Origin of the sequence: Flavobacterium sp. ZE23DGlu08, assembly GCF_030505335.1 — a bacterium.
Classification (GTDB): domain Bacteria; phylum Bacteroidota; class Bacteroidia; order Flavobacteriales; family Flavobacteriaceae; genus Flavobacterium; species Flavobacterium algoritolerans.
Window position 1 is genome coordinate 2594671 of record NZ_CP130045.1, and the last position, 57671, is coordinate 2652341.

Consider the following 57671-nt stretch of genomic DNA (forward strand, 5'->3'; position numbering starts at 1 on the left):
TATAGAACAAAAAATAGATAGGAATGATTTAGAAGAGCCAGGAATAATTAATGAAACTGTTTTACCTAGCCAAGTTCAAAAAACAATAGTAGAGACACATAAAGTTGTCGCTGATAATAATAATCTGAAAAAGCAGCCAAAGCAACTTAATAACAAAGAGGAGGAAGCTTTAATTATCAATCAATCAAAAGAAAATGATGCTGTAGTTAATTCTTCTGAAAACAAGAATTACCAATCAACAAGTGTAAATAAATATATTTCAGCAGAAAAATTATTAGCGGAAGTTACGAATACTAAATTTGAACCTAAAGCTACTGATAAAACAATTGAAAAAACTAGAAAAGCTATTGTGGTAAATCCAAACAGTTTGTTGTCAAATGCTGAAACAGAATTAAATCAATCATTTAGAGAGTCTGCATTGAACAAATTCAATAAAAACTTTAATGCTATAAAAACAGTTTTAGTTAATAGAAATTACGAAGAATAAAAATCAATCATCAATAAAAATCAATCATCAATCAAAAAACGAAAATCATGCAAAAAATTATTTTATTCACAGCAATTGTGGTGCTTTCCTTTCTATGTAAGGTAAACGCTCAAGGAGTAGATGCCATAAAAAATAGTTCAGACTGGCACTATAGAGGTTCAAAGCCGGATAGTTATGAAATGGGATCAGATGCAGGGGCTGAAAAAAACAATCAAACGGTTTACAAAATTAAATCGATTCAAAGTAAAACGAATGGTTTTGGTACTATAATGAAAACCATACAACCGGATGCATTTTTGGGAAAAACAGTCAAAATGACTGCGTATGTGAAAAGTGAAAATGTAAAGTCATGGGCAGGGTTGTGGATGCGAGTAGATTATTATACTGCAGCAGTTTTAGCTTTTGATAATATGCAAAGAAGACCTATCAAAGGAACTAAGGATTGGACTAAATATGAGGTGGTTTTATATGTTCCAACTGAGGCAACAGCTATTTCGTATGGTATTTTATTAAATGAAACAGGGCAAATTTGGTTTAAGGATGTAACAATAGAAATAGTTGACGACTCCTTTGAAGAAACCGGACAAAATAAAGGAAGAGACCATAAAGTAATTTCCTTTGAAACCAAAGCTAAAGCTATTAGTAACGAAATTAAAGCCATTACAGATAATGAAAAAAATGCACTAAAAGTGGCTGTGGAATTAATTGATAATGACTTAGAAAAAGGTGTTGTTACTAAGGAGCAAGCAAGTGACCTTAAAATGCAAAAAGCAAAAATTCATGCTGCAGCCATTGAAGCAAAAGTGAGTGTTGAACAAGTAAAGTTAAATCAATTGGTACAAGATAAAGTTGATGGAAAAGTAGCGGATGAAAAGGATCATAGAAGAGGAGGTCGAACAATTATTCTAGGTAACAATCCAAATTCAATTGGTTCTCAAACCGAAATTAATATCACTTCAATGAAGGTTTATAATGGTCAGGAAGATAAAGAAGAGCGCCAGTCCAAAAGAACTACTTCACAATTTGTATTCGCTGCTGGATTGAATAATGTAGTGACTGATGGCTCTGTACAAAAATCAGATTTTAGGTATTTAGGATCGCATTTTTACGAGTGGGGATTGAGTTATAATACTAGAATTTTAAAAAACAACAATCTATTGCATGCAAAATACGGGTTTTCTGTAATGTACAATAATTTGCGAGCTACAGACAATAGGTATTTTGTAGTAGATGGAAACCAAACAAACCTTCAGGTAAATCCTATTCATCAGGATGATTCTCGTTTCAAGAATGTAAATTTAGTATTTCCAATGCACTTAGAATTTGACTTCACAAAATCCAAAGAAAGAGATGGGAAGACTTATTTTAAAACACACGATAGTTTTCGTATTGGTTTAGGAGGGTACGTGGGTACAAATCTAAAATCGAAGCAACATATAAATTATGATATTGATGGGTATAAATCAAGAGAAATAACTAAAGGTGATTTTAATGTTGATAGTTTTATATATGGATTAAGCACTTATGTAGGATATAAATCTACCAGTTTGTACTTGAAATATGACTTGAATCCTTTATTCAAAGACAATACAGTGAAACAGAATAACGTTTCCTTAGGAGTGCGTTTTGATTTTAATTAGAAATTGTTTTAGTTAGTTTTATACTTTGAAAAGCACTTTGAAAGAAGTGCTTTTTTTGTTTTAGATATTGAATTTTAAACTTTGATTTGTGTATTTTTACACACTTTTCAATTATTAAATTTTATATCTAACTTGATTTCAAAAGCTACCATAGATACTGTTTTCGAAACTGCTCGTGTTGAGGAGGTGATTGGTGATTTTGTACACTTGAAACGTGCAGGAAGTAACTTCAAAGGCTTAAGTCCGTTTTCTGAAGAGCGTTCACCATCGTTCATGGTTTCTCCTGCCAAAGGAATTTGGAAAGATTTTAGTTCTGGAAAAGGTGGGAACTCTGTGGCTTTCTTGATGGAGCACGAAAAGTTTACGTATCCGGAAGCCATTCGCTATTTAGCCAAAAAATACAATATTGAAATTGAAGAAACCGAGCAAACGGATGAAGAGAAAGCCAATACTGATGTTAGAGAAAGTATGTATTTGGTTTCGGAATTTGCAAAAACCTATTTTCATAATACACTTTTAAACTCTGAAGAAGGGAAAGCAATTGGCTATTCTTATTTTAAAGAACGCGGTTTTACAAATGAAACCATAAAGAAATTTGGATTAGGATATTCTCCAGAAGCTTGGGATGCTTTTACTAAAGAAGCATTAGGCAAAGGATATAAATTAGAATTCCTGGAAAGTACAGGACTCACAATTCCTAGAGATGACAGGCCTTTCGATAGGTTCAAAGGGCGTGTGATGTTCCCAATACAAAGTATGTCAGGAAGAGTTCTTGGTTTTGGAGGAAGGATTCTTACCAATGATAAAAAAGCGGCAAAATACCTGAATTCACCAGAGAGTGAAATTTACCATAAAAGTAAAGTGTTGTATGGTATTTTTCAAGCCAAACAATCCATTGTGAAATTGAATAATTGTTATTTAGTTGAAGGATATACGGATGTAATTCAGTTCAATCAATCTGGAATTGAAAATGTTGTTGCTTCCTCAGGGACAGCTTTGACGCCAGATCAAATTCGTTTGGTTAATAGATTGACAAAGAATATTACCGTTCTTTTTGATGGAGATGCGGCCGGTTTGCGTGCTTCCATTCGTGGAATCGATTTGATTCTTGAAGAAGGAATGAATGTAAAAGTATGCACTTTTCCTGATGGAGAAGATCCAGATAGTTTTGCTAAGAAAACGTCTTATGATGATTTAGTATTATACCTTGAAAATAATGCTAAAGATTTCATTCAGTTTAAAGCATCGCTTTTGATGAATGAAGCTAAGAATGATCCTATAAAAAAAGCAGACTTGATTCGGGATATGGTTGTCAGTATTTCTAAGATTCCGGATAGAATTCAACGTGAAATTTATATTCAGGAATGTTCCCGAATTATGGATATTTCGGAGCAAGTGCTTGTGAGTACCTTAGCACAATTAGTTCAAAAAGATGTTGTTGAAGTTGGAAAAAAACAAAAACAAGAGCAAAAAGCTTTTGAAGTTGTAAAAAATGAAAATCCTGTTGATGCGGAGAAAGTAGACATTTTATATCGTTTGGAAAGAAAAATTATTGAGATTCTATTGTTGTATGGAAACAAGAATGAAGAATTTGAAGATACATTTTTGAGAACAAATACTGAAGGTGAGATTGAAACTGTCGTTGAAAAAAGAGAGTATAAAGTATATCAAAGAATTTATTTGAGTTTGCAAGAAGATGAAGTTGAATTAGCAAACCCCCTGTTTCGCGATATATTCAATAACTTGATTAACTATTACCATCAGAATGAGACTTTCAGTTTAGAGCAATATTTAATGCATTTGCAAGTTGAATTTGCACAAGAAGTTACTGATATTTTGATGGAAGATGAAAGAGTTGTTTTGCACAATTGGGAAGGTCAAAATATTTTTCCAAAATCTAAAAACGATACAATAAGTCAAAATGTATCCGAAACGATTCTAACTTTAAGATGGTATTTGGTAGGTAAAATAATCGAGGAATTAAAAAGCTCTCTATCATCCGAAGCTGGTTCAGATAATACAGAGCCTTTGTCTATGGTTATGGATTATAATATATTAGTCCATTCTTTTTCAAAAAAATTAGGGAGAGTTATGTCGCGGTACTAAACGATCTCTAAAGTTTTTGCTTTGTTTACCAAGTCTACTAAATTAGTAACATTTAATTTAGTAAGTAATCGTAATTTGTACGTACTAATTGTTTTTTCATTTAGTTTCAGAATATCAGCTATCTCATGATTCTTCTTCCCGTCACTTAGATAGCGTAAAACTTCTACTTCACGATTAGAAAGCTTACGATATAAGCGTTCGCTCTTACTTTGTTTTGCAATTAGGGCTAGATTTTTCTTTACGGTTTCATTTATAATTATCTTTCCTTGGTGGACTTTGATAATTGAAATTCCTAAAGTTTCTAGTTTTTCTTTTTTGTGGATGAATCCTGAAACTCCTGCTTTAATAGCATTTGGAGCATAAATTTGTTCTGAAAGACCACTGAAGATGATAATTTTAGTTTTTGGAAAATTTTTCAAGACTGCTTTAACCTCAAAAATACTGGAAAGACCTTCCAGCTCCAAATCTAAAACTAAGACATCAATCTCTTTAGTTAAAAGTATATCCCGTACCATCAAGAAATTACCAACATTGGCAACTATTGATATGTCTGCATTATCTTTAAAGTAAGATTTTACTCCAAAACGCACAACAGGATAATTATCGGCTATACATACTTTAATCATGATTTTAAATTTTTAGAATTATTTGTTATTGGAAATGTAAAATTAATAAATAAATTCTGTAATTAATTGTAAATCAATATAAAATGTGACTTCTTTATTCTTTTGGGATAAAACAAACAGGAATTGCTGTCATTTTATGTTGATTGATCGTATTTAATCGCTTATAAATTTCGAAAACAACCTTTTCTCTTCCTGAAAAGGCATCTGAAGATTGTCCAGCTTCATCTTGGGTCATTGCCCATTCCAATTCGTCATAACTGGCACCTAATTGATCTTCATCAGTCCTTTCGTCGCCAAATAATCCATCAGTAGGGGATGCATTTAAAATAGAGTCCGGAACTTTCAAATAACTTCCTAAAAGAAAGACTTCAGACTTCATTAAATCAGCAATAGGACTCAAATCAACTCCGCCATCACCATATTTTGTATAGAAACCCACTCCAAAATCTTCTACTTTATTTCCAGTTCCTGCGACTAATAAACAATGAATCCCCGCAAAGTAATACAGCGTTGTCATTCTTAATCGTGCTCGAGTATTGGCAAGTGATAAATGAAGTCTAGCTGTATCTGAAACATCTGGAACTGCCGTCTTGAAAGTTTCAAAAACAGAGGTCAAATCAGCTTCAATACTGGATACATTAGGGAATCTTTTTTTTAATTGTTCAATATGCTCCCGTCCACGAGTTACATGACTTTGTGCTTGATGGATGGGCATTTCAACACATAAAACTTTTAATCCTGTTTGTGCACATAAGGTTGAGGTAACTGCCGAATCTACTCCTCCGGAAACTCCAATTACAAAACCATTTACTTTTGCATTTTCAGCATATGTTTTTAACCAATTTACAATGTGGGTATTCACTTTTTCAACTTGTAATGTGCTTTTTTTAGTCATAATAGTTTACGTTTTAAAAATCAGGAATGTATATTTGCAAAATCAATTTGTTGCGCGTTCGTTTCCTTAGATTCTTTGGAAACAAATTTAATTAATATATATGAAAAAATATCTGTTTCTTGTAGTCTTTTGTCTCTTTATTTTATCCTGTGACAAGAAAAACAAAGTAGAAAGTGCTGTTACAGCAATTCCTTTGGAAGTAAAAGTGGAGCGCTTTGATAAAATATTTTTTGAAACTCCACCACAGGATTTAGAAAAAGTAAAAAAACAGTTTCCGTTTTTTTTTCCTCCAGGAAATGATAATAGTGTTTGGTTGAGTAAAATGCAAGATCCCTTATGGAGAGAATTGTATACAGAAGTTCAAAAAAAATATGGTGATTTTGAGCCCGTAAAATTAGAGTTAGAAACACTTTTTAAACATATCAAATACTATTTTCCTAAAACAAAAACGCCAAAAGTGATCACTATAATCTCTGAAATGGATTATAAAAATAAGGCTATTTATGCGGATAGTTTGGTGGTGATTTCACTTGAATTGTATTTAGGAAAGAATCATAAGTTTTATCAGTTTCCAAATTATTTAAAACAAAATTTTGAGGAAAGACAAATCGCTCCAGATGTAGTTTCGAGTTTTTCAGCAGGTAAAATTCCACCGGTTTTAGATAAAGATTTGTTAAGCCAAATGATTTATTCTGGGAAGCAATTGTATTTAAAAGACTTACTTTTGCCGGATTATACCGATGCTGAAAAAATGGGATATACTCCAGAACAGATAACATGGTGTCAAGAAAATGAAAGTTACATGTGGCGTTATTTTATTGAAAAAGAAATGCTTTACAGTAATGATCAAAAATTAATTTCCCGGTTTATAAATCCGGCGCCATTTTCTAAATTTTATTTAGAAATTGATAATGAATCCCCAGGGCAGGTTGGTGCCTGGATAGGATGGCAAATGGTACGCTCTTATATGATAAATAATGACGTGCCTTTGGTAGATTTATTAAAAACCAATGCAAAAGAAATATTTGTGAAATCAAAATACAAACCTAAAAAGTAATGTCGAATAAAAATACATCAGAAATTAAGTTTCTAATTGAATTAGATGAAAACCGTGTTCCGGAAAAATTAATGTGGTCTGCCAAAGACGGTGGAGTTGAACAAGAAGAGGCAAAAGCGATTATGTTGTCTATTTGGGACAGCAAGGCAAAAGAAAGTATGCGAATTGATTTATGGACTAAAGATATGCCGGTTGATGAAATGAAAATTTTCTTCCACCAGACTTTAGTGGCAATGTCTGAAACATTTAAACGTGCTACTGATGACGAGAAAATGGCTGACACCATGAAAGATTTCTGTGATTATTTTGCCGAGAAATTGGAGTTGACAAAATAGAATAACTGGCGTGCTAAAAAAATAAAATCCCAAAACTAAACTTTAGTTTTGGGATTTTTTATATTCTAAATATAGTTTTTAAAACTGACTATTGTTTTTGAAAACCTCTTGGTTTACCTCGTCAATATAACTTAATAATTCTTCTTTTCCAGTAGATTCTGTTGCGGAAGTAACAAAGTAATGAGGCATTTCGGCCCAATTGTTAGCGAACATTTTCTTTTTGTAAGCCGCAATATGAGAGTCAATTTTTACTTTACTGATTTTGTCAGCTTTGGTGAAAACAATACAAAAAGGAATTTCACTCTCGCCCATATAGGACATGAATTCAATATCTATGGTTTGCGCTTCATGACGAATGTCAATCAGAACAAATGCACAAACTAATTGTTCTCTGGTTTCAAAATAATCAGTAATAAACTCCTGAAAAATTGATTTCGTTTTTTTAGAAACTTTAGCATAACCATAACCTGGTAAATCTACAAGAAACCAATTGCTGTTAATCAAGAAATGATTAATTAACTGTGTTTTTCCAGGCCTTCCTGATGTTTTAGCTAGCTTTTTATGATTCGTTAGCATGTTTATCAAAGAGGACTTCCCAACATTTGATCGGCCAATAAAAGCGTATTCCGGCAAAAAGTCTTTTGGACATTTGGATACATCGGAGTTGCTGATAACAAATTCGGCAGTATTAATTTTCATTTTTTCTAGGTGTAAAATTCTCCTTTTTTAGGATTAGTGTACTGATAAATGTGTGTGTGTTAACCAGTCTTCTAATAAACGATTAAATTCATCAGGATGCTCCATCATAGCGGCGTGACCACATTTATCAATCCAGTATAAGGTAGAATTAGGTAATAATTTATTGAATTCTTCTGCAACATCCGGAGGCGTAACCTTGTCGTTTTTTCCCCAAATTATACAGGTTTGAACATGCATTTTCGGCAAATCTTTTGCCATGTTATGACGAATGGCGCTTTTGGCAATTGTCAATGTTTTTATCAATTTTATTCTGTCATTTACGGATTCGTAAACTTCATCAATAAGTTCTTTAGTGGCTACTTTTGGATCATAAAATACATCTTCAGCTTTTTTCTTGATGTATTCATAATCGCCTCTTTTAGGATAACTATCACCCATAGCGCTTTCATAAAGGCCAGAACTTCCGGTAATTACAAGTCCGGCTACTTTTTCGGGATACATTTTAGTGTGGTATAAAGCAATATGGCCGCCTAATGAATTTCCTAACAGAATTACTCTGTCCAGCCCCTTGAATGTGATAAAATCTTTAACATATTTCGCAAAACTTTTTACATTCGTTTTTAAAATGTTTTGAGTGTATATAGGTAAATCTGGAATGATTATTTTATATCCTTTTGTAGAAAAGTAACTTGCAACAGCATCAAAGTTGCTAAGTCCACCCATAAGCCCGTGTAAGATGACAATTGGAGTTCCTTCGCCAGCTTCGTAATAGCTATACCTACCTTCTTTTTTATAGTGTTTTTCCATTTTTTTTGAATGCGGATTTTCAATTTTGACAAATATAGGATTTAATAAATAAAAAAGAATTTTTACAACAATTTTTAATTGTAAAATTATGCGTGTTGTTATAAAAATAGGCTTCTCTTTTTTGTGTATTTGAGCTTCAAATTTTAATTATTTTGAACTTGTTATTACCATTTTAAATTGAAATTTCATTGTATTTCACCTCCTTTTTTTAATAACATTACCTTTCTTACAAATAAAATAAAAGAGAGCTAACGTTCTGACTGTCCAAAAATTAAGGGTTTTTGTTTCAAAGTGGTTAAACTTATTAACAAAGTGGGATATAGTGGTAAATTGTGGTAATATTTTTTATATTTTTGCTCAACATCATTTAAAACTTTTTGATTGGATACAATTATTGGAACATATGAATGTAAAGTCGATGCTAAAGGAAGGTTGCTGTTGCCAGCGCCTTTGAAAAAGCAATTGGCTGCTTCACTTCAAAACGGCTTTGTTTTGAAGCGTTCCGTGTTTCAACCCTGTTTGGAGTTGTATCCTATGAGCGAATGGGATTTGATGATGCAAAAAATCAATAAACTGAATCGGTTCGTGAAGAAAAATAATGACTTTATCCGCAGGTTTACTGCCGGAGTTAAAGTGGTTGAGATAGATGCTTTAGGTAGGTTATTAGTGCCAAAGGATTTAGTGGTGTTTGCGAGTATTGCTAAAGAGGTTGTGTTCTCATCAGCAGTGAATATTGTTGAGATTTGGGATAAAGATTTATACGAAAAATCAATAAATGGTGAGGATGTTGATTTTGCAGATTTGGCAGAAGAAGTAATGGGAAATATAAATGACGACGACAATGGAATATCATAATCCGGTTTTGCTTCATGCATCAGTAGATGGTTTAAATATTAAGCCAGACGGCATTTATGTTGATGTCACTTTTGGTGGTGGAGGACATTCGAAAGAAATATTGAAAAGACTCGGGCCAAACGGAAAGCTGTTTGCTTTCGATCAGGATGAAGATGCTTTGGCGAATGCTTTGCCTGATGAAAGATTTACGCTGATTAATGAGAATTTCCGTTTTATAAAACGGTTTTTGCGTTTTTATGGGGTGAAAAGTGTTGATGGAATCTTAGCAGATTTAGGAGTTTCGTCTCATCAGTTTGATGTTCCTGAAAGAGGTTTTTCTACTCGTTTTGATGCGGGGTTGGATATGAGAATGAGTCAAAAAAATGATTTGAATGCCTATCGTGTTGTCAATGAATATGATGATGCGAATTTGAGAAGGGTGTTCTTGGATTATGGAGAATTGAAAAATGCACCTGCTTTGTCCAGAACAATTATAGAAGCTAGAGAAGAACAGCCAATCAAGACGACTGATGAATTAAAAGAGGTCTTGGCGAGATATTTACCGGAAAGAGTTAGGAATAAAATATTGGCTCAAATTTATCAGGCGATTCGAATTGAAGTGAATCAGGAAATGGATGTTTTGAAAGAGTTTTTGGAACAATCTTTAGAAATATTGAATCCCGGCGGAAGATTGAGCGTGATTTCATATCATTCATTAGAAGATCGATTGGTGAAAAGATTTATGAAAAACGGAATGTTTGAAGGAGAACCTGAACGTGACTTTTTTGGTAATTTTTCAGTGCCATTTAAAACGGTTGGAAAATTAATTGTTCCGGATAATGCTGAAATAAAAGAGAACAATAGAGCAAGAAGTGCCAAATTAAGAATTGCTGAGAAGATTTAATTAGTCATAAAAATGAAAAACGGAGTTTACAGCCTATTGAAAGCGCGGTTTCTTATAAATGATGATGCGGTAAAAAACTGGCGGTTTATTGTTTTTGTAATTCTATTGGCGATTGTTATGATTGCTAATACACAGCGATTTGAGCAGAAAGTATTTAGGATTGCAGAGTTGACAAATCAGGTTAAAGAGTTGCGTTCAGAATTTGTGGACAGACGCTCAGAATTAATGAAATTAAAAATGGAATCGACTGTTTCTGAAAAAATGATAGCAAAAGAAATTTTTCCCTCAACAGTTCCTCCAATAAAAATAAAGGTTAAAAAAGAAGAAGAAAAAAGCTTTTTCAAAAAAATATGGCAGTAGAAGATAAATACATATCGTACAGAATTTATCTGGTTGCATTCGCTATCTTATTGATGGCTATTGCTATTGCTGTAAAATTGACAAATATTCAATGGGTTGAAGGCGATTATTATAGAAAATTAGCCAAGGAAAGAACCGTTAAGAATTTTGTGATTCCAGCAAATAAAGGAAATATATATTCTGCAGACGGAAGCCTTTTAGCTACTTCCATTCCGAATTACGAAATACGTTTTGATGCTGTGGCTCCAAAAGCTGAAGCATTTGAAAGAAATGTTAAGTCATTGTCAGATTCATTGGCATCGGTTTTAGGAAAACCGTCTAATTTTTTTGAAAATGAATTAAGAAAAGCCAGGGCTAATAAAAACAGATATTATTTAGTTGCCCGTAAATTAAGTTATACACAGTATTCTAAAATAAAAAGCTTTCCGTTGTTCAATTTGGGTGCTTACAAGGGCGGAATTATAATTGAACAAGAAACTGTAAGAGAACACCCAATTGGTAAAATCGCTGAAAGAACTATTGGTTACGATAGAATTGATGAAAGTGGCCAATTAAAACGAGTAGGAATAGAAGGTGCTTTTGGAAAATATCTAAATGGAAAAGACGGTAAAATTTTAAAACAAAAAATTGCAAAAGGGCAATGGAAACCCATTCGTGATGTAAACGAAGTTGATCCGCAAGATGGATACGATGTAATTTCTACTATTGATGTTTACATTCAAGATATTGCGCATCATGCCTTGTTGAAACAATTGGAAGAATATGGTGCTGAACACGGTTGTGTAGTGGTTATGGAAACCAAAACCGGTCAGGTTAAAGCGATTTCTAATTTGGGAAGAGACGAGAAATCAGGTAATTATTATGAAACTATAAATTATGCTGTTGCAGAATCTCATGAACCAGGTTCTACCTTCAAATTGGTTGATATGATTGCGCTTTTGGATGATAATAAAGTCGATACATCTAAGGTTTACGATAGTCGTGGTGGCGTTATAACTTACAGAGGTGATAAAGTTCGTGATTCTCATGAAGGCGGATATGGAAAAATATCGCTTGGAAAAGGCTTTGAAGTCTCTTCCAATACTATTTTAGTTCAAGCTGTTGTAGAAAATTATAAAAATAATCCACAGCAATTTATCGATAGAATAAATAAAATGGGTTTGAACAAACCTCTTGGATTACCATTTCAAGGAGAAGGAAAACCTATTGTTCATCAAACATCAGATAAAAATTGGAATCCTAATATTTTACCATGGATGGCTTTTGGATATAGTGTTGCAATGACACCTTTGCAAACTTTGACTTTGTATAATGCTGTAGCAAATAACGGAGAAATGGTAAAACCACAATTCGTTTCAGAAATTAAAGAATGGAATAAAACCATCAAGAAATACGATAAACAAATTATCAATCCGAAGATTTGTTCAGATGCAACTATCAAAAAATTAAAAGCGCTTTTATCAAATGTGGTAAAAAGAGGAACAGGATCAAAGCTATATTCTAAAGATTTTTCTATGGCAGGAAAAACAGGTACAGCGCAAGCCAATTATGGGAAAAATGGTGGAAATGACAAACATTATATTTCATCTTTCGTAGGATTTTTTCCTGCTGAGCATCCTAAATATTCTTGCATTGTTGTAGTTCATGCACCAAATACATCAATGAATAATTATTATGGAGCTGATGTTGCCGGACCAGTTTTCAAGAGAATTGCTCAAAAGATTTTCACCGATGCGCCTTCAACAAATGAGATTAAAAACCTAAATAGAAAGATTGCAAAACAAGAGAATAATTATGATTCTTACTTTGTAAAATCAGAAAAGAAATTGCAATTAATTCCAAATGTGAAAGGAATGTCTGGAATGGATGCGGTTGCTTTATTAGAGAATTTAGGAGTAAAAGTAAAGGCTGTTGGAGTTGGTAAAGTGAAAAAACAATCACTTGCTGCGGGTCAGAATATTGTAAAAAATACAACTATACTATTGGAATTATCATGAGTATATTAAAAGATATATTGTATAAAGTAGCTATCGAAGCTGTAAAAGGTTCGACGGATATTACTATTAATAAAATGGATTTCGATTCTAGAAAAATCGGGTCTAATGATATTTTTGTGGCTATTCGTGGCTCCATTTCTGATGGTCACGATTTTATAGAAAAAGCAATTGAGCAGGGTGCTGTAGCGGTTATATGCGATACATTTCCGGAGAATATTGCTAAAGGAATTACTTATGTTCAGGTAAAAGATACGAATTCGGCCTTGGCATTTATGGCTGCAAATTATTTTGGAGATCCTTCTCAAAACTTGAAATTGGTTGGAATTACGGGAACAAACGGTAAAACGACCATTGCTTCTTTGTTGTACCAATTGTTTAAAAAAGCAGGTTTTAAAGTTGGATTACTTTCGACAGTAAAAATTTTGGTTGATGATGTTGAATATAAAGCGACTCACACGACTCCAGATTCAATTACGATAAATCATTACCTAAAGGAGATGGTTGAAAACGGTGTCGAATACTGTTTTATGGAAGTGAGTTCTCATGGAATTCATCAAAAAAGAACCGAAGCGTTGCATTTTGTTGGCGGTATTTTTACCAATTTGTCTCACGATCATTTGGATTACCATCCAACGTTTGCAGAATACAGAGATGTGAAAAAATCGTTTTTCGATAATTTGCCAAAAACAGCATTTGCATTGTCCAATATTGATGATAAAAATGGACAAGTGATGTTGCAGAATACTGTGGCAAAAAAACTGACCTATGCCTTAAAATCATATGCCGATTATAAAGCACAAATTCTGGAAAATCAATTGTCAGGTTTGTTATTGAAAATAAATGGAAATGAAGTTTGGGTAAAACTGATAGGAACATTTAATGCCTATAATTTATTGGCTATTTATGGAACTGCGATAGAACTGGGAATGGAAAGTTTAGAAGTACTTCGATTATTATCTGATTTAGAAAGTGTTTCGGGACGTTTTCAATTTATTGTTTCTGCTTCAAATATTACAGCGATTGTAGATTATGCGCATACACCGGATGCATTAGAAAATGTGCTAAAAACGATTAATGACATTCGTACAAAAAACGAACAACTAATTACGGTTGTAGGTTGTGGCGGAAATAGAGATAAAACCAAGCGACCAATTATGGCTGGCATTGCGTCGGATTTAAGTGATAAAGCAATTTTTACTTCGGATAATCCAAGAAATGAAGACCCAGAAGCAATTATTGCAGAAATGGAATTAGGCGTTGCTCCTCAGAATTATAAAAAAATGTTGACCATAACCGATAGGAAACAAGCTATAAAAACGGCTTGCCAATTGGCTCAGCCCAATGATATTATTTTAATTGCCGGGAAAGGACATGAAACGTATCAGGAAATAAATGGTATCCGTCATGATTTTGACGATATGAAAATAGTTAAAGAAATATTAGATCAACTAGGAAAATAAAAGTTTAATCGTTGATTTGGTTAACTGTTTAATCTAATAGTAATCAAATCAGCAAATAAACAAATCAACGATTAACCAAATAAACAAAGATATATGCTATACTATTTGTTTGAATATTTAGACAAAATATTAGATGTTCCTGGAACAGGTGTTTTTCAGTACATCACTTTTAGATCAGCGTTAGCATTGATGCTTTCTTTGCTATTGTCTACAATTTATGGTAAAAGAATCATCCGTTTTCTGCAAAGGCAGCAAGTGGGAGAAACCGTTCGTGAACTTGGTCTGGCTGGTCAAAATGAAAAAGCGGGAACACCAACAATGGGTGGGTTAATTATCATATTTGCTACTCTGGTTCCAGTTGTGCTTTTTGCAAAACTGCATAACATCTACATTGTTTTGTTGATTGTAACCACACTTTGGATGGGAACAATTGGTTTTATAGATGATTATATCAAAATTTTCAAGAAAGATAAAGAAGGATTAAAAGGAATATTCAAAGTTGTAGGACAAGTAGGTCTTGGTTTAATAGTAGGTACGGTTCTTTATTTTAGTCCTGGTGTTACGGTTCGTACAGATACTTCTACATCGGATATTTTTAAAGTGCCAGCACAAACGGTGATTTTGCCTGCGCCAGTTGAAGAAAAATCTACGGCTACTACAATCCCGTTCTTTAAAAATAATGAATTTGATTATGCTGAATTATTAGCATGGACTGGCGAAGGATATGAAAAATGGGCTTGGTTAATTTTTATTCCAGTTGTTATTTTTATTATAACGGCAGTTTCTAATGGTGCTAATTTAACGGATGGAATTGATGGACTTGCCGCAGGAACTTCTGCTGTTTCAGTTCTGGCGTTAGGAATATTTACGTTCGTTTCAGGAAATATAATTTTCTCCAATTACTTGAATATAATGTATATCCCTAATTCAGGGGAAATGACGGTTTTTATAGCCGCATTTGTGGGATCATTGATTGGATTTCTTTGGTACAACTCGTACCCGGCATCGGTATTTATGGGCGATACAGGAAGTTTGACTATTGGTGGAATTATTGCAGTTCTGGCAATTGCCGTTCGAAAAGAAATGTTGATTCCTTTATTGTGCGGAATTTTCCTTGTCGAAAATCTATCGGTGGTTTTACAAGTAAGTTATTTTAAGTATACCAAGAAACGCTTTGGCGAAGGCCGAAGAATATTTTTAATGTCTCCTTTACATCATCATTATCAGAAGAAAGGGTATCATGAAAGTAAAATAGTAACGCGTTTTTGGATTGTTGCCATAATGCTCGCCATACTGTCAATTGTTACCTTAAAATTAAGATAACATGAGGTTAGTAATCTTAGGTGGAGGAGAAAGTGGTGTAGGTACTGCTATTCTGGGCAAGAAAAAAGGATATGAAGTTTTTGTATCTGATTTCGGAAAGATAAAAGGGAATTACAAAGAGGTTCTTATCATTAATGGAATAGCTTGGGAAGAGGAAAAGCATACCGAAGATTTGATTTTGAATGCTGATGTGGTCATGAAAAGTCCAGGAATTCCGGATAAATCTCCAATAGTAAAAAAGCTTATTGAAAAAGGAATTCCAGTATTATCTGAAATTGAATTCGCTGCACCTTTTACAGATGCAACCATAATAGGGATTACCGGTAGTAATGGAAAGACAACTACCACAATGCTTACCCATCATTTGCTGAAATCTGCAGGATTAAATGTAGGATTGGGAGGGAATATTGGAAAGAGTTTTGCCTGGCAAGTAGCAGATAATAAATATGATTCTTATGTGCTGGAGTTGAGCAGTTTTCAATTGGACGGAATCTTGAATTTTAAGCCACATATTGCCATTATTACGAATATTAGTCCAGATCATTTAGATCGATACGATTACAAATATGAGAATTACATTGATGCAAAGTTTAGAATTACGATGAATCAAACCGAGGAAGATTACCTCATTTATGATGCCGATGATGAAGCCATTACAGAATGGTTTAAGACACATACAACAAAAGCCAAATTAATTCCTTTTTCATTGACTAAAATTTTCAGCGAAGGAGCTTATATAAAAAACAACAAAATGGAAATTTCAATCAATCACGAAGAGTTTACAATGGACACAGAACATATTGCCTTAGAAGGAAAACATAACATGAAAAACGCAATGGCAGCAACCTCTGTGGCAAAATTGATGCAGATTAGAAAATCTACAATACGTGAAAGTTTATCTAATTTTCAGGGAGTGGAACACCGTCTTGAAAAAGTATTGAAAATTCAGAATGTACAATATATCAATGATTCAAAAGCAACCAATGTAAACGCCACTTTTTTTGCATTAGACAGCATGAATACACCTACAGTTTGGATTGTGGGAGGTGTTGATAAAGGAAATGATTACAATGAATTGATGTCATTAGTTCGTGAAAAAGTAAAAGCGATTATCTGTCTTGGTGTGGATAATAAAAAAATCATTGATGTTTTTGGTAACGTAGTCGATATAATGATTGAAGTCTCTACTATGAATGATGCTGTGAAAATGGCTCAAAGATTATCAGAAAAAGGCGATACGGTTTTATTGTCCCCTGCATGTGCCAGTTTCGATTTATTCGAAAACTACGAAGACAGAGGAAAACAATTCAAACAAGCAGTTAAGAATTTATAGGAATGTTTAAGGTTTAACGTTTAAGGTTGAGAAACTTTAAACGTTAAACACAAAACTTTAAACTAATAAGAAATGAAACAACTAGTCAACAATTTAAAAGGAGATAAAGGTATTTGGTCATTCGTGGCCTTATTGGCCTTGTTTTCATTTATGCCTGTTTTTAGTGCTAGTAGTAATTTGGCTTATATCGGTCAAGGTAACGGAAATACATTAGGTTATTTGGTTAAACATATTGTGCATATCTGTATTGGTTTTACCATTATTTTTATGGTGCATAAAGTACCTTACCACTATTTCAAGGCTGTTTCCAAAGGAGCGTTGTATATTGTTTGGGTATTATTGGCCTACACATTAATAAAGGGAACAGTAATTGCTGGTGCCAATGCCAGTCGATGGATTCAGGTTCCGTTCATAGGGGTTACGTTTCAAACTTCAACATTGGCAGCAATGGTGTTGTTTATTTTTGTAGCGCGTTATTTGTCTAAAACCCGAGAAGTTCCTATTTCTTTTAAATCCTCAATTTGGGAGCTTTGGTTGCCGGTATTCATTACGTTGGCATTCATTCTTCCGGCCAATTTTTCTACTACAGCATTAATTTTCTCCATGGTGTTGATGTTGGTTTTCATTGGAAAATATCCGTTGCGTTATATTGGAATAGTTGTAGGGTCAGGAATAGTATTTCTTGCATTTTTTATTCTTGTGGCTAAAGCTTTTCCGGATGCTTTTCCTAATCGTGTCGATACTTGGATTAGTCGTATTGATAATTTTACCAGTGATAAACCTGATGAAGATGATTATCAAATAGAGAAAGCTAAAATTGCTATAGCTTCGGGAAAAATATATGGATTAGGTCCTGGAAAAAGTGTTCAAAAGAACTTTTTGCCGCAATCTTCCTCCGATTTTATTTTTGCCATAATCGTGGAAGAATATGGGCTTTTAGGTGGTTTAGGAGTATTGATGTTGTATTTATTGTTGTTGTTTCGATTTGTAATAGCATCGCATAAAGCCAATTCACTGTTTGGAAAATTAGTAGTTGTGGGATTGGGTTTCCCAATGATATTTCAGGCAATGGTAAATATGGCTGTAGCGGTTGAATTATTGCCGGTTACGGGACAAACATTGCCCTTAATCAGTAGTGGAGGAAGTTCAATCTGGATGACTTGTTTTGCACTAGGAATCATCATTAGTGTTACGAAAAAAGAAGAAGAAATAGCGCAGGAATTGAAAGATGCTGCCAAGAGAGAAGAAGCGCTTCAAAAATTAATTGACCGGGAATTAGAAGAGGTAGAGGTAGTAGCGGAGAATTATTCGATAGAAGATAAAGCTAACAATCCGATGCACGCGGTTTTAAATAAATAAGTGGTTTTATAAAATTTGAAATTAATAAAAATGAAACAGTATAAATTCATATTAAGTGGTGGCGGAACGGGTGGACATATCTATCCTGCAATAGCTATTGCAAATGAATTAAAAGCTCGTTTTCCTGATGCAGATTTTCTTTTTGTAGGTGCCAAAGACAAAATGGAAATGCAAAAAGTACCTCAGGCTGGTTACAATATAAAAGGACTTTGGATATCAGGTTTACAACGTAGATTGACATTTGACAATGCTCTTTTTCCAATTAAGTTGCTTTCAAGTTTATTAAAATCCCGAACAATAATCAAACAGTTCAAGCCTGATGTGGTTATTGGAACAGGTGGTTTTGCAAGTGGTCCGTTATTGCAAGCAGCCGCAATTGCGGGAATTCCAACAGTGATTCAAGAACAAAATTCCTTTCCGGGAATTACCAATAAACTGTTGAGTAAAAAGGCAAACAAAATTTGTGTTGCTTATGAAAATCTGGAACGCTTTTTCCCAAAAGAGAAAATGATTTTGACTGGAAATCCAGTGCGTCAGGATTTAATTGATATCGAAAGTAAAAGAGAAGAAGCAATTCAATATTTTAATTTAGATTCAAATAAAAAAACATTGTTGGTTCTTGGAGGAAGCCTTGGAGCGAGAAGAGTAAACCAATTAATCGAAAAAGAGTTAGCCAATATGCTTTCTCAAAATGTTCAGGTGATTTGGCAATGCGGAAAGTTGTATTTAGAAGATTATAAAAAATACAATTCAGCAAATGTTCAGGTAGTCGCTTTCATTGAAAGAATGGATTTAGTTTATGCAGCGGCAGATGTTGTTATTTCTCGTGCAGGTGCATCATCCGTTTCGGAGTTGTGTATTGTTGGTAAACCGGTAATTTTTATTCCGTCCCCAAATGTTGCCGAAGACCATCAAACTAAAAATGCACAAGCCATAGTCGATAAAAAAGGAGCTTTGATGCTGAAAGAATCCGAACTTGAATCACAGTTCAGTCTTGTTTTTGAAGTCTTGCTGAAAGATCAGGGAAAGCAAAATCAGCTGAGTGAAAATATAAAATTATTGGCTATGCCAGAAGCAACAAAACAAATTGTTGACGAAATTGTAAAGCTAATTAGATAGAAATAAAAAGATAATACACCAAAGACTCAAAATAAAATGAACTTAAATCAAATACATAACGTCTATTTTATCGGAATCGGAGGCATTGGGATGAGTAATTTGGCTCGTTATTTCAAGAATCTGGGCAAGAATGTCTCAGGTTATGATAAAACACCATCGGCTCTTACTAATGAATTAATAGAAAGTGGAATTTCAATTCATTTTGAAGACAGCATTGATGCGATTCCTAAAGATTTTTACATAGAAAATACTTTGGTGATTATTACGCCGGCTGTTCCTAAGACGCATTCAGAGTGGAATTATTTCTTGGAAAGAGATTTTCAAGTTAAGAAAAGAGCAGAGGTTTTAGGAATAATTACAAAAGACACTTTTTGTTTTGCAGTTGCCGGAACACACGGAAAAACAACAACATCAGGAATTTTAGGGCATATTTTGAACGAAAGTGGTGCCGATGTTACTGCTTTTATTGGAGGAATTGTTGAGAATTATAATTCGAATTTGATAGGAAGTGGAAAAACAGTAACTGTTGTTGAAGCCGATGAATTTGATCGTTCATTCCTGCATTTACATCCCAATATTGCCTGTATAACTTCTATGGATGCGGATCATTTGGATATTTACGGTACCAGTGAAGCAATTGAGGAATCTTTCCTTGAATTTGCTTCCAAAATAGAAGATAAAAGCAATCTTTTTATAACAAAAGAATTACCAATAGAAGGTGTAACCTGTGCTGTAAACGAAGATGCTGTTTTTAAAGCTTTTAATGTTAGAATAGGAAATGGCAGCTATGTTTTTGATGTACAAACGCCTACAGAAGTAATTAAAGATTTACATTTTGGTTTACCGGGAAGACATAATTTAATGAATGCATTAATGGCTATCGCAATGGCAAAATTATTCGGCACCCCAACCGATGCCATTGCAAAAGCCATTATGTCATTTAAGGGAATAAAAAGAAGATTTTCGTATCAGATTAAAACAGAAGCGAAGGTTTATATTGATGATTATGCACATCATCCAACGGAGATAAATGCAGTGCATCAGGCGGTTCGAGAATTGTATCCAAACCAAAAAGTTTTGGCAGTTTTTCAACCCCATTTGTTTAGTAGAACGAGAGATTTTGCTGATGATTTTGCTAAAAGTTTATCTGCTTTTGATGACATAATTTTATTGGATATTTATCCGGCCCGTGAATTGCCAATGGAAGGAATAAACTCACAATGGCTGATGGATAAAGTGATTAATAGTCATAAAAAAATAGTAGTTAAAGACGATTTGATTGCAACAATTTTAGCAAGTGATGCTCCCATAATTGTAACGATTGGAGCTGGAGATATTGGAGAATTAGTACCATCAATTAAAAAAGCGATAAATGAGACTCTTTAATTGGACAAATATTCGATTATTACTGATGTTTGTGTTGGTAATTTTTCTGTTTTCGTTTACGTCAAATCGTAATGCAAATAGAAAATTGACGAAATCTGCCGTTATTTTTGTAGGAGATAACGCTCCTTTTGTAAAGCAAGAAACGGTTAATAAATTGTTAATAGAAAATAAAAAAGATGCATCAAGCATTCAAAAAGTTAATTTAGATTTGAATAAACTGGAAACAACTCTCAACGCACAAGAAATGATTGAAAGATCAGATGTATTTGTGAGTATTGATGGGGTGTTAAAAGCAGTGGTGAAACAAAAAACTCCTATTGCTAGAGTTTTTGATAATAGCGGTTCTTTTTATATTGATTACGAAGGTAATAGAATGCCATTGTCAACTAATTTTACAGCTAGAGTTCCACTTGTTTCAGGGGGAATAAATAAAAAAAATAACGAAGATTTATCCGATTTATTTCGCTTAATCTATGACGATGCGTTTTTGAAAAAAAACATCATCGGAATTCAAATTATGCCTAATGGAAGCTTAAAAATGCTCAATAGAAATTTTGATTATCAAATTGATTTTGGTAGAATGATCAATGTCGAGCGTAAATTCAAGAATTATAAAGCTTTTTTTCAAAAAGCGGTTTTAGATAGTTCGTTGTATAAATATAAAAAAATTGACCTCCGATTTACGGAACAAGTAGTTTGCACTAAATAAATAGATAATGGAAAAAGAGAATATTGCAGTAGGTCTAGATATTGGGACAACTAAAATAGTTGCCATGATAGGCAAGAAGAATGAGTATGGGAAATTAGAAATTTTAGGTGTTGGAAAATCTAAAAGTTTAGGTGTGGCCAGAGGTGTGGTAAATAACATCACTCAAACCATACAATCAATACAACAAGCGATTCAAGAAGCCGAAAATAATTCAGGCTATAAAATAAAAGATGTAGTGGTAGGAATAGCGGGACAACACATCCGCAGTATTCAGCATACTGATTACATCAGCAGAAGCAATCCCGAAGAAGTAATTGGCGGGAATGACATTCAGCTTTTGATTGACCAAGTAAATAAATTGGCAATGTTACCTGGCGAAGAAATTATACATGTTTTGCCACAGGAATTTAAAATTGACGGACAATCCGAAATCAAAGAGCCTATCGGGATGTATGGTGGAAGATTAGAGTCTAGTTTTCATGTTGTAGTAGGACAAGCATCATCGATTCGTAATGTAGGCAGATGTATTCAAAGTTCTGGAATCGAATTGTCAGGATTGACCTTGGAACCATTGGCTTCAGCTGATGCCGTTTTGAGTCAGGAAGAAAAAGAAGCTGGAGTTGCGTTGATTGATATTGGTGGTGGAACAACAGACTTGGCTATTTTCAAAGATGGTATTATTCGTCACACAGCGGTAATTCCTTTTGGAGGAAATGTGATTACAGATGATATCAAAGAAGGATGTTCGATCATTGAAAAGCAGGCTGAATTATTGAAAGTGAAATTTGGATCAGCTTGGCCAGGAGAAAATAAAGACAACGAGATTGTTTCTATTCCAGGATTAAGAGGTAGAGAACCAAAAGAGATTTCGTTGAAAAATCTATCTAAAATAATCCATGCTCGTGTTGTGGAAATTGTAGATCAGGTATTCACTGAAGTGAAAGCTTACGGACACGAAGATCCTCGCAAAAAATTAATTGCAGGAATTGTGCTTACTGGTGGTGGTGCGCAATTGAAACACATCAAACAGTTAGTGGAATACATTACTGGAATGGATACTAGAATTGGATATCCAAACGAACATTTGGCTGGAAATTCAGATGAGGAGATTTCAAGTCCTTTGTATGCAACAGCAGTCGGATTAGTAATGAAAAGCATTGAGAATAAAACACAAAGTGCAATAAGAATGGACGCCATTGAACAACCTAAAGCTCCGGTATACCGACAAGCAGTTGTTCAAAATCCGGTAGTGAATGAAGTTCTTGAGAAAGAGGAAGAAGAAGAGGATCAAAACTCAAATGAGAAACATAATTCTACCGTAAACAGGATTCAAAGAAATTTCTTTGACCGTTATGTTGATAAGATTAAGGATTTCTTAGATAATGCAGAATAGGGCAGTGCCCAGAAAAACACAATAATTAATAATAAATATCAAAAACCAAATAAAATGATGAGCAACTCAGAATTTGGAAGTATTTCATTTGATTTACCAAAGAACCAATCAAATGTAATAAAAGTTATTGGTGTAGGTGGAGGCGGAAGTAACGCCATAAACCACATGTTTAAACAAGGAATTAAAGGCGTAGATTTCATCGTATGTAATACGGACTCTCAAGCCTTACAAAGTAGTTCTGTGCCTAATAAAATTCAGTTAGGAGTACATTTAACGGAAGGACTTGGAGCTGGAGCAAACCCAGATGTAGGACAGCAATCTGCTATTGAAAGTATTTCCGAGATTGAAAAAATGTTGGATAGAAATACTAAAATGGTATTCATCACTGCCGGAATGGGTGGTGGTACAGGAACTGGAGCTGCACCGGTTATTGCACAATTGGCTAAAGAAAGAGATATTCTTACTGTAGGAATTGTGACATTACCGTTCTTATTTGAAGGAAAAGTGCGTCAGGAACAAGCCTTAATTGGTATAGAAAAATTACGCAAGCAAGTCGACTCTTTAATTGTTATCAATAATAACAAATTAAGAGAAGTATATGGGAATCTTGGTTTCAAAGCTGGATTTTCAAAAGCGGATGAAGTTTTGGCAACAGCCTCAAGAGGTATTGCTGAAGTAATTACGCATCACTATACTCAAAATATCGATTTAAGAGATGCTAAAACAGTATTGTATAATAGCGGAACTGCTATTATGGGATCTTCTGTTTCTTCTGGTGAGAATAGAGCTAAGGAAGCTATTATTGCTGCTTTAGATTCTCCGTTGTTAAATGATAATAAAATTACAGGTGCCAAAAACGTATTGTTGCTTATCGTTTCTGGAACTAATGAAATTACAATTGACGAAATTGGAGAAATCAATGATCATATTCAAGCTGAAGCGGGTCACAATGCAAATATTATCATGGGGGTTGGTGAAGACGAATCACTAGGTGATGCTATTGCTGTTACCATTATTGCTACAGGTTTTGATATTGAACAACAAAACGAAATTGTAAATACGGAGCCAAAAAAAATTATACACACATTAGAGGATGAACAAAGAAGTGTTCATAATCTAAGTAATAAAACGGTTGCAGCTTTTGATTTAAATACAGAATCTCCAGCTTCTAACTCAAACGAAAGAATAGTTTTTGATTTGTTGGAAGATACTGTTGTTGCTCCTGAGCCAGTTGTAGCGGCGCCAGCTATCAATAAAGAAGAATTGATGGTAATGTCTGAATTTATTAAAAATTTAGACGTGACTTTCGAAATTGTTTCTCCTATTACTGATATTGATTTTACAATTTCATCTCCAGTAGCAGAAGTAAAAGCAGTACAGCCAAAAGTTATCGAAAGACAAGAACAAACTACTTTCTCATTTGATTTACCACTTTTCAAAGCAGAACCGGTAGCGCAAGTTGAAGAAAGCAAAGTAATGTTTGAATTGACAAATGAAACTCGTGATATCAAAGTAAACGAAGCGGTTCAATTTGTTCCCGTAACAGAATTGACTGATAATGGAATTATCAAATATTCTCTTGAAGAGTATATGGAGCCAGAGCACGATTTCATGGCGAAACCAGTTGCTAAAACTCCGGAAGTTGTTGTTCCTGCTGAATTAAACATCACAATGAAACAAGTAGATACATCAGTAAATACACCTGTTGACTTTGATGCTGTTTCTCCAATGGAAATGACAATCGAGGAATCATTGAGAATGAGAGCCGATGAAAGAAGAAAAAAATTAAAAGAATTCAATTATAAGTTTCATAACAATGTTTCCAAAATTGATGAATACGAAAAAGAACCGGCTTACAAAAGATTGGGAATAGATATTTCAAACAATCAAGCCAATAATACAAATTCGAGAATTTCTGTGGGAACAGACAGCAACAACGATCTACAGTTGCGTTCTAACAACTCGTATTTACATGACAACGTAGATTAACTAACTCAAACCAAAATGAGGTAGCCCGAAAATTCATTTAATTTTCGGGTTATTTTTTTGTCGTTTCGAGCAACAAAGCAATCTATTGCTAATTACAGTAAATTTCTTTAATTTTGTCGGGCCTTAATCCAGCTGTCGTTTCAAGCTTTTTGTCAAAAATGTTTTTTTCTACGCCCTTAAAAGAGCTTCTAAAGTCGCTTTTTAAGTCCATGAAAAAATACATTTTCTCCTAAAAGGCTTTCCACTACTCCCGAAGCGTCGGGACTGGGGCATTAAGCAGTCGTTTTCATAATTAGCATTTCAACAATCGATTGAACAAACAATCGATTAACTAAATTAACAATAAAGAATATGAGTTTATCAGTACAAATCATGGACGAAATGAAAACCGCCATGAGAGCCAAAGATACAGTTGCATTAGAAGCTTTAAGAGCAATTAAATCTGAAATCCTGTTAGCGCAAACAGCGACGGGATCTAAGGAAGAAATAACGGAAGATGATGAAGTTAAATTGCTTCAAAGATTAGTAAAAACACGTAAAGAAAGCGCTAGAATTTTTACGGAGCAAAACCGTTTGGATTTAGCTGAACCAGAATTGGCTCAAATTGCAGTAATCGAAAAATTCCTGCCGGCACAATTAAGCGAAGCTGAAGTAGAAGCTGTAATAGCTAAAATTATTGCAGAAACTGGTGCGTCAGGAATTGCTTCAATGGGAAAAGTGATGGGATTAGCAGCAGCACAATTAGGTGGAACAGCCGAAGGAAAGACAATTTCTACAATAGTTAAAAAACTATTGACATAAATTTTATGTTTGTTAATTAACGATTTTACATCATAAATCTAAAATCGTTAATCACCAATCTAAAATCAAATGGCTGCGTAGTTCAACTGGATAGAATATCAGATTTCGACTCTGAGGGTTGCAGGTTCGAACCCTGTCGCGGCCACAAATACAAATAGAAATGCTTCAAAAAATCAAGTTTCCTTGAAATTATTTTGAAGCATTTTTTATTTTAAAGCGGTTATAAAATATGTCATTACAAATTTTCATTTCGGTACTTTTTGGAACATTATTTCTCCTGCTTTTAATTTTTAGAGTAGTGGAACCAGCTTATATTTTACTGTTTAATAAGCCGCTTTATATTCATTGGTATCCTTTCTCCAAAAAATTAAAACCAAGCCAATGCCAGATTTTAGTAAATGATTTTCCATTCTATAATAGGCTTTCTTCTAAAAGGAAAATGTATTTTGAGCACCGAATAAACGAGTTTGTTGCTAAATATGAATTTATAGGAAAGGAAATTGTTATTACGGAACAAATGCAAATGCTGATTGCGGGGACGTATGTGATGTTAACTTTTGGAATGAGGAATTATCTTGTCAGTTTATTCAATAAAATTATAATCTATCCTTCCAGTTATTTTTCTACCGTGAACGAAACGTATCATAAAGGAGAATTTAATCCTAGAATGAAAGCGGTCGTTTTTTCGTGGGAAGATTTTTTATTGGGCCATTTAACCTCAAATGATAATATTAATCTGGGTTTGCACGAGTTCTCTCATGTGTTGCATTTTCATTGCCTAAGAAGTAATGATCCAAGTGCGATTATCTTTTTTGATGAATTCAATGAAGTCGTAAAATATTACAGTAATCCAGTTTTAAATAACGAGTTAACTCGAACAGATTATTTTAGGCTGTATGCTTATGAAAATCAATTCGAATTTTTATCGGTTATCTTAGAACATTTTTATGAAACTCCCCATATTTTCAAAAAGGAACATCCGGAATTATATGCTCATATTTCAAGAATGATTAATTTTAAAGAAGAATATTTAAAATAAAAAATGGCGCTTTAAGCGCCATTTTTTATTTTCTAGAAGTTTGTTAGCTTCTTTAAATCGTGTATCGTTTGCGTTGGATTTTCTGCTTTGAAAACAAAACTTCCGGCTACCAAAACATCAGCTCCGGCCTCTACTAATTGTTTTGCATTTTTATTGGTTACACCACCGTCAACTTCAATGATTGTAGTTGCTCCTTTTTTGGTGATTAAAGCTTTTAGCTTTTCAATTTTAGCATACGTGTTTTCTATAAAAGATTGTCCTCCAAAACCTGGATTCACACTCATGATACAAACTAAATCAATATCATTGATTACGTCTTCCAGTAAATCAATATTTGTGTGTGGATTGATGGCAACTCCGGCTTTCATCCCTTCAGCTTTGATGGCTTGCAGTGTTCTGTGAAGGTGCGTACAAGCTTCATAGTGTACACTTAGAACATTTGCTCCTAACTCAGCAAAAGTTTTAATGTAACGGTCAGGATCAATAATCATCAAGTGAACGTCAATTGTTTTTTTTGCATGTCGGTTAATGGCTTCCAGAACTGGCATTCCATAAGAAATGTTGGGAACAAAAACGCCATCCATAATATCAATATGAAACCAATCAGCTTCACTGTTATTAATCATTTCGATGTCGCGTTGCAGGTTTCCAAAATCGGCAGCAAGCACTGATGGTGCAATAAGTGTATTCTTCATTGTGTAGTTGTATTGTTTGTGCAAAAGTAGTTTTTTTAGAGCAATTGCAGAAAATTTTTTTAATGAAGGGAGAACTCGCGAGTTGTCCGTAAACCGCGTAAGGGATTACTTCACTAGGGATTTATTTTTTATATGTGTTCAGTGAATTTCATTTGAGGCAGTATCCTCGAAGTGTAACGGAGAGATAAAGCCGAAAGCCTGACCCGAAGTTTTACGGAGGGTTACGCCCAAAAAAATAATGATGTAATTGGTTTGCTTTGTACCTCGCAATTGTAAAAAATAAAACTCCGGTAATCAGCCGGAGTTTCAATCATCAATCAAAAAACGAACAGTTAATCAGACCGTCGTTACTTATTAGTCTAAAGCCGAAAGTCAAAAATCATACTGTTGTTGAACTTTATGATTTTTGACTTTATGACTTTTGACTGTTTTATCCTAAATAGGTTTTTAGTATTTTACTTCTTGAAGTGTGTTTTAATCTACGGATTGCTTTTTCCTTGATTTGACGTACACGCTCACGAGTTAGGTCGAAAGTTTCTCCTATTTCCTCTAATGTCATTGGGTGTTGGTCACCAAGACCAAAGTATAAACGAACTACATCGGCCTCTCTTGGAGTCAATGTTTCTAAGGAACGCTCTATTTCGGTACGCAATGATTCGTGGATTAATTCTCTGTCTGGATTTGGAGATTCACCTGAACGTAAAACGTCATAAAGGTTAGAGTCTTCTCCTTCTACAAGAGGTGCATCCATTGATAAGTGACGACCAGAGTTTTTCATGCTCTCTTTTACGTCATTTACGGTCATGTCAAGCTCTTTTGCAATTTCCTCAGCAGATGGTGGACGCTCGTTAGATTGCTCTAATAAAGCGTACATTTTGTTGATTTTATTGATAGAACCAATTTTGTTCAAAGGCAAACGGACGATACGAGATTGTTCAGCCAATGCTTGTAAAATAGATTGACGAATCCACCAAACGGCATACGATATGAATTTGAAACCACGAGTTTCATCAAAACGTTGTGCTGCTTTTATCAATCCTAAATTTCCTTCGTTAATCAAATCGGGAAGAGTTAACCCTTGATTTTGATATTGTTTTGCTACCGAAACCACGAAACGTAAATTGGCTTTTGTCAATTTCTCTAATGCTTTCTGGTCACCGGCTTTAATCTTTTGTGCTAATTCTACCTCTTCGTCAGCGGTAATAAGGTCAACTTTTCCAATTTCTTGTAAATACTTGTCTAATGAAGCAGTTTCACGATTGGTTACCTGCTTGGTGATTTTTAGTTGTCTCATGTTTTTTTTGTCTCCTCAATTTTTAAGTGTACAAATGATTATACGTATGGAGTTTCAAAAAAGTTACAATAGTTTCAAAAATAATTTAATTTAAAAACAAAAATCCCGTTTCAAATTCATGAAACGGGATTTTTTATAAATAAACCTTTAGTAAACTAAGAATTGATTACTCTTTTTTCTCCTCACGTGGAGGTCTTGGCATTAAGGCTTTTCTAGATACTTTCTCTTTACGAGTTTTAGGATCTAAACCTAAATATTTAATCATGAATACATCACCCATGTTTACTACATCGGCAACATTCTCTGTTCTTTCCCAAGCCAATTCAGAAACGTGAAGTAATACTTCGTTTCCTGGAGCGTCAAGGTACTCTACAACTGCACCAAAATCTAGCATTTTGATAACTTTTACTTCGTAAGCTTCTCCCATTTGTGGTTTGAAAGTGATTGACTTAATTTTAGCCAATACTGCTTCAATTCCTGCAGGGTCAGTTCCTAAGATTTCGATAACTCCTTGCTCATCTACTTCGTTGATTACGATAGTTGTTCCAGTAGCTTTTTGTAATTCTTGAATTACTTTTCCACCAGGTCCAATCAAAGCACCAATAAAGTTACCAGGAATTGTTCTTGTAATGATTTTTGGAGCATATGCTTTAACATCCGCTTTTGGCTCAGCTAAAGTTTCGATTAATTTTCCAAGGATATGTAAACGACCGTCACGAGCTTGAGCTAATGCAGCTTCCATAATCTCGTATTTCAAACCGTCGATTTTGATGTCCATTTGACAAGCTGTAATTCCTACAGAAGTTCCGGTCACTTTAAAGTCCATATCTCCTAAGTGATCTTCATCACCAAGAATATCAGACAATACAGCAAAACGTTCTCCATCAGTAATTAATCCCATTGCAATTCCAGAAACGGGACGAATCATTTGAATACCAGCATCCATTAATGATAATGTTCCTGCACAAACTGTTGCCATTGAAGATGAACCGTTAGATTCTAAAACTTCAGATACTACACGAATTGTGTAAGGACAATCAGCAGGAATCATGTTTTTTAATGCTCTTTGAGCCAAGTTTCCGTGACCTACTTCTCTTCTTGAAGTTCCTCTTAAAGGACGAGCTTCACCAGTTGAGAAAGGAGGGAAGTTATAATGTAAGTAGAATTTTTCTTCCCCTTGTTCAGACGGAGAGTCAATTTGGTTTGCTTCTCTAGATGTTCCTAAAGTTGCAGTTGCCAAAGCTTGTGTTTCTCCACGTGTAAACAATGCAGATCCGTGTACAGATGGTAAATAATCTACTTCACACCAGATTGGTCTGATTTCTGTAGTTTTTCTTCCATCTAAACGTGTTCCTAAATCTAGGGTTACATTACGAACCGCTTCTTTGTTAGTTTTGTAAAAATATTTAGAAACTAAATCGCCATTTTCTGCCAATTCTTCTTCTGTAAATAATGTTTTTACTTCTTCTTTTACTTCTGCAAATGCAGCTGTACGTTCTTGTTTAGAAGAACCTTTACTTGCAATAGCGTAAATTTTATCATAAGATGCTGCTTTTACTTTAGCGTAAATAGCCTCATCTTCTTTCTCACCTTCGTAAGTACGAACTTCTTTTTTTCCAAAAGCAGCTTGCAAACGTAGTTGAGCAGCAATTTGATTTTTAATGTGTTCGTGTGCAAATTTAATTGCTTCTAGCATTTCTGCTTCTGAAATTTCTTTCATCTCACCTTCTACCATTGCGATAGAATCCATAGAAGCTCCAATCATCATATCTATGTCAGATAATGCTAATTGTGCACGACTTGGATTGATGATGAATTTACCATCAATTCTTCCAACTCTAGCTTCAGAAATTAAAGTTTCGAAAGGAATGTCAGATAAAGCTAATGCTGCTGAAGCGGCTAAACCTGCTAATGCATCAGGCATCACATCTTCATCATAAGACATTAATTGAATCATCACTTGAACTTCTGCGTGATAATCATCTGGGAAAAGCGGACGCAATACACGGTCTACTAAACGCATTGTTAACACTTCGTTATCACTTGGACGAGCTTCTCTTTTGAAGAAACCACCAGGGAAACGTCCTGCTGCAGCAAATTTTTCACGATAATCTACCGTAAGTGGTAAAAAGTCGATACCTGGACTTGCTTTTCTTGAAGATACTACTGTTCCTAAAATAACAGTTTTACCTATTCTTACTACTACAGATCCATCCGCTTGTTTGGCTAAACGACCTGTCTCGATTGTGATGTTTCTGCCATCACCTAAATCGATACTTTCTACAAATAATTGTGGAATCATAAATTTAATTTATTAGTTAAACATGGGTTCTAGTTGTGTTGTAGTTGTTGTTTTGCGTAGTTAATGCCTAAAACCCAATGAAAAACCAAACTTTTTTTATTATTGTATATAAAAACAAAAAGAGGCACTTTCGCACCTCTTTTATATTGATTATTTTCTGATATTCAATACTTTGATAATTTCACGGTATCTGTTGATTTCTGTTTTCTTCAAGTAATCCAACAAAGCTCTTCTTTTACCTACAAGCAATACTAATGAACGCTCTGTATTATAATCGTGACGATTTTTTTTCAAGTGCTCAGTTAAGTGGCTAATTCTGAAAGTGAACAAAGCAATTTGCGCTTCTGATTTTCCAGTGTTTGTTTTTTCTCCGTGTTTAGCGAAGATCTCTTCTTTAATCTCTTTAGTTAAATACATTCCAATATTTGTTTAATGATTTTTATGTATGTCGTACATCTATTGTAAGACGGGTGCAAAAGTAAATAATAATTATGACACGAACAAAATAAAGCTTTCTTTATTTTGTGAACTAGCGAAGCAATTATGAATTATGAATTGTGAATTATTTTAAATCAACATATAATTTAGCTACTTCTGTATTTACAAATTCCAAAAATAACTCATCGTCTTTAGTAAAAGGATCCAAGACATGGCTGTCAATATCAATTTGTCCTATGTTTTCTCCGTTTACAAAAAGTGGTACTACAATTTCTGATTTTACGGTAAAACTACAAGCGATATAATTGTCTTGCGCTGCAACGTCAGGCACTACAAAATTTTCATTAGAAACTGCTACTTGTCCGCAAATTCCTTTTCCAAAAGGGATTACAGTATGATCTGTTTCTGCTCCAACATAAGGGCCTAAGTGCAATGTTTTGGATTCGTGATTAGCAAAATAAAATCCAACCCAATTATAATAATCAACGGAGTTGCTAAGAAGCTCACAAATAGACAATAGTTTTTCGTCTCTTGACAACGTTGTATTTAAAGTGATTTCGGTTACTTTTGGTTGTAATTCTTGAAATGTCATGTTTTTAATTTTTATTTATGCAAAAGTATTTAAAGCCAGTTTCAAAAATTACATAAATTTGTTAAAAAATAGATTTTGAAAAAATATTTTATTCTCTACAAACCGTTTTTGCTTTTTTTGGCAACCTTTTTTTTGAGTTATATAGTACTGACTTTTTTGTATCAGCGCTATCTTAATGGTTTTGAGGGAAATAAAATAGATTCCATTACCAGAATGGTGAGTGAAAATACGGAGCAAGTGCTGCAATTGTTCAATAATGGATCTTCAATTGAAGAAAGTGCTGTGCATCCTTATATGAAGCTGTTTTATAATCAAAAATATGTAGCCCGTATTGTAGAAGGATGTAATGCTATTAGTGTAATTATTTTGTTTATTTCATTTGTATTAGCTTTTTCGGGGAAACTACAAGCAACGCTTCTTTTTATCTTTGGCGGAAGCCTTCTTATTTATGTGTTGAATATTTTGAGAATAGCTGCTTTAAGTGCATTGATTTTTTATTTTCCAAAACAAGAGCCGTTTTTACACGGAGTCCTTTTTCCTTTGTATATTTATGGTGTAGTTTTTATTTTGTGGTTAATTTGGGTTCGTAAATTTTCAAGATATGCTTCAAAAGATATTAAATAACAAACTGAGATTCGTACAATTCCTTCTTTTGGTTGTATTATTAGTGCTTGTTCGTACTTTTGAAAATCAGTTGTTTTATGATCCTTTTCTGGATTTTTTCAAAAAAGATTTTGCCAAGTTAAGGCTACCAAGTTTTGATTCAACCCAATTGTTTTTAGGACTATTGTTCCGTTACACATTAAATACCGTTATTTCATTGGGTATTATTTATGTCATTTTCAAGGATGTTGCGATGGTTAAATTTGCTTTCGTCCTGTATTATTTTTTCTTCATGATTCTTATTGTTGCTTTTTTCTACATAGTCTACTTTGCGAATGAAAATAGTAATTGGGTCTTATTTTACGTTCGCAGGTTTTTGATTCAGCCTATTTTTGTCTTATTATTTGTTCCGGGATTTTATTATCAAAAACAAAATAAGTAGTCTTTTTTCTTTATCTTTATGTTGATTTAAGTGTTTGTTTATCAAATCAATAAGGGTATGAAAATTATCAAACATTCTGGGGATATTGTCGAATTTAATTCTGATAAACTTAAAAAGTCACTTTTAAAATCGGGAGCAAGTGCTATTGCGGTCGATAACATACTTTATGCTATAAAAAAACAAATGTATGAGGGTATTTCTACGAAACAAATCTACAAAATGGCTTTTTCATTATTGAAAAAAACGGCTAATTCCCATGCGGCACGTTATAATTTAAGAGAAGCAATACGACTGTTAGGTCCGGCAGGTTTCTTTTTCGAAAAATACATAGCCCGTCTTTTTGCTTCGGAACAGTATCAAACGGTAACAAATATGAGCTTGCAAGGCAAATGTGTGTTGCATGAAATTGATGTTTTAGTAAAGAAGAATGAGCAAATTTCAATGATTGAATGTAAATATCATCTGGGGAGGGAAGCCGCTTCGGATGTGAAAGTTCCCATGTATATTTTATCTCGTTTCAATGATTTGAAGGAAAGACAGCATGCCATTTTTGAAAAAAAAGATAGTATTTCAAATTGTTGGATTGTCACAAATAACAGGTTTACGACTGATGCTGTCGATTTTGCAAAATGCTCCGGATTGAGTTTATTAAGTTGGAATTATCCTGAGGACAATAATCTAAAAACAAAAAATGACACACATTATCTTTATCCGGTAACTTGCTTAACTACTTTATCAATAGCCGAAAAAGATAAGTTATTGATATTAGACGTGATTTTAGTCAAAGAAATAATAAACCATTCCGATTGTTTAGAAAAAATAGGATTGAGTCCAAACCGGATAAAAAACGTATTAAAAGAAGCAACGGAATTATGCAGTTATATTTAAAATAATACAGGATTGTTTAATTTTAAATTCAAATCATATGAAAGTTAAATTTATTGGTGGAGCAGGTACAGTGACTGGTTCTAAAACATTAATTGAAAGTAATGGGATTCGGATTTTGATAGACTGTGGATTGTTTCAGGGCATTAAACCTTTACGGGAACTCAATTGGGAACCTTTGCCTATTTTACCAGCCACGATAGATTTTGTTTTGCTCACTCACGGCCATTTAGATCATTGCGGTTGGTTGCCAAGATTGGTAAATCAAGGTTTTGAAGGCAAAATTTATTGCACGAGTCCCACAAAAGACATTACTAAACTCATCCTGCTGGATAGTGCGAAAATTCAGGAAGAAGAAGCTAAAAATGCTAATGAAGGAAAATATTCCAAGCATGAAATTGCCGAACCACTTTATACGGTAGAGCAGGCTGAAAAAGTTTTTCCGTTTTTTAGAGTAATTAAAACCAATGAACCAGTTCCTTTGGATGCCCAAATTGAAGCTGTTTATACAAATGCAGGCCATATTTTAGGAGCTTGCAGCATTGCGTTGACACTTGAAAATAAAACGTTGGTTTTTTCCGGAGACATTGGTCGCGATAATGATGTATTGATGTATCCGCCAACCAAACCTAAAAAAGCCGATTATGTTTTTCTCGAAAGTACCTATGGCAATCGACTGCATCCTCAAACAGATACTAAATTAGAATTGGAAACTTATATAAATAATACCGTTGAGAAAGGCGGAACCATCATTATTCCGAGTTTTGCCGTAGAGCGTGCCCAAACCATCATGTACTTATTGTGGCAACTCAGAGAGGAGGATAAAATCCCTAATATTCCATATATTATTGACACTCCAATGGGAATTAATGCACTGAATATTTTTTCGAATAATAAAAAATGGCACAAGCTATCGCTGGAGGAATGTGCCGAAATGAGTAAAATGTTTTCATTGGTTTCTGATTATCAAGAAACCATGCAGGTCATTTTTGATGAACAGCCTAAAGTGGTTATTGCTGCCAGCGGAATGGTAACTGGAGGAAGAGTATTGGGGTATCTCGAACATTATATTGGTCTTCCGGAAACTACCGTAATTATTGTGGGATATCAAGCTGAAGGAACACGTGGAAGAAAATTACTGGAAGGAGCAAAAGAAATTAAAATTCATGGTCGCTATTATCCTGTAAAAGCTAATATTTTGGAAATACAAGGTTTGTCAGCACATGGAGATCAAAAAGATTTGCTTAACTGGTTGTCAGAATTGGAAAATAAACCTACACGAGTTTTTCTTGTGCATGGAGAAAATGAGCCTATGGATGAGCTTCGTATAAAAATTCATGAAAAATATGGTTTTGACTGTAAAATTCCTTTAATGGGACAAGAATTTGAGTTGTAAATTCTTTAGGGATTTAATTTTTTGATGTGATAAAATCACTAATTTTACAAGGTGAAATTTAACAAACATATAAGTATACTTCTGGCTTTTTTCGTATTGGTTTCCAATATGGGATTAGCATTTAATGTTCGTTATTGTGGAAGTGAGATTACTTCGGTAACTCTTAAAACACCTGTTCAGGACCAAAAATTAGAAAAGGATTGTTGTGGGGTTGTTGAAAAAGAATCACATTGTTGCAAAGACAAAGAGGTTAAATTTCAAAAGAAAACAGATGATTTAATTCAAAAAACAGTCTCTTTTCATCCCGGTTTTATATTTCAAATGAATGAATGGAATCCTTCTGTGTTTTCATTTGTTTCAAATTTTAAAAACAGTCCATTTCTTTCGTATTACTGCGATGCAAATGCGCCTCCTTTTTTTAAATTATACCACCAATATATTTTCTACGCGTAGTTTTAATGTTTCTATAAAAACTTGAATCACACCTTTGTGATTTTACATTTTTCAAACATTAAAAATCAATCATGCAAAAACAAATTTCAATACTTTTATTGTTCTTCTTTTGCGCTTTTAATTCTTTTGCTCAAGATACTTTGCAGGAGATAAAAGTAAAAGGCAACAGTAAAAGTTTAAAAAAATCATATAGCTTAACGGCTAATACTACAGTGCTGACAAGCAAAGAGCTACTCAAAGCTGCTTGTTGTAATCTGGCAGAAAGTTTTGAAACCAATCCTTCAATCGACGTTAATTTTTCGGATGCTTTGACGGGAACGAAACAAATAAAAATGCTGGGATTAACGAGTCCTTATTTGATGATTACAGAGGAAAACATTCCTTCGGTGCGTGGTGCTTCTCAAGCTTACGGATTGTCATTCACTCCGGGAACTTGGGTCGAAAGTATTCAAATCACCAAAGGAGCCGGAAGTGTAGTTAATGGATTCGAAAGTATTTCGGGACAAATTAATACCGAATTGATAAAGCCCATCAGCGATATTCCATTTTTTCTTAATGCGTATGGTTCAACAGATTCCCGATTCGAATTAAACACGCATTTCAACAAGAAAATTTCTGAGAAATGGAGTAGCAGCTTGTTTGTTCACGGAAACACGAGGGTTTCAAAAAACGATATGAATGACGATGGTTTTCTGGACAATCCATTGGCAAAACAAATCAATGTTTTGAACCGTTGGCAATATACCAATGCCGAAAAAGGGTGGGTGAGTTTCATCAACTTCCGTTATATGAATGATCAAAAACAAACAGGAGAATTAAATTTTGACACTGATAGAGATAAGGGAACAACTAATTATTGGGGCTCCGAAATCAATACAGAACGGTTTGATGTTTCCACTAAATTAGGGTATGTTTTTCCGGATATGCCGTATCAGAGTATTGGTTTTCAAAATGCTTTTAATAGTCATGATCAAAATTCTTATTTTGGGTTAAATAAATATAATATCAAACAAAAAAGTTATTATTCGAACCTGATTTTTAATTCGATTATCAATAATACGAAACATAAATTCTCAACGGGTCTGAACTTTACCTATGATAAATACGGTGAGTTTGTCAATGCAAATGATTACAGCAGGATTGATAATTCGGTTGGCGCTTTTTTCGAATATACATATGACAACACAGATGATTTTAGCGCAGTTCTTGGCGGTAGAATAGACAATCATAATCGTTTGGGGACTTTTGCTACGCTAAGATTGCATGTGCGATACAATCCTTGGGAGAAAGGTGTTTTGCGATTTTCAGCAGGAAGAGGGAAACGAAGCGCTAATGTTTTTGCCGAAAATCAACAGCTTTTGGCAAGTTCAAGAACCTTTGATTTTTTGGATACCAATGGAAAAATATACGGTTTGAATCCTGAAATTGCATGGAATTACGGGCTGAGTTTTATGCAGGGTTTTTTACTTTTTGGTAAGAATGCTGATGTTGGGTTTGATTTCTACAGAACCGATTTTCAAAATCAGGCAGTTGTTGATGTATTACAAAGTCCGCAACAGGTATTGTTTTACAACTTAATTGGGAAATCGTATGCCAATAGTTTGCAAGTAGAGTTTAATTATGAATTAGCCAAACATTTTAATTTGCGAACAGCCTACAAGTACTATGATATTCAAGCGGATTATTTGTCAGGAACGTATCAAAGGCCGTTGCAGGCAAAACATCGTTTCTTTGGGAATTTAGGATATGAAACCCATATTTTGGATAAAGGAAAACAATGGAAGTTTGATTATACTTTTAACTGGCTCGGAAAACAGCAATTACCCAATACATCAACAAATCCTGAAGAAGACAGGCTATCAGAATTTTCTCCTTCATTTTCTGTGATGAATATACAAGTTACACGAACTTTTTCTTCTACTTTTGAAATCTATATTGGTGGAGAAAATATTGGAAATTACAAACAGGATAATGTTATTCTGGGTAATGAAAATCCATTTGGTCCTACTTTTGATGCATCAATAGTTTATGGTCCAGTTTTTGGACAAATGTATTATGCAGGTTTACGTTTTAAAATTAAATAGTCTTAAAAAAATTAAATTATGAAAAATATAATTGTAGTACTGTTACTGACATTTGTTGGATTTACAGTTCAGGCTCAAGAAGTGAAAAATAAAAATGCTAAAGTTGAATTTCATGTGAGCGGGAATTGTGAAATGTGTAAAAAGAGAATTGAAAAAGCGGCATTAAGTGTCTCGGGAGTGAAATCTGCTGATTGGCATATGGATTGTGGCACTTTATACTTGATTGCAAACGAACAGAAAACGGATGTTCTTACGATTCAAAAAGCGATTGCAAAAGTTGGTCACGATACAGATGAAGTCAAGGCATTAAAGGAAGATTATGAAAAGCTTCATACTTGTTGCCAATATGAGCGAAAATAATTTTAAAGAAAACCAAAGTGAAAGCTTTGGTTTTTTTAATGCCATATTTTGAATGTTTTTTTGAATGAAATTATGGTGGTTAACTATAAAAAGCCATGTTTTTAAAGCGCTAGAATCCCGAATAAAAAAAACAATATTTGATTGTTGGCAATGGAAAGTTAATTCGGCTAATTTAAATAGTTAATAAAACTTTAAAATAGTAGCATAAATTGTGGTTAAGATATATTATCCGTACTTTCACGCACGAATAATTTTAGCATAAAACACCGTAGAATGAACGATTTTGATTGGAAGAATTTGATTGACCCGCTTTTTTATATTCATTTTGATGTTAATGGAATTAAATTGGGTATTTATATAGTTTTATTTATTGTTTTTGCAGAAACAGGTCTTTTTGCAGGGTTCTTTTTACCAGGAGATAGTTTGTTGTTTTTAGCAGGGATTTACAGCCGTGATTTAATAGAAAACATTTTATTCATTGAAAATGATTTTGCGAATGTCGTTCTCTTATCAACACTTGTGGCTTTAGCGGGGATTTTGGGTAATGTTGTTGGATATTGGTTTGGTTCAAAAAGCGGTTATTATTTGTACAATAAGGAAGATAGTTTTTGGTTTAAGAGAAAATATTTGGTTCAATCAAAAGATTTCTTTGAAAAATACGGAGGCAAAGCAATTATTTTTGCTCGATTCCTGCCAATATTTAGAACTTTTGCACCAATAGTAGCTGGGATAGTTTCTATGGACAAAAAGAAATTTATGTTTTATAACATTTTAAGTTCTTTCATTTGGTCATTCACATTGATTTTCGCAGGACATTATTTATATGGTTTTCTACTTGAAAATTATCAGATTGATTTGAAAGAACACATCGAAATAATTGTTATAGCTTTAGTTGGGATTACTGTTTTACCGGTAATTTATAAGTTCAGCAGAAAGTCAAAAACTCAAGAATAATTAATAATTTTTTATCATAAAAAAAACCGTCTCGTAAAAACAGAGCTATTAAAGAAGTCATTTTGGAATTTGATAATAATGAATAAGAAGGAGCATAAATCTAGAGTTTATGCTCCTTTTTTGCATAGATTCAGGATTAATGAGATGTACATATTTATAGTAGTAAAAAAATAGCTTAGTGCGTATTCTGATTTAGATGACTAAATAGTACCTATAGCTGATTTTCTTAGTAAAGCCAATGGGTTAATTGATTTTACTTATTATGAATTATCGAAAAAAGAGTTTTTTTATAAATCAATAATTTGCGTTTCAGAAATCAGTTCGCCATTATAAGTAAAACCTTCTATAATTATTTTTATTTTTTTCTGATTGAAATTTGGAACATCAATTTGAGAACTGTTTTTTTGGTCCGTTAATAGGGTAGGAATCCAATTAATTACTCCGTAATACAAAAAACCTTGGCTCAAAGTTGAATTATAGTTAGAGTTTTCAAATTTTGGTGCTGTAGTAAAACCATTTGCCAATTCTGAGCTTTTTACATTAGTTTTTAGAGTACTATATATAGGTTTTTTAGTGTATATCCTTACGATTCCTTGAAGATTTCTACCAGATGGGATTAATGCATTCGGATTCATGTATATTTCTTCCAGTTCATTCATTTGTATGTTTTGCAAATAGGAAAAGTCCCTAATTTGAATATTGTCGACAAAAATTTCGGGTCGAGCTGGAATATTTGAACCAGAATTTAGGACCGTAATGCTAACATCCATACCATTGTCAGACACCTTAAATCCACGAGTATTAATAAAAGTTAGAAGGTTCATTGTCTCTTGTTCGGAAATTTTATAACCTCTTAAATTTCTATTTTCCATAGTGTTGGCATGGGTTAACATATTTTTTTTAGCCTCTGCTTTAACAGTGACAGTATTTAATTCAATAATGTCATCTTCGAAAACAGGTAATTCTAAAATTTGAGAGTTTGTTGTTTGTTGTAAGTCGGTAGGGTTAAATCCTTTAAATGAGAACTTATATTCTCTATTACCATTCGTTATTTTCGCTGTATGAGTTAATTTTAAAGGTGTTGCTTCAACGTTTTTGAGCAAACTGAAATCTACTGAAGTTGAGTCTTTCAATACCAGGTATTTGAATTCAAAATCTCCTGTTTCAGTTATTGGAGATTGAACATTGATTTGATGATGAAACGCACGGAATCTAATGTTGTAATCTTTCGCATTCTTTAAAGTAGGAGTCAATACTCTTCCTTTTACCGTAAGTCCCATGTCAAATTCATAATTGGGTTGTGGTGGATTTTGAACAATTTCGTTCCATGAGTATTTGGATTTTGATTGAGTGAGCATGGCTAAGTCCAACTCGTATTTCTTGGCGGTATTTGGGTTCGTTTGGTATAAATCAATGTTTTTTATTGGTTTAATTAAATAGAAATTAGATAAAAAATCAGAAGTTATGGAAGTGTTTTTTTCGGTTGCAATAGAATTTGCGGGTACTATTGAAACGCTGAGGTTAGCATCGTTCTGACTGGATAGACCTTCAATTTGTATGGTACCAGTGTTAGTTGTTTTTTTAGAAAGAGTAAACTTTTGAGTTAAATTAGGGAGTTTGATGATGGTTCTTTCTGCAAGCTGATTCATGTTTTCATCTATAATTCGCACCGTATTGACGCCATTGGAGATGTTTTCGGTTGAAAATATGATATTTTGCTCTAATGAATTTGAATCTAAAGCAATATCAAATAGTAAAGCCCTTTCATCTTGCTGAACAACTAAAAATAATTGCTTTGATTTTAAATCATTAAATGTTGTAGCATTCGTTTTGATTTTAACTGATGCTTTATTGTTTAATGTATAACAATTTACTTCAAGAGACAATCCTTTAGTAGAAGGGTTTGGGAGTGTTTGTTGAATGATTTTGTTATTTATTTCTAACGTTAGTGAATAGGGATCATTTTTGGGTGTAACAATGAATTTTCCCAATCCATCGCTATTAATTGCAATCTCTGAAACTACTTCGTTAATGCTGTTTCTTAATTTTGCTGTCAAATTTCCAATTGGATTATTGAACATGTCTACGATTTTAACACCAACGGTATTAGTGATTCCATAAACTAAAGTGCCACCTTCTGGATGAATTTCTATTTGAGCAGATGCCAAATTGCTTTTTGTAGTGTCGAAAAAATCGGTCTTTGCAGGATTGATGATTTTTATTGGATATATGCTAGACTCATTTTCTTGGAAGTTATTCATCCAATTAGTATACACTTGAATGTAATAATTCCCAGAGGGCAATTTCTTTAAATCTTTGAATGCTCCTTCAAAAGTACCCGTATTTGAGTAGGCAAGTTGTTGATTTATTTTTATGCCTGCTTGATTGTACAGAACTACAAAAACGTTCATAGTTTTGTAAAAAGGTAAAAGTTCCTTTCGGTTGTAAGCATAGCCCTTAAACCAAATATCTTCTTCGGATAAATATGTATCTTTATTTAAATGTAAATGAATGTTTTCTCGCTCTAAAGCAAAATAGTTATTTAGTTTTTCTACTATTTGTTCTTTCGGTCCATTAGTTTGACTGAAGTTTTTAGGGCAGAAAATAAACAAAAAAAGGAATAGCCAATTAAGTTTTGATAACATAAAAATCAGTATCAGGAGGTTAATTTTGATTTGTATCTAAAACTATAAATATAAAAATAAAATCCGAAGTGATGAGCTTCGGGTTTTATTTTTTTAAGATTTTTCTTAATTTTTATTACATCATTCCTGGCATACCTCCACCCATTGGGTTTCCACCGCCATTATCTTCTCTAATATCAATCAAAGCACATTCAGTAGTCAATATCATTCCGGCAACCGAAGCTGCGTTTTCTAATGCTACACGAGTTACTTTTTTAGGATCAATAATACCTGCTTTAAGCATGTCAACATATTCATCCGTTTTTGCGTTGTATCCAAAATCACCTTTTCCTTCAGCAACTTTTGCAACAACAACTGAACCTTCAAGACCTGCATTTTCAACAATAGTTCTCAAAGGAGACTCTACAGCACGAGATACAATTTGAATTCCTGTTGCTTCATCAGCGTTGTCAGCTTTTAGAGTGCTTAATGCATTTTTAGCTCTCAATAAAGCAACACCACCACCGGCAACAATTCCTTCTTCAACAGCTGCACGAGTTGCGTGAAGTGCGTCATCAACTCTGTCTTTTTTCTCTTTCATTTCTACTTCAGAAGCAGCACCAACATAAAGTACAGCAACACCACCAGCTAATTTAGCCAAACGTTCCTGCAATTTTTCTTTGTCATAATCAGAAGTGGTAGCTTCCATTTGACCTTTGATTTGATTCACACGATTCTTGATAATATCAGCTTCACCAGCACCACTTACAATTGTTGTATTGTCTTTATCGATAGTCACTTTTTTAGCAGTTCCTAACATTTCGATAGTTGTGTTTTCTAAAGTGTATCCTCTTTCTTCTGAGATTACAGTTCCACCAGTTAAGATTGCGATATCTTCCAACATAGCTTTTCTTCTGTCTCCAAAACCAGGTGCTTTTACAGCAGCGATTTTCAAGGCTCCACGTAATTTATTTACTACCAATGTAGATAATGCTTCACCATCAACATCTTCAGCAATAATCAATAATGGTTTTCCAGATTGAGCAACTGGTTCCAAAACTGGTAATAATTCTTTTAAAGAAGAAACTTTTTTGTCATACAAAAGGATGTAAGGATTTTCCAATTCTACTTCCATTTTTTCTGAATTAGTCACAAAATAAGGAGAAAGATATCCTCTGTCAAATTGCATTCCTTCAACAACATCAACATAAGTATCAGTTCCTTTAGCCTCTTCAACAGTGATAACACCTTCTTTTCCAACTTTTGCGAAAGCAGTAGCGATTAACTCACCAATTACTTCGTCATTGTTAGCAGAAATTGAAGCAATTTGTTTGATTTTTTCAGAATCACTTCCTACTACTTTTGCTTGTTTCGCTAAGTCAGCTACAATAGCCTCAACCGCTTTGTCAATACCGCGTTTCAAATCCATTGGATTTGCACCTGCAGCAACGTTTTTCAAACCTTCTTTTACGATAGCTTGTGCCAAAACAGTTGCAGTTGTAGTTCCGTCTCCGGCTAAATCATTAGTTTTTGACGCTACTTCTTTTACCATTTGAGCACCCATGTTTTCCAAGGGATCTTTTAATTCAATTTCTTTTGCAACGGTAACACCATCTTTAGTAACGTTTGGTCCACCAAAAGCTTTTCCAATAATTACATTACGACCTTTTGGTCCTAGCGTTACTTTTACCGCATTTGCCAATGCATCAACACCACGTTTTAAACCGTCACGTGCTTCAATATCAAATTTTATATCTTTTGCCATTTTAATTTTATTTGTTAATTCGTTTATTTGTTAATTCGATTATATTATTGCTAAAATATCGTCTTCACGCATGATCAAATAATCTTTTCCTTCCAGTTTTAATTCAGTACCAGCGTATTTTCCGTAAAGCACAGAATCACCAATTTTTACAGTCATTGTGTGTTCTTTTGTTCCGTTTCCAACAGCAACAACAGTTCCTTTTTGTGGTTTTTCTTTTGCTGTATCTGGAATAAAAATTCCTGAAGCAGTTTTTGTTTCAGCTGCAACGGGTTCGATAAGAACTCTGTCTGAAAGAGGTTTAATGTTTAAAGCCATGATTGTATATTTTTATATTATTTATTTTTATTACGGTTATGGAGATTTCAGAAATTGTGCCATCCTAATGAAACTGACATAATTTCTTATAAAAAATGCCAGCTTTGACAGGCTGGCATTTAGAATATGTTGTAATAATTTATTCTGCTGGATTTGTTGCAGCAGGAGTGTTTTGAGCAGGAGCTGCTGGCGTGTTTGTAGCTGGCGCTGCACTTCCTGTGTTTTCGATGATTTTAGAATCAGTATCACTTAATGTTCCTGTAAAGCTTAAGCTAGAAAGTAGTATAAGTGCAATTAGTATAGTTGCTAATGTCCAAGTGCTTTTGTCTAAAAAATCAGTTGTTTTTTGTACTCCACCTAACATTTGAGAACCACCTATTGTAGATGATAATCCTCCACCTTTAGGGTTTTGAACCATGATAACTACGATTAATAGAAAACAAACTATAGTTATTAAAACTAAAAAAATTGAAAATGTGCTCATTGTTTAATTATTATTATGTTGTAAAATCTTAATATCCGATATGCGGTCTGCAAAGAAACTACTTTTTTCTGGATATTTCAAAATTAATATTTCATAAGCTTGAATCGCTTTTTGATATTTTTTTTGTTCTAAATATACTCTGGCCAAAGTCTCTGTCATCAAGAAAGAATTGTCGGCTGCATTTAAGTCAAAAGTAACGGTCGAAGCAACTCCATGTTTTACCGGAGAAATCTTTGGACTGGCTTCAATAAACTTATCGATTAATTCTAATTTCTTTCTTTTATCTTCATCTATTACAGGAAGTGGTAAATTAATAGCACTTTCTTTCTCTCTTTCGATAGGTTCAGTGCGGGAAAGTTGAAGCCATTCTTGAAAGGAATGTTGCTCATTTTTAGAAAAATCTAAAGGTTTTCCAATTGCCAGTTTCTCTTCGGTAGTTTTTGAAGCATCATCAACATCGACAGCAGAAGCTTCTTTTATTGATGTGAGTATGGATCTTTCTAAAGAATTTATTTTAGATTCCGTTTTTTCTTCAGTAACAATTGTTTCACTGTCGACTACATTTATATCAAGAATTTCTAGTGCTTTTTTATCGTAAAGACCTTTTTGAATCGAAGTGAACGTATCCGAAGTAATGAAGTCAAATAAAATAGATCGGTCAGTTGAATGTGCTGCAGTAACTTTTAAAGCAGTATTGTATTTAAAGCTATTTTGATTGTAAAGCCCTTTTAATTGAATCGCTCTGGCACTTTGAAAATAAGGAAACTCAATGAGTACTTTTTCCAAAGCTTCCGTTTGCTTCTCATGGATAGCATCAGGTTTATTAATCAAATAAGTATAATCGGTTACGTTCATAAAGGGTATTCGTTTATTTGGTTATTCGTTTGTTTGTTCCTCGGTTAACCGAATCAACAAATTATCGAATTTAAACCCATTTACCATTTTGCAAGTGACTCATTAAAGATGTCTTGTGTAATTCTTTCAAAAATTTCCTTTAAAGCACTGTTCAAAGTTGCTCCTGTCAATTGTTGTTCCGCAGGATAATCGTAGAAAAAAGTGAATGGTTTTTCAAAATCATCTGTTTCTTTTTTCTTATTAGTAAAACGAACATTCACTCGAATGGTTAATCGGTTCTGAGCTGCTCGCTGATCTGCAGTAGCAGTCATTGGACTTATTCTGTAATCTACAATTTCTCCTTCGTAAGTCAAATCAGCACTACTTTTGACCAAGTTTAAATTGGTTTGATTCTGGATTAAATCTTGAAGTTCTAATGTAAATGTTCTGTCAATACCAGGTTCAATTAATTCAGCGTTATTCTGAAAAAAGCCAACTTGAAATGTTTCGGCATCAATTTTACCAGTTCCGGTAAAGTTATAAACCGAGCAATTGTTGATGCTTACTATAATTATTGAAAGAAGAATAAGTTTTATATATTTCATTTTCTATTTTAAAATTTGCTTCGCCGGTTTGCTAACGCTCGGGTCAAAGATATTCTTTTTGAATTAAATCATTTGTGTCTTAGTGCTTTTGTGGTAAAAACTACAAGTCAAATTGTTTGATTTTTCTATATAAAGTCCTTTCAGAAATGCCTAATTCGTCTGCGGCAGCTTTTCGTTTTCCTTTGTTTTTTTCTAATGATTTTTTAATCATTTCGATTTCTTTTTGCTCCAAACGCAACGTTTCCTCTTCTTCGATTGTTTCTGCAAAAAGATAATTATCATCATGTTCCTGATACAGCTCTTCATTGTTTTGAGTAGTGATTAACGCTGATCTTGGTTCTTCTTCAAAATCTATTTCACTGTCATTTTCTTTCGAACCATATATTTTTTTTATCAAATGCTGATTGGTTTCCTGAACTTTAGACACACCGTTCTGAATCAATTCCAAAGTTAATTTTTTCAAATCGTTCAAATCACTTTTCATATCAAAAAGTACTTTGTACAAAATTTCTCTTTCGGTACTAAAATCACTTTCGCTTTTCTTATCCTTTATCACAGATGGTAAATTGTTTCCCAGAACTGGCAGATATGATTGTAAAGTCACGGCTGAGATATCACGATTCGTTTCCAAAACAGAGATTTGTTCGGCTACATTTCGCAATTGACGAATATTACCGCTCCAACGAAACTTCTGCAATAATTGGATAGCGTTTTCGTCCAGTTTTAAAGGTGGCATTTTATATTTATGGGCAAAGTCAGCAACGAATTTCCTGAATAACAAATGGATGTCATCTTTTCGATCGCGTAAAGGTGGCAAAGTAATATCCACCGTACTTAGACGATAATATAAATCCTCACGGAATTTCCCTTTTTCGATAGCATCAAATAAATTGACATTGGTAGCGGCTACAATTCGTACATCAGTTTTTTGAACCTGAGAAGAACCTACTTTTATAAATTCGCCATTTTCAAGAACACGTAACAAACGCACTTGAGTAGTTAAAGGCAGTTCACCTACTTCGTCTAGGAAAATAGTTCCGCCGTCAGCTACTTCAAAATAACCTTCACGTGTATTGGTTGCGCCGGTAAAAGCGCCTTTTTCATGTCCGAAAAGTTCACTGTCAATCGTTCCTTCAGGAATGGCTCCACAGTTTACGGCAATGTATTTTCCGTGTTTTCTGTGCGAAAGCGAATGAATAATTCTAGGAATATTCTCTTTTCCCACACCGCTTTCTCCCGCTACTAAAACGGTAATATCAGTTGGAGCTACCTGAATGGCTTTTTCTATCGCACGGTTGAGCTTCGGGTCATTCCCGATAATCTCAAATCGTTGTTTTATAGCTTGAACTGATTCCATATTTTATTTTTGTTTAAAGTTCTATTTGTTTAAAGTTTCAAGTTATTGAGACAACTTTAAACCTTAAATTTTAAACTTTTCTTAATTCATCTCACTCAAACCAACTGCTTCTCCTTTCAAAGTTCCGCTGGTACAAGAAATAATTCTCACATTTACAAAATCCCCAATCTTGTAATTTTCCTTTGGGAAAACCACCGTAATACTTTGCGAATTTCTTCCAGAAAATTCTTCGGTCGATTTTTTTGAAACTTTCTCAACCAAAACTTCTACCGTTTGTCCAATGAATTCCTCAGAGCGGAACCAAGCGTGTTTTTGTTGTAAATCGACAATTTCCTGCAATCTTTTTGCTTTGGTTTCTTCGGCAACGTCATCTTCCATTTTTCTTCCTGCCAAAGTTCCCGGACGTTCAGAATACGAATACATATAACCAAAATTATACTTCACATATTCCATCAAACTCAAAGTGTCTTGATGATCTTCTTCGGTTTCTGTAGGGAAACCAGCAATCATATCCTGTGAAATCGAACTGTTTGGAATAATAGTTCTGATTTTGTCAATCAAAGTCATGTACTCTTCACGCGTGTGCAAACGGTTCATTTCTTTCAAAATTCTATTGCTTCCGGACTGAACCGGCAAGTGAATGTGTTTGCAAATATTAGGATGTTTTGCAATAACGTGCAAAACACTTTCGTGCATATCTTGTGGATTAGAGGTCGAAAATCGGATTCTCATTTTAGGGAAACCTACAGCTACCATTTCCAGTAATTGGTCAAAATCAACTGCCGTAGCTTTTTGCATTTCGGTAGCATTTTCAAAATCTTTCTTCAATCCGCCACCATACCAAAGGAAACTATCTACGTTTTGTCCCAAAAGTGTAATTTCTTTAAACCCTTTGTCCCACAAATCTTGAATTTCCTTCATGATACTTTGAGGCTCACGACTGCGCTCACGTCCACGGGTAAACGGCACCACGCAAAACGTACACATATTATCACAACCACGAGTAATTGAAACCAAAGCGGTAATTCCGTTGCTCATCAATCGAACCGGCGAAATATCACCATAGGTTTCGTCTTTCGACAAAATCACGTTAATCGCATCACGACCTTCTTCTACTTCCAGTAAAAGGTTTGGTAAATCTTTATAGGCATCAGGACCCACAACAAGATCAACGATTTTTTCTTCTTCAAGGAATTGACTTTTCAATCGTTCCGCCATACAGCCTAAAACGCCCACTTTCATTTTTGGATTAATACGTTTTACAGCATTATATTTTTCCAAACGTTTGCGAATAGTTTGCTCCGCTTTGTCCCGAATAGAACAAGTATTGACCAAAACTAAATCGGCTTCTTCCAGAACTTGCGTTGTATTGTATCCGTTTCCGGATAGAATAGAAGCTACAATTTCACTGTCCGAAAAATTCATCGCACAACCGTAACTTTCTATAAATAGTTTTTTTGTATTCTCAGGTTTATTCTCCAGAACAAGACTTTCGCCTTGCTTACTTTCTTCAATAATCTTTTCCATCATGTATTTTCAAAGCACAAAGATAACGCAATTCAAATAAATATGACAAGATGTCAGATTAAGAATTAACACTATTTTAAGGCATTTTTTCTGGGGAGGTATTTACTTCGTCAGTTCGCTTTGCTCGTGTCACGCTTTCCGTTACAATCCCGACCCTTCGGGACTCACAAAAAGAGTAAAGTTTCCAAAGTACTAAAAAGAGCTTCTATTGGTCGCTTTTTTAGAACAGGAAACTTTTACTTTTTTGCTCCGGGCTTTTCACTATAATCGAGGCTAAAAAACAGTCGAGTATGGCAATAACTTACCTATTAATGATTGTGAAATAATTCAAAAATAAAATCTAAAGCCCAATATTTAAAAAAATTAGATACTTTTGTCCCAGAAAAATAGAGCAATGGCAAAGAATTTAGTTATAGTTGAGTCCCCTGCAAAGGCAAAAACAATCGAGAAATTTCTAGGAAGTGATTTTCAAGTAGAGTCCAGTTATGGGCATATTGCTGACTTACCTTCCAAAGAAATTGGTGTAGATGTAGAAAATGGTTTTAAACCCAAATACGAAGTTTCTGCCGATAAAAAAGCATTGGTCACCAAATTAAAAGGATTAGCAAAAAAAGCTGAAATGGTTTGGTTAGCAAGTGATGAGGATCGCGAGGGTGAAGCTATTTCTTGGCATCTTGCCGAAGAATTAAAATTAGACAAAACCAAAACCAAGCGTATTGTTTTTCACGAAATTACTAAAACTGCGATTCTAAAAGCAATTGATAATCCACGAGAAATCGATTATAATTTAGTCAATGCACAACAAGCGCGTCGTGTTTTGGACAGATTGGTTGGTTATGAATTGTCGCCTGTACTTTGGAGAAAAATTAAAGGAGGACTTTCTGCGGGTCGTGTACAATCAGTGTCTGTTCGTTTGATTGTAGAGCGTGAAAGAGAAATTCAGAATTTTAAAGCCATTGCAACATATTCTGTTGTGGCTGAATTTACTAACGAATCTGGAAAAACATTCAAAGCCAAACTGCCTAAAAATTTCAATACTAAAAAAGAAGCCGAAGATTTTTTAAATAAAAACATAGGTTCTACATATAAGGTAGCCGATTTAGAAACTAAACCTACCAAAAAATCACCAACTGGTCCATTTACCACTTCGACTTTGCAACAAGAAGCCGCTCGTAAATTGTATTTGCCTGTTGGAATTACCATGCAACTCGCACAGCGTTTGTACGAAGCCGGACTTATCACTTATATGAGAACGGATAGTGTGAACTTATCTAAAGATGCAATGGAAGCTGCTGAAGCGGAAATCATCAAATCCTACGGAAAAGAATTTTCTAAACCTCGAACTTTTGTCAATAAAAGCAAAGGAGCACAGGAAGCGCATGAGGCGATTCGTCCTACGGATATGTCAAGACATACGGTAGACATAGACAGAGATCAAGCGCGTTTGTATGATTTGATTTGGAAAAGAACATTGGCTTCGCAAATGAGTGATGCCCAATTAGAACGTACTAACGTGAAAATTGAAGCAAATAATCACGGTGAAATATTCACGGCATCTGGAGAAGTTTTGCTTTTTGAAGGTTTCTTGAAAGTATACTTAGAAGGTCATGATGACGATGAAGAGGAACAAGAAGGAATGTTGCCTGCGATGAAAGTCAGCGAAAAATTACAAAACAATTATATCTCAGCAACCGAAAGATATTCTAGACCACCAGCAAGATATACGGAAGCTTCTTTGGTAAAAAAATTAGAGGAATTAGGAATTGGTTGTCCTTCTACTTATGCGCCAACAATTTCTACTATTATCAACAGAAATTATGTAGAGAAAGGAAATCTTGACGGTCAAGAACGTAATTATACGCAATTGACTTTACAATCCGGGAAAGTAGGAGAGAAGTTACTGAAGGAAAATACAGGTTCTGATAAAGGGAAATTAGTTCCTACAGATATTGGAACTATTGTTACAGATTTCTTGGTTAAGAATTTTGGAAACATTCTAGATTATAATTTCACTGCAAAAGTGGAACAGGATTTTGATGAAATTGCAGAAGGAAATATCGTTTGGACAAAAATGATGCAAGAGTTCTACGATAAATTTCACCCAACTGTGAAAGATGTAGAAGCGAATGCAGATAGAGAAAGCGGTGAAAGAATTCTGGGAACTGATCCAAAAACAGGGAAACCAGTTTCGGTGCGTTTAGGGAAATTTGGACCAATGGCACAAATTGGAGCTGCTGATGATGAAGAGAAAAAATTTGCCAGCTTAATGGCAGATCAAAATATTGGAAACATCACTTTAGAGGAAACTTTGAATTTATTCTTGTTGCCAAAAAATCTTGGAGAATATAAAGGAGAAGAAGTTGAGGTGAGTAATGGTCGTTATGGTCCATATATTCGTCACGGAGCCGCTTTTGTTTCGTTGCCAAAAGGAGAAAATCCATTAGATGTAGATTTTGAAAGAGCCCAGGAATTAATTGATGAAAAAGCCGCCGCCGATGCGCCAATAGCAGTTTATAAAGGGGAAGGTGTGCAGAAAGGTGTGGGTCGTTTTGGTCCTTTTATCAAATGGAACGGTTTGTTTATTAATGTGAGTAAAAAGTATAACTTTGATAATCTTTCTCAATCAGATATTGAAGCCTTGATTGAAGATAAATTGCAAAAGAATATTGATAAGGTTTTGCATAATTGGGAAGAAGAAGGAATTTTAGTTGAAAAAGCCCGTTGGGGACGTTCGGTAATTACTAAAGGTAAAATCAAAATTGAATTAAGTAAAGATGTTGATGCCACTAAATTGACATTAGCCGAAGTTCAGGAAATGATTGCCAAGAAAACACCAGCAAAAAAAGCACCGGCAAAGAAAGCAACAGCGACAAAAAAACCAGCAGCTAAGAAAGCAGCTGTTAAGAAAAAATAAATATAAACACATTCCATTCTTACCTTCCTTCTCCTATGAAGAGGGTTGTGGAGAGGAAAAAAAAGAAATAAAATGGAATTTGATTTTCTGAAACCCGTAGATGATGAAATCCTTGCTTATATAAACGGATTGACTTCTCAGCAATTGGGAAGTAAAATTGTGCTGCATACAGAAAAACAGTTTCCGGATTTAAATAAGATTAAAATTGCTGTAATAGGCGTTTTAGAAAATCGAGGAGATAAAAAAGCTGTTTCGGATGTAGATTTAATACCACTTAGAAAAGAGCTTTACGGATTGTTTCCAGGAAATTGGGATGCTTCTATTGCTGATTTAGGTGATATTCTGGCAGGAAATTCTGCCGAAGACACTTATTTTGCCTTAAAAAAAGTGGTTGCAAGTTTAATCAAGAAAAAAATAACTCCCATAGTTATTGGCGGTTCCCAAGATTTGACGTACGCACTCTACAGGGCTTATGATGATTTGGAACAAATGGTCAACCTAGTTTCCATTGATAATAAATTTGATTTTGGTAAGGATGAAGAGGAAGTTTCGTCTTCGTCTTATTTGACAAAAATAATTGTAGACGAGCCTAATAATCTTTTCAATTATTGTAATATTGGGTATCAAACGTATTTTAATTCGCAGGAAGAAATAGATTTGATAGAAAAACTGTTTTTTGATGCCTATAGATTAGGGGAAGTTTCTAATAATATTTCTATTTCGGAGCCTGTTTTTAGAGATGCTGATTTAGTAAGTATTGATTTGAATTCGGTTAAATCATCTGATTCTGGAAATTTTATTTCGTTTGCACCAAATGGTTTTAATGGAAAAGAAATTTGTTCTTTGTCACGATATGCGGGAATAAGTGATAAAGTATCATCATTTGGAATATTCAATCATAATAATTCGGCACAAGAATCGGTCATCATTGCACAGATAATTTGGTATTTCATAGAAGGGTTTCATTATCGTTCTAATGAGTATCCTTTTGGAAGTAAAGAGAATTATTTAAAATACATTGTTCCATTAGAAGAAGAGGAACTTGTTTTTTATAAAAGTGATAAAACGGATCGATGGTGGATAGAAATTCCATTTATTTCAAATGTTAATAATAAACTAAAAAGAAATACGTTATTACCATGTTCCTATGAAGAATATTTATTGGCATGCAACCAAGAATTGCCTGAAAGATGGTGGAAAGCACAACGAAAGAATATTTTGTAATCATTATTTTACATTTACAATTCTGTCCTTGAAAATTGTTTAAAAATTAATGGATTTTATAAGCTTAACATTATAAAACAGATAAAAAAATCGATTTTTGTGCATTTTATCGATTATTTTAGCATTTTATCGACAAAATATTTTTTTTGTATTTTATTTAACATTATTTTTGAGCTCAAATTAATTTCATAACAAAAATATTGTTTTATTAATAAATAATAAATAGGTTTACACACTTAAAAATAATGAATAGATAACCAAATTTATATGAAGAAGTTCATTGCATATACGTCAATTTTGGCCCTTTTAATCGGCTGTGGTAAATCAAGCGATAAAGGAGAATTAGTTGGTATTAATGGAGGTAAATGGCATCCTGAAAAGCCTTATGGAATGGCTTTAATTCCCGGTGGTGCTTTTATTATGGGTAAATCAGATGGTGATTTAGCTAATGTGGAAGATGCTCCTACAAAAACTGTTACTGTTCGTTCATTTTATATGGATGAAACGGAAATTACCAATAGTGAATACCGTCAATTTGTAGAATGGGTAAAAGATTCTACTATGAGAGTTAGATTAGCTATTCTTGCTGATGAAAGTGGTCAGACTGCTGGTGCGGGAGATGCTAAAGGTAAAGGTAAAAATGCCGGAAGTATTGGTGATTTTGCTTTTAATGATTCAGATCCTGAAAAGATGACAGCTTATGATAAATACATGTATGATAATTATTATAGTGTAGGTACTGCTGATGATCCTTATGCAGGAAGAAAGCTTAACAAAAAAGTGAAACTAATCAAAGATACTAAGTTGTATCCGGATGCATATTACGCCGAAGTAATGGATTCAATGTATTTGCCAATAGAGGCTTCATACAATGGATTAAGAACTATCGATGTAAATAAATTAAAATTCCGTTATTCTTGGATGGACATTCAAGCAGCTGCAAAAGCTAAAGTAGGAAATAGAAAAAACTTCATCAGAACAGAAGAAGTAAAAGTATATCCTGACACAACGGTTTGGATTAAAGATTATGCTTATTCTTATAATGAGCCAATGCACAATGATTATTTCTGGCATAAAGCTTACGGGGATTATCCAGTCGTAGGGGTTAAATGGACTCAGGCAAAAGCTTTTTGTGCTTGGAGAACTTTAAATAAAAACACCTACATAAAATCTAAAAAGAAAGGTCACGATTTAATAAACTCTTTCAGATTGCCAACAGAAGCAGAATGGGAATATTCAGCAAGAGGTGGTTTAGAATCAGCTACTTATCCTTGGGGTGGTCCTTACACTAAAAATGACAGAGGTTGTTTCTTGGCGAATTTCAAACCTAACAGAGGTGATTATGCGGCTGATGAAGCTTTGTATACTGTAGAAGCAAAATCATATGAGCCAAATGGTTATAATCTTTATAATATGGCTGGAAACGTTTCTGAGTGGACGGATTCATCTTATGATCCAAATGCTTACGAATATGTTTCTTCAATGAACCCGAATGTTCAGGATTATAAAAATCAAAGGAAAGTGGTTCGTGGTGGTTCATGGAAAGATGTTGCTTACTTCCTTCAAGTGAGTACTCGTGATCATGAATATGCAGATTCTGCAAGAAGTTATATCGGTTTTAGAACAGTTCAAGATTACATGGGACTTCAAACCACCGGTAACGGGAAAAAGAAATAAATAAAAGAAACCAAATCTATATCTATTAAATTAAAAAAAAACTATTATGGCATTACTAAGTAAAAAACAAATGAATTTCGCATACGGTATGGGAGCTGCGGTTGTAATTATTGGAGCATTATTCAAAATTACACACATTGAATTTGGATTTATAACAGGGAATTTAATGCTTACAATAGGTCTTGTTGTTGAAGCTTTAATCTTTGCTCTTTCTGCTTTTGAACCAGTTGATGATGAATTGGATTGGACATTAGTTTATCCTGAATTAGCAAATGGAGTAAAAGGTGAATCTAAGAAAAAAGTTGAAGCTCCTGCTGATACTCAAGGATTATTATCTCAAAAATTGGATGCGATGTTGAAAGACGCTAAAATTGATGGAGAATTAATGGCAAGCTTAGGGAATAGTATCAAAAATTTTGAATCAGCTGCTAAAGGAATTGCTCCAACAGTAGATTCTATTTCTGCAACTAAAAAATACAGTGAAGAATTATCTATGGCTGCGGCACAGATGGAATCTTTAAACAGCTTATACAAAGTACAATTAGAAAGTGCTTCAAGAAATGCTGAAGCAAATAAAGAAATTGCTGAAAATGCAGGAAAATTAAAAGAACAAATGCAATCTATGACTGCAAATATTGCTTCATTGAACAATGTTTATGGTGGAATGCTTTCTGCAATGGGTAATAAAGGATAATTAGTTTCAAACTATAAAAAAACAACAAACTAATTAGTAGAAAATATGGCAGGAGGAAAACTAACCCCTAGACAGAAGATGATTAACCTAATGTACTTGGTTTTTATCGCGATGTTAGCATTAAATATGTCCAAAGAGGTATTATCAGCTTTTGGGATTTTAAATAATAAAATAGTAGAGTCTAACTCTATAACTGATACTAGAAATGAAAGTTCATTTCAACAATTAGCTCAAAAAGCAGTGGATCAACCAGGTCAATTTGGTGATAAAAAAGCTAAAGTTGAAAAAATTAGAGCTTTGTCTAAAGAGTTTAACGACTACATAGAAAATATCAAAACAAAGGTGACTACGAAATTTGAAAGAGATGCCGAAGGAAATTTGCCATACGAGCAAATGGATAAAGGAGATTTAATTGACAGAATGTTCTTTACTGGAGATAGAGTTTCTAAACAAGGTAAAGAGTTCTTAGATAAAATCAATAATTTCTCAACTCAAATAAAAGCAATTGGTGGAAGTTCAATTGCTGAATCTGAAATGAAAAAGATTGAAGCTAGATTTGCTACAAAACCAGTTTATTCTGAAAAAGCAGGTGCTAAATTAGATTGGATTGATTACAACTATAAAGGATATCCACTTATTGCTACAATTACTAAATTGTCTCAATTGCAAGCAGATATCAAAACAACTGAAAGCGATGTAATGACAGGAATGTTTCAGTCCGACTTAGTTGCTGCAGCATCACTTACGGCTTACCAACCTATTGTAGTTCTTGATAAATCGGTTTTCTTTCAAGGAGAAGCGGTAACAGGAAAAATTATTTTAGGTAAATTTGATCCATCATTAAAAGCAAAATCTGTTATTGTTAATGGATCTAGTGTACAAGCGCAAGCGGGTCAAGCTAAATTCTCTTTTGGAGCTGGTAATATTGGAGAACATGCTATTGGCGGTTCATTTAATTTTGATGAGAATGGGAAAGTAGTTAGCTTACCTATTAAAGATAAATATGTTGTTGTTGCGAGACCAAAATCGGCTACTATTTCTGCTGATAAAATGAATGTAGTTTACAGAGGTGTTGTAAATCCAATGACTATTTCTTTTGCAGGAGTTTCTGCTGATAAAGTTTCTGCTAGCGCTCCAGGATTAAGTTCTGCAGGTGGTGGTAAATACAATATGAGTCCAGGTTCAGGTTCTGAAGTGGTTATTAATGTAACAGGTGCACTTCCTGACGGTTCTAAAGTTTCTGACAAGAAAACCTTTAGAATAAAAGGTATTCCTGGTCCAACAGGAACTATTAGAGGAGAAATGGGTGTCGTAAAAGGACCTAAATCAAATTTACAAATTGCTACAATTGGAGCTAAATTAGTTGATTTCGACTTTGAAGTTGGATTAAACGTAATTGGATTTAATTTAAAAGTAACAGGTCAGCCTACTGTAGTTGTTACAGGAAATAAATTGAATGCACAGTGTAATGCTGTACTTTCAAAAGCAGTTAGAGGAGATCAAGTTACTATTTCTGAAATAAAAACAAAACTTGTAGGTGCAGGTAGCTATTTATTGCCAAGAACTGCTCCAGTAATTTTTGAAATACAATAAATAATAAGTAAGTTTATATTTGACCTACTTCAATATCTTATTATGATACCATGATGAATGTAAGAAATTTTTTAATCGCTATTGTCTCTATTACGGGAAGTTTCGCCTCTTTTGGACAGTCTAATTTGCTTAATGCAAAAACTCCTGACCAAATAGGACTTAAAACTGCGGCACAACTCATTTCAGATAATGATAAACCATTAGTCTATGGTTATGTGCATGATAGAGATGTTTTAATGGGTAAGACTACATGGGAAATTATTGACTTAAGTGAAAAAATTAATTTTGCTTTGTATTTTCCTATTGATACTTCAAATATTGGTTCTGATAGAAGGTCTTTGTATGATGTGCTTACAAAAGCTTTGAAAAACGGTAAAATTACTGAGGTGTATACTGATAGTTATTTTAATACCAAAAAATCAATGCAAGATATTCAAACTTCATTAACTCGTATAGATACTACTGACGCAGGTAGAGAACAAATTAATGCTGGAAACCAAATATCGGATGAGTATATTTTAAGACAAGACTTAGCTGCTCAGGATGTAACCCAATATAAAATTAAAGGATACTGGTATTTTGACAAACGTCAGAGTGAATTGAAGTATCGTTTATTGGGAATTTGTCCTGTAACTCCTGATGTTTATACGATGAACAGTGATGAAAAGGATTATATCGAATTGTTCTGGGTATTCTTCCCGGCTGCAAGAGATGTTTTGCATGAAGCAAAAGCGTTCAATGATAAAAATTCAGCGATGCCAGTTTCATTTGATCAAATATTAAACTCGAGGCGTTTTAATAGTGTCATTTACAAAGAAGAAAATGTATACGGCGATAGAACTATTGAAGAATACATGAAAGATAACGCGCAAAATCAATTATTAGAATCGGAAAGAGTAAAA

The 57671-nt window shown here is 33.9% G+C and carries 51 protein-coding genes and 1 tRNA gene (2 of these 52 only partly in view); 35 read left to right on the plus strand and 17 right to left on the minus strand.

Annotated features, from left to right (window positions below; genetic code table 11):
• The 3 genes from Q1W72_RS11315 to dnaG form a co-directional block, all read left to right on the plus strand.
• On the plus strand, positions 1-487 hold the 3' portion of the coding sequence (locus tag Q1W72_RS11315) for a hypothetical protein (RefSeq protein ID WP_099714430.1). Its footprint begins 260 nt before the window's first position; 487 of the gene's 747 nt are visible here — the last part of the coding sequence; its start codon lies off the left edge, out of view; it ends in the stop codon at positions 485-487.
• 47 nt (positions 488-534) lie between these two features.
• Complete coding sequence (locus Q1W72_RS11320) at positions 535-2127, plus strand: hypothetical protein (RefSeq protein WP_302135299.1); 1593 nt, start codon at positions 535-537, stop codon at positions 2125-2127.
• Positions 2128-2259: 132 nt separating this feature from the next.
• Positions 2260-4233 (plus strand): DNA primase, encoded by a 1974-nt coding sequence (dnaG, locus tag Q1W72_RS11325; RefSeq protein ID WP_302135301.1) that lies wholly within the window; start codon positions 2260-2262, stop codon positions 4231-4233.
• On the opposite strand, the gene Q1W72_RS11330 is transcribed toward dnaG, so the two are convergent.
• Together Q1W72_RS11330 and nadE are read right to left on the minus strand one after the other, a co-directional pair.
• Positions 4230-4859, minus strand: a complete 630-nt coding sequence (locus Q1W72_RS11330) for a response regulator transcription factor (RefSeq protein WP_302135303.1) — start codon at positions 4857-4859, stop codon at positions 4230-4232. The genes dnaG and Q1W72_RS11330 overlap by 4 nt on opposite strands.
• A gap of 94 nt (positions 4860-4953) precedes the next feature.
• Positions 4954-5754 carry an NAD(+) synthase gene (gene nadE, locus Q1W72_RS11335; protein WP_099714434.1) on the minus strand — a complete coding sequence of 267 codons (801 nt, stop codon included), beginning with the start codon at positions 5752-5754 and terminating at the stop codon, positions 4954-4956.
• Between the two features lie 100 nt (positions 5755-5854).
• On the opposite strand from nadE, the gene gldB reads away from it, so the two are divergent.
• Positions 5855-6811 (plus strand): gliding motility lipoprotein GldB, encoded by a 957-nt coding sequence (gene gldB, locus Q1W72_RS11340; RefSeq protein ID WP_121342779.1) that lies wholly within the window; start codon positions 5855-5857, stop codon positions 6809-6811.
• A complete protein-coding gene (gldC, locus tag Q1W72_RS11345; RefSeq protein ID WP_091165314.1) occupies positions 6811-7146 on the plus strand; it encodes a gliding motility protein GldC in 336 nt (111 codons plus the stop codon). Before gldB ends, gldC begins: the two co-directional genes overlap by 1 nt.
• A gap of 78 nt (positions 7147-7224) precedes the next feature.
• Here gldC and yihA read toward each other — a convergent pair whose 3' ends face one another.
• Entirely contained in the window at positions 7225-7845 is a 621-nt protein-coding gene (gene yihA / locus Q1W72_RS11350; RefSeq protein ID WP_099714436.1) for a ribosome biogenesis GTP-binding protein YihA/YsxC, read from the minus strand.
• Between the two features lie 33 nt (positions 7846-7878).
• The gene (locus tag Q1W72_RS11355; protein ID WP_099714437.1) at positions 7879-8652 is read right to left on the minus strand and encodes an alpha/beta fold hydrolase; all 774 of its coding nucleotides are present in this window, start codon (positions 8650-8652) and stop codon (positions 7879-7881) included.
• Between the two features lie 381 nt (positions 8653-9033).
• On the opposite strand from Q1W72_RS11355, the gene mraZ reads away from it, so the two are divergent.
• From mraZ to Q1W72_RS11435, 16 genes are all read left to right on the plus strand, one after another.
• Positions 9034-9507: a division/cell wall cluster transcriptional repressor MraZ gene (gene mraZ / locus Q1W72_RS11360; protein ID WP_114754268.1), complete on the plus strand. Its 474-nt coding sequence runs from the start codon at positions 9034-9036 to the stop codon at positions 9505-9507.
• Positions 9482-10390, plus strand: a complete 909-nt coding sequence (rsmH, locus tag Q1W72_RS11365) for a 16S rRNA (cytosine(1402)-N(4))-methyltransferase RsmH (RefSeq protein ID WP_199074766.1) — start codon at positions 9482-9484, stop codon at positions 10388-10390. The genes mraZ and rsmH overlap by 26 nt, the downstream gene beginning before the upstream one ends.
• Before the next feature lie 12 nt (positions 10391-10402).
• Positions 10403-10750: an FtsL-like putative cell division protein gene (locus tag Q1W72_RS11370; RefSeq protein ID WP_099714439.1), complete on the plus strand. Its 348-nt coding sequence runs from the start codon at positions 10403-10405 to the stop codon at positions 10748-10750.
• Positions 10741-12747: a penicillin-binding protein gene (locus Q1W72_RS11375; RefSeq protein WP_302135319.1), complete on the plus strand. Its 2007-nt coding sequence runs from the start codon at positions 10741-10743 to the stop codon at positions 12745-12747. Before Q1W72_RS11370 ends, Q1W72_RS11375 begins: the two co-directional genes overlap by 10 nt.
• Positions 12744-14207, plus strand: coding sequence for a UDP-N-acetylmuramoyl-L-alanyl-D-glutamate--2,6-diaminopimelate ligase (locus tag Q1W72_RS11380; RefSeq protein ID WP_099714441.1), 1464 nt, complete (start codon positions 12744-12746; stop codon positions 14205-14207). Before Q1W72_RS11375 ends, Q1W72_RS11380 begins: the two co-directional genes overlap by 4 nt.
• A gap of 93 nt (positions 14208-14300) precedes the next feature.
• Entirely contained in the window at positions 14301-15530 is a 1230-nt protein-coding gene (gene mraY / locus Q1W72_RS11385) for a phospho-N-acetylmuramoyl-pentapeptide-transferase (protein WP_099714442.1), read from the plus strand.
• A 1-nt stretch (position 15531) separates the two neighbouring features.
• Positions 15532-16863, plus strand: coding sequence for a UDP-N-acetylmuramoyl-L-alanine--D-glutamate ligase (gene murD, locus Q1W72_RS11390; RefSeq protein WP_302135322.1), 1332 nt, complete (start codon positions 15532-15534; stop codon positions 16861-16863).
• A 72-nt stretch (positions 16864-16935) separates the two neighbouring features.
• On the plus strand, positions 16936-18222 hold the full coding sequence (locus Q1W72_RS11395; RefSeq protein ID WP_302135324.1) for an FtsW/RodA/SpoVE family cell cycle protein: 1287 nt from the start codon (positions 16936-16938) through the stop codon (positions 18220-18222).
• 30 nt (positions 18223-18252) lie between these two features.
• On the plus strand, positions 18253-19341 hold the full coding sequence (murG, locus tag Q1W72_RS11400; protein WP_302135326.1) for an undecaprenyldiphospho-muramoylpentapeptide beta-N-acetylglucosaminyltransferase: 1089 nt from the start codon (positions 18253-18255) through the stop codon (positions 19339-19341).
• 36 nt (positions 19342-19377) lie between these two features.
• A complete protein-coding gene (murC, locus tag Q1W72_RS11405) occupies positions 19378-20727 on the plus strand; it encodes a UDP-N-acetylmuramate--L-alanine ligase (RefSeq protein WP_302135328.1) in 1350 nt (449 codons plus the stop codon).
• Positions 20714-21436 (plus strand): cell division protein FtsQ/DivIB, encoded by a 723-nt coding sequence (locus Q1W72_RS11410; RefSeq protein WP_099714447.1) that lies wholly within the window; start codon positions 20714-20716, stop codon positions 21434-21436. Before murC ends, Q1W72_RS11410 begins: the two co-directional genes overlap by 14 nt.
• 7 nt (positions 21437-21443) lie before the next feature.
• The gene (gene ftsA / locus Q1W72_RS11415; protein ID WP_099714448.1) at positions 21444-22829 is read left to right on the plus strand and encodes a cell division protein FtsA; all 1386 of its coding nucleotides are present in this window, start codon (positions 21444-21446) and stop codon (positions 22827-22829) included.
• Between the two features lie 54 nt (positions 22830-22883).
• Positions 22884-24818, plus strand: a complete 1935-nt coding sequence (ftsZ, locus tag Q1W72_RS11420; protein ID WP_099714449.1) for a cell division protein FtsZ — start codon at positions 22884-22886, stop codon at positions 24816-24818.
• 351 nt (positions 24819-25169) lie between these two features.
• On the plus strand, positions 25170-25619 hold the full coding sequence (locus tag Q1W72_RS11425) for a GatB/YqeY domain-containing protein (protein WP_099714450.1): 450 nt from the start codon (positions 25170-25172) through the stop codon (positions 25617-25619).
• A gap of 71 nt (positions 25620-25690) precedes the next feature.
• A tRNA-Arg gene (locus tag Q1W72_RS11430) sits at positions 25691-25764 on the plus strand.
• 84 nt (positions 25765-25848) lie between these two features.
• On the plus strand, positions 25849-26658 hold the full coding sequence (locus tag Q1W72_RS11435) for a zinc-dependent peptidase (RefSeq protein ID WP_302135330.1): 810 nt from the start codon (positions 25849-25851) through the stop codon (positions 26656-26658).
• A 32-nt stretch (positions 26659-26690) separates the two neighbouring features.
• Here Q1W72_RS11435 and rpe read toward each other — a convergent pair whose 3' ends face one another.
• The 5 genes from rpe to Q1W72_RS11460 all read right to left on the minus strand — a co-directional run bounded on the left by rpe (position 26691) and on the right by Q1W72_RS11460 (position 31979).
• A complete protein-coding gene (gene rpe / locus Q1W72_RS11440) occupies positions 26691-27353 on the minus strand; it encodes a ribulose-phosphate 3-epimerase (protein WP_099714452.1) in 663 nt (220 codons plus the stop codon).
• Positions 27354-27783: 430 nt separating this feature from the next.
• On the minus strand, positions 27784-28647 hold the full coding sequence (locus Q1W72_RS11445) for an RNA polymerase sigma factor RpoD/SigA (protein ID WP_007137700.1): 864 nt from the start codon (positions 28645-28647) through the stop codon (positions 27784-27786).
• Positions 28648-28813: 166 nt separating this feature from the next.
• The gene (locus Q1W72_RS11450; RefSeq protein WP_099714453.1) at positions 28814-30949 is read right to left on the minus strand and encodes a polyribonucleotide nucleotidyltransferase; all 2136 of its coding nucleotides are present in this window, start codon (positions 30947-30949) and stop codon (positions 28814-28816) included.
• A 150-nt stretch (positions 30950-31099) separates the two neighbouring features.
• Complete coding sequence (gene rpsO, locus Q1W72_RS11455) at positions 31100-31366, minus strand: 30S ribosomal protein S15 (protein WP_035670202.1); 267 nt, start codon at positions 31364-31366, stop codon at positions 31100-31102.
• A 145-nt stretch (positions 31367-31511) separates the two neighbouring features.
• A complete protein-coding gene (locus Q1W72_RS11460; protein ID WP_302135349.1) occupies positions 31512-31979 on the minus strand; it encodes a GAF domain-containing protein in 468 nt (155 codons plus the stop codon).
• 75 nt (positions 31980-32054) lie between these two features.
• On the opposite strand from Q1W72_RS11460, the gene xrtF reads away from it, so the two are divergent.
• The 8 genes from xrtF to Q1W72_RS11500 all read left to right on the plus strand — a co-directional run bounded on the left by xrtF (position 32055) and on the right by Q1W72_RS11500 (position 39156).
• The gene (xrtF, locus tag Q1W72_RS11465) at positions 32055-32603 is read left to right on the plus strand and encodes an exosortase family protein XrtF (RefSeq protein WP_302135351.1); all 549 of its coding nucleotides are present in this window, start codon (positions 32055-32057) and stop codon (positions 32601-32603) included.
• Positions 32581-33024 (plus strand): exosortase F system-associated protein, encoded by a 444-nt coding sequence (locus Q1W72_RS11470; protein WP_099714457.1) that lies wholly within the window; start codon positions 32581-32583, stop codon positions 33022-33024. Before xrtF ends, Q1W72_RS11470 begins: the two co-directional genes overlap by 23 nt.
• A 57-nt stretch (positions 33025-33081) precedes the next feature.
• Positions 33082-33912 (plus strand): ATP cone domain-containing protein, encoded by an 831-nt coding sequence (locus Q1W72_RS11475; RefSeq protein WP_302135355.1) that lies wholly within the window; start codon positions 33082-33084, stop codon positions 33910-33912.
• A 37-nt stretch (positions 33913-33949) separates the two neighbouring features.
• On the plus strand, positions 33950-35305 hold the full coding sequence (locus Q1W72_RS11480; RefSeq protein WP_099714459.1) for an MBL fold metallo-hydrolase RNA specificity domain-containing protein: 1356 nt from the start codon (positions 33950-33952) through the stop codon (positions 35303-35305).
• Positions 35306-35356: 51 nt separating this feature from the next.
• On the plus strand, positions 35357-35758 hold the full coding sequence (locus Q1W72_RS11485) for a hypothetical protein (RefSeq protein ID WP_302135357.1): 402 nt from the start codon (positions 35357-35359) through the stop codon (positions 35756-35758).
• 71 nt (positions 35759-35829) lie between these two features.
• Complete coding sequence (locus Q1W72_RS11490; protein WP_302135359.1) at positions 35830-37842, plus strand: TonB-dependent siderophore receptor; 2013 nt, start codon at positions 35830-35832, stop codon at positions 37840-37842.
• Positions 37843-37860: 18 nt separating this feature from the next.
• Positions 37861-38202: a heavy-metal-associated domain-containing protein gene (locus Q1W72_RS11495; RefSeq protein ID WP_099714461.1), complete on the plus strand. Its 342-nt coding sequence runs from the start codon at positions 37861-37863 to the stop codon at positions 38200-38202.
• A 273-nt stretch (positions 38203-38475) separates the two neighbouring features.
• On the plus strand, positions 38476-39156 hold the full coding sequence (locus Q1W72_RS11500) for a DedA family protein (protein WP_302135362.1): 681 nt from the start codon (positions 38476-38478) through the stop codon (positions 39154-39156).
• Between the two features lie 287 nt (positions 39157-39443).
• On the opposite strand, the gene Q1W72_RS11505 is transcribed toward Q1W72_RS11500, so the two are convergent.
• The 8 genes from Q1W72_RS11505 to miaB all read right to left on the minus strand — a co-directional run bounded on the left by Q1W72_RS11505 (position 39444) and on the right by miaB (position 48667).
• Positions 39444-41801, minus strand: a complete 2358-nt coding sequence (locus tag Q1W72_RS11505) for a hypothetical protein (protein WP_302135364.1) — start codon at positions 41799-41801, stop codon at positions 39444-39446.
• 115 nt (positions 41802-41916) lie between these two features.
• A complete protein-coding gene (groL, locus tag Q1W72_RS11510) occupies positions 41917-43545 on the minus strand; it encodes a chaperonin GroEL (protein WP_099714464.1) in 1629 nt (542 codons plus the stop codon).
• 39 nt (positions 43546-43584) lie between these two features.
• Positions 43585-43860: a co-chaperone GroES gene (gene groES, locus Q1W72_RS11515; RefSeq protein WP_007137725.1), complete on the minus strand. Its 276-nt coding sequence runs from the start codon at positions 43858-43860 to the stop codon at positions 43585-43587.
• A 139-nt stretch (positions 43861-43999) separates the two neighbouring features.
• A complete protein-coding gene (secG, locus tag Q1W72_RS11520; RefSeq protein WP_099714465.1) occupies positions 44000-44344 on the minus strand; it encodes a preprotein translocase subunit SecG in 345 nt (114 codons plus the stop codon).
• Between the two features lie 3 nt (positions 44345-44347).
• Positions 44348-45199: a tetratricopeptide repeat protein gene (locus Q1W72_RS11525; protein ID WP_302135368.1), complete on the minus strand. Its 852-nt coding sequence runs from the start codon at positions 45197-45199 to the stop codon at positions 44348-44350.
• Positions 45200-45279: 80 nt separating this feature from the next.
• Positions 45280-45783 carry an LptE family protein gene (locus Q1W72_RS11530; protein ID WP_302135369.1) on the minus strand — a complete coding sequence of 168 codons (504 nt, stop codon included), beginning with the start codon at positions 45781-45783 and terminating at the stop codon, positions 45280-45282.
• A gap of 100 nt (positions 45784-45883) precedes the next feature.
• Positions 45884-47140, minus strand: coding sequence for a sigma-54-dependent Fis family transcriptional regulator (locus Q1W72_RS11535; protein ID WP_099714467.1), 1257 nt, complete (start codon positions 47138-47140; stop codon positions 45884-45886).
• An 81-nt stretch (positions 47141-47221) separates the two neighbouring features.
• On the minus strand, positions 47222-48667 hold the full coding sequence (miaB, locus tag Q1W72_RS11540) for a tRNA (N6-isopentenyl adenosine(37)-C2)-methylthiotransferase MiaB (protein ID WP_302137941.1): 1446 nt from the start codon (positions 48665-48667) through the stop codon (positions 47222-47224).
• A 394-nt stretch (positions 48668-49061) separates the two neighbouring features.
• On the opposite strand from miaB, the gene topA reads away from it, so the two are divergent.
• From topA to gldN, 6 genes are all read left to right on the plus strand, one after another.
• Positions 49062-51581, plus strand: a complete 2520-nt coding sequence (topA, locus tag Q1W72_RS11545) for a type I DNA topoisomerase (protein ID WP_302135371.1) — start codon at positions 49062-49064, stop codon at positions 51579-51581.
• 72 nt (positions 51582-51653) lie between these two features.
• Positions 51654-52805 carry a formimidoylglutamase gene (locus tag Q1W72_RS11550; protein ID WP_121342757.1) on the plus strand — a complete coding sequence of 384 codons (1152 nt, stop codon included), beginning with the start codon at positions 51654-51656 and terminating at the stop codon, positions 52803-52805.
• 267 nt (positions 52806-53072) lie between these two features.
• Positions 53073-54482, plus strand: a complete 1410-nt coding sequence (gldK, locus tag Q1W72_RS11555) for a gliding motility lipoprotein GldK (protein ID WP_282742455.1) — start codon at positions 53073-53075, stop codon at positions 54480-54482.
• A 46-nt stretch (positions 54483-54528) separates the two neighbouring features.
• Positions 54529-55176, plus strand: a complete 648-nt coding sequence (gene gldL, locus Q1W72_RS11560; RefSeq protein WP_099714471.1) for a gliding motility protein GldL — start codon at positions 54529-54531, stop codon at positions 55174-55176.
• A 45-nt stretch (positions 55177-55221) separates the two neighbouring features.
• The gene (gene gldM, locus Q1W72_RS11565) at positions 55222-56769 is read left to right on the plus strand and encodes a gliding motility protein GldM (protein WP_099714472.1); all 1548 of its coding nucleotides are present in this window, start codon (positions 55222-55224) and stop codon (positions 56767-56769) included.
• A gap of 53 nt (positions 56770-56822) precedes the next feature.
• Positions 56823-57671, plus strand: partial view of a gliding motility protein GldN gene (gene gldN / locus Q1W72_RS11570; protein ID WP_099716271.1) — the 5' portion only. The gene runs 42 nt beyond the window's last position; the window shows 849 of its 891 coding nt (coding positions 1-849); its start codon is at positions 56823-56825; the stop codon falls past the right edge of the window.

What these genes read in the sequence shown, in the direction of transcription:
- Q1W72_RS11320 (WP_302135299.1), top strand. Translation starts at nt 535, where the DNA reads ATGCAAAAAATTATTTTATTCACAGCAATTGTGGTGCTTTCCTTTCTA.
- Q1W72_RS11330 (WP_302135303.1), bottom strand. Translation starts at nt 4,859, where the DNA reads ATGATTAAAGTATGTATAGCCGATAATTATCCTGTTGTGCGTTTTGGA.
- nadE (WP_099714434.1), bottom strand. Translation starts at nt 5,754, where the DNA reads ATGACTAAAAAAAGCACATTACAAGTTGAAAAAGTGAATACCCACATT.
- gldB (WP_121342779.1), top strand. Translation starts at nt 5,855, where the DNA reads ATGAAAAAATATCTGTTTCTTGTAGTCTTTTGTCTCTTTATTTTATCC.
- gldC (WP_091165314.1), top strand. Translation starts at nt 6,811, where the DNA reads ATGTCGAATAAAAATACATCAGAAATTAAGTTTCTAATTGAATTAGAT.
- yihA (WP_099714436.1), bottom strand. Translation starts at nt 7,845, where the DNA reads ATGAAAATTAATACTGCCGAATTTGTTATCAGCAACTCCGATGTATCC.
- Q1W72_RS11355 (WP_099714437.1), bottom strand. Translation starts at nt 8,652, where the DNA reads ATGGAAAAACACTATAAAAAAGAAGGTAGGTATAGCTATTACGAAGCT.
- rsmH (WP_199074766.1), top strand. Translation starts at nt 9,482, where the DNA reads ATGACGACGACAATGGAATATCATAATCCGGTTTTGCTTCATGCATCA.
- Q1W72_RS11370 (WP_099714439.1), top strand. Translation starts at nt 10,403, where the DNA reads ATGAAAAACGGAGTTTACAGCCTATTGAAAGCGCGGTTTCTTATAAAT.
- Q1W72_RS11375 (WP_302135319.1), top strand. Translation starts at nt 10,741, where the DNA reads ATGGCAGTAGAAGATAAATACATATCGTACAGAATTTATCTGGTTGCA.
- Q1W72_RS11380 (WP_099714441.1), top strand. Translation starts at nt 12,744, where the DNA reads ATGAGTATATTAAAAGATATATTGTATAAAGTAGCTATCGAAGCTGTA.
- mraY (WP_099714442.1), top strand. Translation starts at nt 14,301, where the DNA reads ATGCTATACTATTTGTTTGAATATTTAGACAAAATATTAGATGTTCCT.
- murD (WP_302135322.1), top strand. Translation starts at nt 15,532, where the DNA reads ATGAGGTTAGTAATCTTAGGTGGAGGAGAAAGTGGTGTAGGTACTGCT.
- Q1W72_RS11395 (WP_302135324.1), top strand. Translation starts at nt 16,936, where the DNA reads ATGAAACAACTAGTCAACAATTTAAAAGGAGATAAAGGTATTTGGTCA.
- murG (WP_302135326.1), top strand. Translation starts at nt 18,253, where the DNA reads ATGAAACAGTATAAATTCATATTAAGTGGTGGCGGAACGGGTGGACAT.
- murC (WP_302135328.1), top strand. Translation starts at nt 19,378, where the DNA reads ATGAACTTAAATCAAATACATAACGTCTATTTTATCGGAATCGGAGGC.
- Q1W72_RS11410 (WP_099714447.1), top strand. Translation starts at nt 20,714, where the DNA reads ATGAGACTCTTTAATTGGACAAATATTCGATTATTACTGATGTTTGTG.
- ftsA (WP_099714448.1), top strand. Translation starts at nt 21,444, where the DNA reads ATGGAAAAAGAGAATATTGCAGTAGGTCTAGATATTGGGACAACTAAA.
- ftsZ (WP_099714449.1), top strand. Translation starts at nt 22,884, where the DNA reads ATGATGAGCAACTCAGAATTTGGAAGTATTTCATTTGATTTACCAAAG.
- Q1W72_RS11425 (WP_099714450.1), top strand. Translation starts at nt 25,170, where the DNA reads ATGAGTTTATCAGTACAAATCATGGACGAAATGAAAACCGCCATGAGA.
- Q1W72_RS11435 (WP_302135330.1), top strand. Translation starts at nt 25,849, where the DNA reads ATGTCATTACAAATTTTCATTTCGGTACTTTTTGGAACATTATTTCTC.
- rpe (WP_099714452.1), bottom strand. Translation starts at nt 27,353, where the DNA reads ATGAAGAATACACTTATTGCACCATCAGTGCTTGCTGCCGATTTTGGA.
- Q1W72_RS11445 (WP_007137700.1), bottom strand. Translation starts at nt 28,647, where the DNA reads ATGAGACAACTAAAAATCACCAAGCAGGTAACCAATCGTGAAACTGCT.
- Q1W72_RS11450 (WP_099714453.1), bottom strand. Translation starts at nt 30,949, where the DNA reads ATGATTCCACAATTATTTGTAGAAAGTATCGATTTAGGTGATGGCAGA.
- rpsO (WP_035670202.1), bottom strand. Translation starts at nt 31,366, where the DNA reads ATGTATTTAACTAAAGAGATTAAAGAAGAGATCTTCGCTAAACACGGA.
- Q1W72_RS11460 (WP_302135349.1), bottom strand. Translation starts at nt 31,979, where the DNA reads ATGACATTTCAAGAATTACAACCAAAAGTAACCGAAATCACTTTAAAT.
- Q1W72_RS11470 (WP_099714457.1), top strand. Translation starts at nt 32,581, where the DNA reads ATGCTTCAAAAGATATTAAATAACAAACTGAGATTCGTACAATTCCTT.
- Q1W72_RS11475 (WP_302135355.1), top strand. Translation starts at nt 33,082, where the DNA reads ATGAAAATTATCAAACATTCTGGGGATATTGTCGAATTTAATTCTGAT.
- Q1W72_RS11480 (WP_099714459.1), top strand. Translation starts at nt 33,950, where the DNA reads ATGAAAGTTAAATTTATTGGTGGAGCAGGTACAGTGACTGGTTCTAAA.
- Q1W72_RS11490 (WP_302135359.1), top strand. Translation starts at nt 35,830, where the DNA reads ATGCAAAAACAAATTTCAATACTTTTATTGTTCTTCTTTTGCGCTTTT.
- Q1W72_RS11495 (WP_099714461.1), top strand. Translation starts at nt 37,861, where the DNA reads ATGAAAAATATAATTGTAGTACTGTTACTGACATTTGTTGGATTTACA.
- Q1W72_RS11500 (WP_302135362.1), top strand. Translation starts at nt 38,476, where the DNA reads ATGAACGATTTTGATTGGAAGAATTTGATTGACCCGCTTTTTTATATT.
- Q1W72_RS11505 (WP_302135364.1), bottom strand. Translation starts at nt 41,801, where the DNA reads ATGTTATCAAAACTTAATTGGCTATTCCTTTTTTTGTTTATTTTCTGC.
- groL (WP_099714464.1), bottom strand. Translation starts at nt 43,545, where the DNA reads ATGGCAAAAGATATAAAATTTGATATTGAAGCACGTGACGGTTTAAAA.
- groES (WP_007137725.1), bottom strand. Translation starts at nt 43,860, where the DNA reads ATGGCTTTAAACATTAAACCTCTTTCAGACAGAGTTCTTATCGAACCC.
- secG (WP_099714465.1), bottom strand. Translation starts at nt 44,344, where the DNA reads ATGAGCACATTTTCAATTTTTTTAGTTTTAATAACTATAGTTTGTTTT.
- Q1W72_RS11525 (WP_302135368.1), bottom strand. Translation starts at nt 45,199, where the DNA reads ATGAACGTAACCGATTATACTTATTTGATTAATAAACCTGATGCTATC.
- Q1W72_RS11530 (WP_302135369.1), bottom strand. Translation starts at nt 45,783, where the DNA reads ATGAAATATATAAAACTTATTCTTCTTTCAATAATTATAGTAAGCATC.
- Q1W72_RS11535 (WP_099714467.1), bottom strand. Translation starts at nt 47,140, where the DNA reads ATGGAATCAGTTCAAGCTATAAAACAACGATTTGAGATTATCGGGAAT.
- miaB (WP_302137941.1), bottom strand. Translation starts at nt 48,667, where the DNA reads ATGGAAAAGATTATTGAAGAAAGTAAGCAAGGCGAAAGTCTTGTTCTG.
- topA (WP_302135371.1), top strand. Translation starts at nt 49,062, where the DNA reads ATGGCAAAGAATTTAGTTATAGTTGAGTCCCCTGCAAAGGCAAAAACA.
- Q1W72_RS11550 (WP_121342757.1), top strand. Translation starts at nt 51,654, where the DNA reads ATGGAATTTGATTTTCTGAAACCCGTAGATGATGAAATCCTTGCTTAT.
- gldK (WP_282742455.1), top strand. Translation starts at nt 53,073, where the DNA reads ATGAAGAAGTTCATTGCATATACGTCAATTTTGGCCCTTTTAATCGGC.
- gldL (WP_099714471.1), top strand. Translation starts at nt 54,529, where the DNA reads ATGGCATTACTAAGTAAAAAACAAATGAATTTCGCATACGGTATGGGA.
- gldM (WP_099714472.1), top strand. Translation starts at nt 55,222, where the DNA reads ATGGCAGGAGGAAAACTAACCCCTAGACAGAAGATGATTAACCTAATG.